The sequence below is a fragment of the Candidatus Brocadia sapporoensis genome, assembly GCF_001753675.2.
In the GTDB taxonomy this organism is placed as follows: Bacteria; Planctomycetota; Brocadiia; order Brocadiales; family Brocadiaceae; genus Brocadia; species Brocadia sapporoensis.
This window is the reverse complement of record NZ_MJUW02000074.1, coordinates 1-44,395: the sequence shown is the minus strand read 5'-3', so window position 1 is coordinate 44,395 and position 44,395 is coordinate 1. Positions and strand designations below refer to the sequence as shown.

Here is a 44,395-nt window from a genome sequence, read left to right as displayed (position 1 = left end):
TCCTCCTCGGACACACCCTTGACACCAGGCTCCGTCTCCCCTGCTGCATACAATGCAGCACTCAGAAATACACCATTGAAAAGAACTATTGCATACCTCATTATCTGCCTGTGCCCCTTCTTCATTCTCCGCCCTCCTATAATAATTTTGTATTGTTATATTTGATATTTCCTTAAATGACCAAGCAAAATTATTTGTAAGTATACATACGTTTACATATATGTCAATAAGTAAATATACGTTTACATATACATGCCTTCGTAACTGCTGAGTGTATTTTTAATTGTTGCCGCTACGAACGGGCAAAACCGGACGATTCACTATGGAATACCATTTGTGATGCCTGGCAGGGAACTGGGCTACTGATGAGAAATTGTCAATGGTACTGGAAACGATTAATGACGCAGAGGTTTTAAAGAAGAGCCAGGAAATGAAACTTGCGCATCCTCTTTAATGATATCGAAGAATAACAGCATTTTTGTGTGACGTGAGAAGCTCTCGGTAAATCATAAAAAGGTTTAAAGGTTCATGACCTGATGGTAACTTAAACAGCTTGTAAGATTAAAAGGACACCGCAGAGGAATAAGCCCGTGACAGAAATCCACGACAATACTGAGGTGCAGACGTGGCTAAGTTTATGGCACCACCATTGGAATGGATATTCCTCGTAAGGTTATTGAACTGGTATACCAAGAAGGTTATGGGATGGGGTGGCTCAGTTATGAGACTGTCGTAAAAAAGTTGCCAGAAAACTCTATAGCGTTACACGCAATCGAACACCTTGACTTTAAGGGTGCCTTACAGAAAACACAAGAAAGGACGTACATATTATTATAACTGCCGGATATTAAATGCCTTGTTAAAGCCACAATCTCTTGCCAAAAAACCTGGTCTTCTGACTATTCTCTGACTGTCTTGCGTGCGCTTTGCAATCTGCCGATTGCGAAAAGGCTTCCTGATACAACAAACACACCGATACTTACAATTTGTGCAATGGTAAAAAGCCCGAAAAAAAGTGGCGTATCATCCCGGAGCAATTCTACAGAGAATCTTATAACGGGATATAATATGCCGAAAAGAAGCAATACTTCACCATCTTTTCTTCGGTACCTCAAAAACACACTTAGGATGAAGAAAAGCGCCATATCTGCGAGAAATGAGTACAACTGAGTGGGATGAACCGGGAGGCTACGGCTATCAGAAAGGGAAACCAATCCGAGTTCATACTGATGAACGAAAGCAGGGCTGCCATCCACCATACCTGTTTTATCCACTGTTTTTGGAAATTGAACCGCCCAAGGGATATGAGCCGCCACCTTTCCGAAGCAGCATCCATTCAGAAAACATCCGATACGACCGAAACCGAGTCCCAGTGCCGCTGATGGTATAAGAATATCCGTGACCTTAAGGAAAGGCAGGTGCTGCTTTCTCGTGTATACAAACAGGGTAACGATGGCGGCAAAAAGACCGCCATAATAAACCAAGCCTCCCTCATAGATTTTAAAGATACCGAAAAAATTGTATTTATATTCCTTGTAGTACTGGATAATAAAGAAAAGCCGTGCTCCCAAAATCCCCGCACATACGAGATAGATTCCGAGATCGGCGATCTTATTTTGATCAATACCCTCTTTTTTTGCCCTCCAGCGCGCAATCGTGATAGCAACGAGAAAGGCAACCATCAGCATGAATCCATAAGAATAAATAGGAATACTTTTCTGGAGGAAAGGCAGGGGAATTTGGAGGAGTATTTTTCTCATAATGAAAGCGCTTTGATGAGTCTGTTATTCGCATCTACCAGAATAATCTTCGGTTTCCAGTCTTTTGCTTCTTTATCGTCCACGAGGCAGTAAGAAATGATGATCACCTTATCACCAGGCTGTGCCCATCGTGCTGCGGCACCGTTCAAACAAATGACACCGGAGTCGCGCTCACCTTCAATCACATAGGTCTCCACCCGTGTTCCGTTATTGATATTGAGTACCTGCACCCGTTCATAGTGTAAAATATCTACGGCATCAAGAAGCGTCTTATCTATGCTAATGCTGCCCTGATAATTCAGATCAGTTTCTGTTACCGTTGCGGCGTGTATCTTAGCTTTGCACATCTCACGTAGCATGGTTTTTCTCCGTAAACCTGATGTTATTAACTATTCAATCACATATTTTACCGTAAAGCATCGCAAAATCAATATGCACGCAGAAATTCGTGTTAAAACACCTTTACTTTTTTTTCCCATCAAGGAAAAGAATTTTTTGGAGACTGATTATCCTACTTTTCGTCCATGAGCATCATTTATTGTGCCTGTGGCGGGTAAAAACTCCTGACGCACACCTTGACCAGGTCAACAATCTCTTCGTCCGGCAGTTTGCCCTTAAAGCCAGGCATTTTCCTTTTACCATTTGCCACAGAAATAATTAACCGTGAATCAGAAACGTTATCCTGCCACTTGGGATTAGTAAAATTAGGAATTTTGAACACAAATCGTCCTACAAGGCTCCCCTTTCCGCTGGCTTTGTGACACTTCCGACACTCTCTGTCATAGACTACCCAGATACCGCCTTTTTCCGTCAAAGCTGTTTGTTTGGAATCACACCCATAGAATGACAAGAGGCATAAAATAAAAATAAATAAAACCGTGATATATGTTTTCATCATTTTCTTTTTCTCCTGGTTTCATGATTTCTCAACTGTTTCGGAACACCTGATTCGTAGTTCCGAACTAATCAATAAATTCTATGGTGAAAGTTTACCATAAAACCTCATATATGCAAGTTTCATATTCTCATATTTTAATACGTTTACATAAAATCCTTGAACAGGGCCGTGAGGGCGTATTCGCTTGACATTCATTATCTCATTTTTTATAATTCGGCAGAAGCTTAATTCTCAAGGAATTCTGAGGGTCTTGCCAAATTTTATGGAAAATTCAACCAAAGGCTCAAATACCTGTCTTATCGGTCTCCAGTGGGGGGATGAAGGGAAAGGTAAGATTGTTGATATACTCACCGAATCGTTCGACATAATCGTCAGATATCAGGGAGGCAGCAACGCCGGCCATACGGTCATCGTAGATAATGAAAAATTTGTTTTACATCTCATTCCTTCAGGCATCCTCAGAAAAAACAAATGCTGTGTCATCGGCAGCGGAGTAGCTCTGGATCCGCACCAATTACTGGAAGAAATTGATGAATTGCGGAAGAAAAATATAGAAGTAGGCAACAATCTCCGTATCAGTGAGCTGGCACATCTCGTGTTTCCCTATCATAAGAAGTTTGATGAACTGTCTGAATCTGAAAAAGGAGATGAAAAGATTGGTACCACCCGCAGGGGTATCGGGCCATGTTATACCGATAAGATGGCGCGTAATGGTATACGGGTAGCGGATCTTTACCATACGGAACATTTTAAACAAAGACTGAAAAAAGTCGTAGAGGAAAAAAATAAGATTCTCGTGCGTTTATATGATGCCGAGGCATTATCATGGAAGGATATGTATGACACCTATTGCGAATACGCGGAGCAGATACGGCCTTTCGTGTGCAATACCGTGGTCTTCATGGACGAGGCCCTTAAGGCAAAAAAAAAGATACTATTTGAAGGCGCCCAGGGCTCTCTGCTTGACGTGGATTTTGGCACCTATCCCTTTATTACCTCTTCCTCGGTGACTGCGGGAGGCGCAGCGGTTGGTACGGGGATTAGTCCCAAGCAGATCCATAAGGTTCTTGGCATCATGAAATCCTATACGACACGGGTTGGTAGTGGTCCTTTCCCTTCGGAACTGAACGACACGCTCGGTGAATATCTACGGAAAAAAGGCGGAGAATATGGCGCTACTACCGGGAGGCCAAGGCGCTGCGGATGGTTTGATACCGTGGCAGTAAAACATGCAATTATGATAAGTGGCGTGGACAGCGCAGTGCTGACAAAGCTGGATGTCCTGGACGAACAAGAAACGATAAAGATATGTGTAGGGTATAAATTTAGCGACAAAGTATATGACTTGTTTCCCGCAGATTTAGCGGTGCGCACAGAATGCCAACCAGTATACAAGGAAGTGCCTGGCTGGCAGAAAGATACTTCAAAACTGCGTGACGCAAAAGATATTCCGCCTCAGGCAAAAAATTATATAAACACCCTTGAAAAGATTCTGGGTATTCGGGTAGAAATGCTTTCTGTTGGTCCGGACCGGGGCCAGGTTGTGAATCTTATATGAGCGAAAATGGGCAGACGCCCTCCCACATTGCAATTATTATGGATGGCAACGGGCGATGGGCCAGAAAAAGGGGATGGGCAAGGATTCGCGGACATAAGGAAGGTGTGGAGTCTGTCCGGGAGATAACGCGTGAATGTGCAAAAAGACACGTAAAGCAACTTACGCTGTATGCATTTTCCCAGGAAAATTGGAAAAGGCCTCAACGGGAGGTAAATTTGTTGATGAAGCTTTTGAAGGATTTTCTTATCAAGGAGCGAGATGAGATTGAAGAAAATAATATCCGCTTAACGGCTATTGGCAGAATAAGCGGTCTTCCAGAAGATGTGCAGAGGGAGCTCGCTATCGGTATTGAAGAAAGCAAAAACAACACCGGAATGATACTTTGTCTCGCGCTTAATTATGGAGGACGTTCTGAGATTGTGGACGCGGCTAAGAATATAGCAAGGACTATTAAAGCCGGTGAAATGGATTTAAATGAAATTTCTGAGGAGACCTTTAAAAAATTTCTTTATACGAGCGAAATGACAGACCCCGATTTGCTGATACGAACGGGAGGAGAAATGAGGGTGAGCAATTTCCTTTTGTGGGAAATATCTTATACAGAGCTTTGGGTCACTCCTATCTGCTGGCCTGATTTTCGAAAAAGGCATTTGGAGGAAGCAATTAAAGAATATGCACGCCGGGAACGGCGTTTTGGCGGGTTACGAGAGTGAATACGCTTCAGACAAGAATCACGTTTGGCGTTGTCATGTTCTCGGTGTTCTTTAGTATTACGTGGCTCGATTCCCTGTTTTGCACGGATATCGGATTTGCGGGCCTGGTCATTTTAACAGGAGGAATTGGTTTATACGAATTTTATCATATTGCGGGTAAAAACGGTTTCTCTCCGTTTCGTATATCAGGTATTATTGCAGGAATTGCGTTATTGGCGACTTATTGGTTGCCTTTGCGCAATCATGCTATTGTTGAAAATCATTTTTTCAGACAGGAATCGATGGTTATCCTCGTCTGCTGGCTTCTACTCATTCAGGCTTTTACCCGCGGTACACAAGATGCCATAAGGAATATTGCGGTAACCATATTCGGTATTTTCTATGTGGCTTTTCTCCTGAGTTTTGCCATCGCCTTGCGTAACCTTCCCCACGGACTTTCTATCGTGATTCTGGTTTTGCTTGTATCCAAGTTTGGCGATATTGGCGGTTATTTATTAGGCAGAAAGTATGGCAAACACAAACTGGCAAAGGCCATTAGTCCGAACAAAACGATCGAGGGTGCCATTTTTTCATTGATATCAAGCATCCTGATTTCTGTAATATTTAATCTTATTCCGCACATCGGGGTAATGAGCATGCCTCGGGCAGTGGTATTCGGGGCGTTGGTTGGCTTTTCTGCCATGCTAGGCGATTTGGCAGAATCGCTTCTCAAGAGAGACGCTAACGTAAAGGATTCTGGCCGACTGGTACCTGCTTTTGGTGGCGTACTGGATGTGATTGATTGTCTGTTAGTTAGCATGCCGGTTTCCTATTATTTTTTTGTATGGAGTAAGTTGGTTGAACGATGAGTCAAAGAGTTAACGTCCAAAAACATTCTGAGAGCGAAGAATATTTTCCAGTCCCCTTTCATCATCAAAACACCCTGATCCTTGAGAACGACACCGAAGCGTCCATCTTATATGGCAGTCACGACCGGCATCTCCGTCTCGTGAGAGATGCCTTCGAGGTACAACTCGTTGCCCGTCAGGGAGTATTAAAACTTGAAGGAGAAAAAGAACGGGTAAACACCAGCAGAGAAGTTTTGAACAGGTTGCTGGCAATTGTGCGCACTACGGGGAGATTGAATTTAGACGATGTAGAACAGGCCATTGTCGATGCAAAGGGTGAAACCGGTGACGAAACGGGCCAAATGATTGATGTATTTCAAAGAGGCCTTTTTATTAAACCGAAGACGGATGGACAGGCAAAATACATCGAGGCAATTAAAAAAAACGATCTCGTCTTTTGTATCGGACCAGCCGGAACGGGGAAAACCTATCTGGCTGTGGCAATGGCGCTCTCTTACCTGAAAAGTGGACGCATACGGAGGATCGTACTTGCCAGGCCGGCTGTTGAAGCAGGAGAAAAGCTCGGATATTTGCCCGGTGATATTAAAGCCAAGGTGAATCCGTACCTGCGCCCTCTCTACGATGCCATAGCGGATATGATGGATGTCGGGCATGTAAAAAAGTATCTGGAAAGTGACCTCATAGAGATCTTACCGCTTGCCTATATGCGGGGAAGAACGCTCAACGATGCGTTCATCATTCTGGATGAGGCGCAAAATTGTACCGTAAAGCAGATGAAAACCTTCTTAACGAGACTGGGTGTCAAATCAAAAGTGGTGGTAACAGGAGACATCACTCAGGTTGATTTGCCGGGTGGAGAGTTGTCGGGTTTAATTGACGTACAGGAAAGGCTCATGAATGTTAAGAATGTTTCTTTTATATACCTGACGAAGGCAGACATTATCAGACACAAACTGGTTCAGGATATAGTCGATGCCTACGAGTTATAATGTATATAAATCTTAAAATATTCCCGGTTTGCTTCTCGTTTGCAGATGAAACCCCAGAGGATTTAACACCCTGAATTTTTCTGCAACCCTCGTAATTTTCTGGCTGTCTTTAAAAGATTCTTGTGAAATTAGAAATTATCAATCTCCAAAAACATTATCCCATCGAAAAAAATAAGATAAAAACACTGGTTCGTAAGGTATTAAAACTTGAGAAGACGGATGCCGAACTTAATCTTGTTTTTGTCGACAATAAATACATAAAAGAAATCAACAAAACGTTTCTGAGGCATAATTATGCCACCGATGTGCTGAGTTTTGCATATCATGAACATCCCCGCAAAAATACCGTCACCGGAGAAATCCTCATTTCTGTAGAAATGGCGGTTCTGCAAGCTCACCAATATGGGTGTACGGTCGAAGGAGAAATTGCCCTTTATCTGGTACACGGATTACTTCATTTGTTGGGATATGACGACAGAAAAAAAGATGATGCAAAAAAAATGCACCAAAGGGAAGACGACGTGCTGGCAAAGTTTGGCTATTGTGTTCCTATTCCTACGTAATGAACATGTATTTATATTAATATGCCTGTCTTCAAAACAGCAGCAATTGCACTAGGAAGGACAGATTACAGTGATTCAAGTCAAATCATTACTTTTTACACCCGTGATTACGGGAAAGTCCGTGTCCTCGCAAAAGGATTTAAGCGTTCGTCGGGGAGGCACAGTTCCAAGGCAATAGACTTTTTATCACATTATCAAATATTCTTTATTAAGAAAGAACATACGTCACTTCACACTCTTACCGAAGCTGTGCTGCAGAATCATTATCCACCGCTTCGAAACGATTTGGATAAATATTACAGGGCATCCTGTGTGGCGGAACTAATTAATGAATTTACTATGGAAAATGACCCCAGCGAAGAACTATTTGATATCACGACCGAAACTTTATTTGGGATATCAATGGATCAGGATGCTACCGTTCGTTCCTTGGTTTTTGAAATAAAGCTATTAAAGATTTTGGGGTATTTGCCCGAATGGAAATGTTGCGTACAATGTAAAAACCGTATCCGGCAGACAACCATGGTGCGTTTCAGCGTAAAAGAAGGGGGAGCGCTGTGTAAAGAATGCCAAATGAAATTTCCCCACGGAATGCTCGTTACTCCCGGTGCTGTGCTCATTGCCGGGAAATTAGCAGAGAACAACTTTCAACGACTAGATCGTATCCGGCTGCATCTGTCTATTTATGTTGAAATAGAAAAGATGCTGAGATATTATATTGCATCCTTATTAAACAAGGAGCTTAATTCCTGGAAATATATTAAGGTTTAACCAAATATTTCCTGAAAATTTACCAAACCAAAATACAACGAAATGTACAGTCCAGATAGTTTGTTCCCTGCAATTGCTGATTACAAGAGACTTCGTCGTGAACTCAGACGAACAGTTAGCGTTGCTGTTTTTGTCAAATTGCTAAAATAATTTTTACGAGTGTCTCTTATGATACCATTAAAATATGTACTTCTTTTGATGTGTGGTCTGTTTTGTCTGGCAGTTACCCCCGCATACGGGAAATGGATATGGAGCAGGGAAACGGGTTGGATGGAGTCTCCCTCTACTGCAATCACGTCACTGGAGCAACGTTACAAATATGCACTTTCTCTCCTTGTGGAACAAAAATATACGGTTGCAATAAAGGAATTTGAATCGATCATCCGTGATGCAGCCCAATCTGAATATGCAGAAGTTTCTCAAATAAATATTGGCCGGGCATATTATCTCAATAATGATTTTAAGCAGGCACTAAAAACGTATGAAAAGGTCTTGGAAAAATATCCCGGTACAAAAAGGACTGAAGAGATACTGGAACGAGAATATCAAGTGGGGATTGCTCAAATGGAGACCAATGAGGAAGGGGCTATCAGCGCCTTCGAAAAGATTATAGAAAAGCATCCATTAGGACCTGTTGCTTCTGATGCACAGGTAAAAATAGCTGATTGTTACTTTAAACTTGGTCAATATGAAGAAGCGCTTGACGCGTATGAGAAGTTTTTGGAAAATTATCCGAAGAGTGAGTGGGTCTCTTATGTACAGTATCAGATACCACTTTCAAAAGTCTATCACGAAAAGCAGCAAGAACGCAATTATGGTCTTCTGGTCTCTGCCCGTGAGGGGTTTGAAGAATATTTAGTCTCAAATCCCCGTGGTATGCATATAGAGGATGCAAAGAAAATGATTCAGGAAATAAGGATTATAGAGGCAGAAAGAGAGTATAATATCGGAGAGTTTTATCTAAGAAAAAAGAAACCCGTGTCGGCGGCCATGTACTTTGAGTATGTTAAAACTGATTTTCCGGACACGATATGGGCGGAGAGAGCTAATGAAAAAATTGAATTCCTGAGGATGATTGAAGCAATAAAATAAACGTGGCCAATAAGACTCATACCACTACTGAACCCTTACTCCGAATTCCTGGAATATAAGACGTTATGTTGAAATATCGATATTTTATGCAGCATAGCCGCAATCCAATGATCCCATCCCAAACCCACTCTGCAAAAAAAGAGATGGGAATTATGAATACCCTTGCTCTTACCCCTTCTCTGCAATGCGAAAAAACAGGAGGGGAAAAAAACACTTTTCGAAAAAAGTTGTTTTTGCAAGGAGATACCATTACATATTTTGTCTACTTCACGGTGATGGTGTTCTTGGTTATGATGACTGCGAGTTGTGGTTACTCTTCAAAATCATTAATTCGTTCCAACGTGCGGAGTATCTACATCCCGATTTTTGACAATAATACCTTTCGCAGAGGGTATGAGTTTGATCTGACCAAGGCCGTTCGTGATCAAATCTTAATGAGAACACGTCTTCACCTTGTGGATAAAGACGAGGCGGATTCCATTCTGTTCGGGAAGATTGCTAGTTTTGATGAGAATGTTTTGATTGTAAACTCACATGATAATATCGTTGAGAGCCGGACATCAGTTAGAATAGAAATCCGTTGGGTAGACAAAAGAACGGGAAGGGTCATCGTTGAACGAAAAAACATCGCGAAACCTGCAGAGTTTATAACACTAAGGAACGAAACGCTTACTTCTTCCAAAAATGAAGCTCTCGTAAACGTTGCCCGGAGCATCGTGGATACCATGGAAGAGGACTGGTAATCACGTGGATGGAAAATTATGATAATGAACTCTCCTTTTCACGAATATTCCAAAACGATTGAATGTGCTGGAGATAATTTTAAAAGATCGTGTTATGAGGTGCCGTATCCGCATGGCACTTTGCATCTTGGTATAAAAACCTGTGTCATGGGGATTCTGAATGTAACCCCGGATTCTTTTTATGACGGTAAGCGATACGATATTCATGAAAATGCCGTAGAGCATGCAATAAAAATGGTGAAAGACGGAGCAGAGATAATTGATATTGGCGGTGAATCCACTAGGCCTGGCGCTTTTCCGATAATGGAAACAGAAGAAATAAAGAGAGTAATTCCTGTTATAAAATTTTTATCAAAACAGTTAAAGACTCCTATTTCCATTGATACCTATAAGGCAAAGGTTGCTGAAAGGGCAATTGATGCCGGGGCATCGATAATAAATGACGTCAGTGGATTGCGTAGGGATGAAAAAATGGCACAGGTTGCCGCAGAGGCGAACGTACCAGTTATCCTTATGCATAAAAAAGGCACTTCAAGGACAATGCAGAAATATCCACTCCGGAAAAATGCATGTGCGGAAATAATGGCTTATTTAAAAAAATCAATTGCTATAGCAACCGGCGCAGGAATAGAGGGAAAAAGAATTATTTTGGATCCCGGCATTGGGTTTGGAAAGACGGTGCAACAGAATCTGGAAATCCTGAGAAGGTTAGGAGAGTTCAAAAGCCTGGATTTTCCTTTGATGGTTGGCACCTCCCGGAAAAAATTTATTGGCACCATTTTAGATCTCCCCGTTCAGGAACGTTTGTATGGAACGCTTGCAACGCTTGCCGTTGCCGTCATGAACGGCGCACATATAGTGCGGGTTCACGATGTGCGCGAAGCGGCTCAGGTAGTGACTCTGTGTGATGCAATCAGGAATAGTTAATGCTTGAAAGCATATTTGGAATATTCGAAAATATCAATGGCTGGATGATAGGAAGGTCTCTGGGTGAGATATTTCTTATCTACATGGTAGTCTATGTCGTACTCAGAATTATGCAGGGTACCAGTGGGACCAGCATTTTACGGGGTTTGGCATTTATCATTGTTTTGATAACCATTGGCGTACTGTTCTTTGTACGAAAACTGCAGCTCTTTACCATCGATTGGCTGATAACCGAGTTTGTCCCGGTTTTCATCATCCCGATCATTATTCTCTTTCAGCCAGAATTCCGGCGTGCCTTGTTACGACTCGGGCAAAACCCCGTTTTCAGCATGTTTTTAAAGTCTGACCAACAGGAAATGACCTATGAAATTATTCAGGCAGTAGAATATTTATCCAAAAATAAAATCGGTGCATTAATTGCCATTGAGAGAGATGTTGGACTCGGTAATTTTGTAGAAACAGGAACAAAATTGCATGCAGACGTATCACATGATCTAATTAATACCATTTTCTGGCCTGGTTCTCCCCTGCATGACGGTGCTGTCATTATTCAGGAACAAAAGATCAGTGCAGCCGGGTGTTTACTCCCACTTACAGACAAAACAGAATTGTCAAGAAATCTTGGTACCCGCCACAGGGCTGGTATTGGCCTTACCGAGGAAACTGATGCCATCGTTATTATTGTATCCGAAGAGACAGGTACAATATCGACTGGTTTTAAGGGGATATTAAATCAGGGAATTGACGAAAAAGGACTGAAAAAAATTCTCGATGAACTGTTTACTGAAAGATTTAGCGTTGCGAAGAGTGCCCGTGCACGATGAAGAAAATATTTACAGAGAACATTCCTACGAAACTTATGGCGCTGGTTATGGCTGTTGCCCTTTGGTTGTATGCCATTAATCGACATACGGGAGATTTAACCACAACCGTAAGCCTGACGGTTTCCGTTCCCGAGGGTATTACCGTCGTTGAGCAAAGCACAAGTAAGATTACCATACATTTACAAGGCCCGCAAAATGTGATTGATACGGTTGACAATATGATAAAAGATCGAAAAATTTCTGCAAGATATGTCATAAAGGAATCTCCTGATGGAATAGAAGATCAGTTGAAACAGAGTATTTTTATTAAGAAAGAACACCTGGATTTGCCACCTGCTGTTAAACTGATTTCTGTTTATCCCGATAAAATCGACGTTGTGTTGGGTAAATTGCAAAAGAAAAAGTTAAAAGTCGTCTTGCAAAAAAAGGGGGAACCCGCTGTTGGATACAACATAGTAAATGAATTCATATTTCCAGGTGAAGTGGAGGTTACAGGACCTCTCAGCGCATTAAAAGAAGCCTCTTCCATCAATACGGTTTCCGTAGATATCGGTGGAATTTCCGGAGAGCAAAACCGTACGTTTCCATGGAGAATCGAAATAGACCAGAAGGTGACGATCAATCGTGGAGACAAAACTATTTCGGTGCCGGTTGTATGCAAAGAGGATGTACGGATCTGGTTACAAATCATGGAGCAACAGGATACAAGACTATTCGTGAAAATGAGGGTAAAAGTCATAGGTCCTGCAGAGTACCCTTATGTGATTAAACTGCAGGATGAGTTTGCAGATGTAAAGGTGAAAGGCCCGAAGCTCTTGCTGGATAAGTTAAATACCGAGGATGTTATTTTATACATCGATGTTTCTTCCTTAAAACCACCTGGGCCATATAAACAACCGATAAAATGTATTTTGCCGAAAAATATTGAACTTGTGGATAAATTGCCTGAAGTCCATCTGGACATTCGGGAAACCCTTCATTCTGTGGAGGCGCGATGATAAAGTTAGGGGTAAATATCGATCATGTTGCAACCCTGCGCCAGGCGAGAAAGACATTTGAACCCGATCCAATAACGGCTGCCTCCCTTGCTGTCCTTGGCGGTGCCGATATCATTACCGTTCATCTGAGAGAAGACCGGAGACATATTCAGGATCGGGATGTGAGATTGCTGAGGGAAACCGTATGTACCAAGTTAAATCTCGAGATGTCAACTGCGCCAGAGATAGTTGATATTGCCTTAAAAACAAAACCAGAGCAGATAACTCTTGTGCCAGAAAAAAGGCAGGAGATTACGACAGAGGGTGGTCTGGACATTGTAACGCAAAAAAAGACAATCATGCATGTCGTAAAAAGATTTCAGGACGCTGGCATCCTGGTCAGTCTTTTCATCGACGCGGAAGAGGATCAGATAGAGGCGGCAAGGGATGTTGGTGCCCAGTTCATCGAATTGCATACGGGAAATTATGCAAATGCAAAAGATGTGACCGACAGAAATACCATGATTGAGAAACTACAGAACGGTGTAAAGATTGCTAATAAATTGGGAGTGCGGGCAAATGCAGGACACGGGTTGACTTATCAAAACGTCGGTTTGCTCGTGGAATCCCTCGATATTGAAGAATTGCACATTGGACACAGCATTGTGTCGCGAGCGGTCTTTACCGGAATCCAAAAGGCTGTTTCTGAGATGAAGGAATTGATTTACAGACATTCTTTACAAAAGCCGCAGATTATCAATTGAGAAGACGCTGACAAAATTCAATTACAACTTCAGCAGCAATCGACGAACAATAAAAACCATACACGTTTTTATTTTATATCCTCTTTCTTTTCTTCTGTATTTTTATTCAATTCATAAATCAGCGGAATTTCTCCACAATCAGGAAATTTGTGGCATTTGACGCATTCTGACCATATCTTGTGAGGGAGGGTTTCCTTCTCGACCCGATGAAATCCGCATTTCTCGAAAAATTCAGGTACATACGTGAGCACAAACATCTTTGCAATTTGCAATTTCTTTGCTTCCCGTATACAAGCCATTGCAAGTTTTTTACCAACACCTTTGCGCTGCTGGGATTCCAGCACAGCAACCGATTTTATCTCCGCAAGGTCTTTCCAGAAAATATGTAGGGCTGCACAACCAACCAGGTTATCATGATCTATAAATACAAAGAAATCCCTGATATTTTCGTACAACTCACTCAATGAACGAGGCAGCATCACGTTTTTTGCAGCGAAATCGTTTATGAGTTTGTAAATCTTTTCTACATCAGCTATTGTTGCTTTTCGTAACATATCTTAAAAGTCCGTAAAACCTCTGTTTATCATAGAGGTCACAGAGAAAACAAATGAAAAGAGAAAGATCCGTATGACAACCCCCTTGCCCCCTTTATTAAGGGGGAGTTCTTCAAGTCCCCCTTAGAAAAGGGGGATGGAGGGGGTTGTTACTCTGCATCCCTTGTGCACTCAGCGGTAAATCATCACTCTCAGGTTAAGCACAAACACAGACAAACGAAGTTTGCCCATACCACACGGAAACCAGCTTAAATAAAATGTAATTTCCTGTCAATTACATTATCCAAGTACGTTGTATTTTCGCACCCTAAAATCAACACCTAATTCTCTAGCGATTCGTTCACATTTTTCCACATCAACCCCTGGTATATCGACAAGAGAAACCTGCACATGAGGTATTACCTGCTTTGCATCCTTAATAAATTGAATAAGAGCGATATATGTCCTTTTCCCAAAAACGGGTTTACAAATATCTTCATACTTTTCAGCCGTTTCGGCATTTAAACTGATACATATGGTATCAATCAGCCCCTTTAGTTCAGGGATAATTGACCTACCATTAATCAGGTCTCCATGACCGTTAGTGTCTAACCGAATACGTTTTCCCTTCGACTTCAAAAACTGCGCAACAGCTATCAACACATCTAACCGTTCCGTAGGCTCGCCATAGCCACAAAAGACGACTTCGTCATAGCCCGCAGGGTCTCCAATGGCATCTATTACTTCTTCTGCTGTTGGTTCCTTATTCAAGCCCAGGTGATGTCCCTTAACGATAGGATAGGTTTCCCTCATGCAAAAGACACACACATTCGAACACCGATTGGTGAGGTTTATATATAATGAATTTCTGATGGCGTAAGCAATCTTTCCCTCGTGTTCTGGCTCACCGATTCCAAAGAGTTTATAAGCGTTAAAGGTGGTGATTCGTTTGATATCCTGGATGGACAGGCCGTAGATATCAGCTAACACAGGAATTATGAAAGATAGATAGGCAGGCTCGTTGCGTTCTCCCCTTTTCGGCTGCGGTGAAAGGAAAGGACAATCGGTTTCTAAAAGAAGTCTTTCAACGGGAACTGATTTAGCAACTTCTCTCAGATTATCTGCAGTAGAAAAGGTAATCGGCCCCGCAAAAGAGAGATATAGCCCCAAATCTATACATTTTTCTGCTATTTCTCTTGTTCCGCTAAAACAATGCACAACTCCCGCGAGCGCTCCATTCTTGTGTTCATCCAATATTTTTAAGCAGTCGTCACTGGCATCCCGGCAATGAATGATTACCGGCAGGTTGTGGGTTTTCGCCAGGGTTAGATGCTTGTGAAAGATGCGCTGCTGATCTTCATGCGGACTGCGATTCCGGTAATAGTCAAGTCCCGTTTCCCCTATGGCTATCACCTTCGGCTCATTTATCATGGATTCTAATGTTTGCCAGTCTTGCTCAGAGACCTTTGATGCATCATGGGGGTGGATGCCAATGCTGGCATAAATATCGTGGAACCGATTGGCCAAGGCAACGCTTTTCTCGCTCGATGCGAGGCTGGTACCCACATTAATAATATAATCAACACCGGCCTCCTTTGCACGTGACAGAACAGATTCCAGATCTGATTTGTAGTCAGGAAAATCGAGATGGGCGTGAGTGTCAATGATCATGATTTATATTTTATTTCCGGGAAAGAGCAGTGTCATTTTTGGTAAAGGCGTTTTTAAAAAGTTTTATCATCGCATGTTTTTTATCGGGAGGGTAAAAAATGGAAACAACATCAAAGCGCAGATCTACTCCTTCTAATTTTTTGTTTGCAATATATTGCGAGGCAACCTTTACAATCTGCCTCCGTTTTGCTTCTGTTACGGAGAGCTCCGGAGGGCCAAAGATGTCAGAATAACGCGTCTTGACTTCAACAAATACAATACTTCCGTGATCATAACAAATGATATCTATCTCTCCATTCCGGCGCCGATAATTTCGTTGAAGTATTTTGTAACCATTTTTTTTTAAGAATTTTATGGCAAGCTGCTCCCCTTTAGTACCTTTACTCCTGGTATGAGGAGTTACCACAATTCTCTGTTTAAATAAATTGATGAATAAAGATACATATTTCGCACAAAATAATTGCAATATTTTTTTATCCTCGCAAAATACTTCATCTCAACTTTTCGAGAAACCGGATTGTTATTTTTTTCATATTTCTAGATTTCCCCAACGTAGTCAGGTTAAAAATTATGTGTCTTGTTTTATCGCCCTCGAGTGTCATTCCCACATATTTTTAGCGGAAAACCGGGAAGCTTAGAATTCACAGAATCTCCGACAAAAGCATTTGGATAGGACAAAAACTCTGCATGCATATTTCTAACCGGACAACACTACCTTCCCTGTTTCTCCATTTTAAAAGTAAGACACCGCGGGAAGGTCTTTTGTTTGCAGTTCTGTTTGTTTAGAATAGTACTATTTACTGTCACCTTGAGTCTGAACGCGCTGGACATGTGTCTTTTGTGCTGAAATCGTTTTTGATGACGGTGATTCAAATTTCTCCTGCAGCCTTGTTCCTTTGCTGGTCCTTTTGCGCATATAATAGAGTTTCGCACGTCTTATTTTTCCTGATTTCAAGACCTTAATTTCAACAATCTTCGGAGAATGAATAGGAAAGACGCGTTCCACCCCTTCACCCTGGACGATACGCCGTACGGTAAAAGTTTCTTTAAATCCACCACCATTTTTCGCAATCACCACACCACTAAAGACCTGGATGCGTTCTTTCTCACCTTCAATAATCTTTACTGACACATCCACCTGGTCACCTACAGAGAATAGTGGTACATTTTTTTTCATTTGTTCTTTTTCAATTGCATCAACAATATTCATTCGTCCTGTCTCCTGTTTTGGCTTAATAAATTCAACTATGAAAGGAAAATAAGATTGTAATACTGCTAGTATCTAGCAAGTTATTTACACACCCTCCTTCACTCTCCTTCTTGAAAAAAAGGCGCGATTTGTGGTTATACTGCTAGGGTTTTTTTTCAAAGAGATCCGGTCTCCTTTCCCGGGTTCTTTGTATCGCATGATCTCTTTGCCATTCCTTTATTTTTTGGTGATGTCCGGATACCAGCACTTCAGGCACTTTCATACCTCGATATTCAGCAGGCCGGGTATACTGAGGATGCTCCAGCAAATCATCGGTAAACGATTCATTAATCACGGAACTCAGATCACCCAACACCCCTGGTATCAATCTGACTACCGCATCAATTATCACCATTGCTGGTAACTCGCCACCCGAAAGGACAAAGTCGCCAACAGAAATTTCTTGTACATCAAGACCCATTCGAATTCTTTCATCAAACCCCTCATAATGTCCGCAAATTAACATAAGATAAGGTTCTTTTGCCAGTTCCTTCGCAATCGCTTGAGTAAAACGGCATCCCTGCGGTGTTAACAAAATCTTTTTTGACCGGATATCAGTTTGCTGTTCGATAGCCTCTATGGTATTAAAGACCGGCTCCGGCTTTATCACCATTCCTGGTCCCCCACCGTAAGGACGGTCATCTACGCATCGCTTGTTATCGGCATGTTCCCTGATATTAAAGAGGAGGTATTGGACAATATTCTTTTCTTTTGCAATCTTTAATATGCTGTGTCCCAGGACATTTTCAAACATCTCGGGAAATAACGTTATAATATCGATACGCACGGCCTATTTTTTAAAAGCAATACCAAACTTTTTCAATACTGCAGCAACTGATTCCGTTGGTTTTGCACCAACACTCAACCAGTATTCCACCCGCTCTTTTTTTAACGTGACCTGTTTTTCATTCTTCGATTCGAGAGGGTCGTAGGTACCAAGATTCTCAATCACCTTTCCATCCCGTTCCTCGTGGGCATCAAATGCGCCGATTCTGTAATAGGGTCTATTTTTACGCCCCATTCTCTTCATTCTTAGCCTTACTGCCATCTGTTTCTCCTTACAAATTTAATTAGGCTGCCTACTGCAGCAACTTTAAGCTTCCCTCTAAAAAGAGATGTCGTACTATAAAAAACTTACACACTCTTTTATCCTCTCTTTTTACAGGGGAATTAAAAACCTTTGAAATTCCAATACCTCACGTCAGCCATTTCAAGTTCCTGAGCGTTGCATTATCGTATCATACCCTTACCGAACGGCAAACCCTTTGATAAAAGCCCGCCCTTCTTCAGCCCCCTCTCATTTCCCTTAAAATGCCTCATCATTTTTTTCATTGCCCTAAACTGCTTGAGCAACTGATTGACATCCTGAATGGTTGTTCCGCTTCCATTTGCCACCCGCTGCCTTCTACTTCCATTCACCATGTCCGGGCTTGTACGCTCTTCAATCGTCATAGACCGTATAATCGCCTCTACGCGTTGGAGCTGTTTTTCATCCACATTCAGCCCATCCATCTTATTTCCTAACCCCGGAATCATGCCAAGCACCTCTTTTAACGGCCCCATCTTTTTAATCTGCTGAAGTTGCAGGAGAAAATCATCCAAGCCAAGCGTGTCATTCTGTATCTTTCTGCTAAGTTTTTGAGCTTCTTCCATGTCGAAGGCCTGCTGTGCCCGTTCGACAAGTGATACGACATCTCCCATGCCAAGTATCCTCGACGCCATCCGATCAGGATGGAATTCCTCCAGCCGGTCTAACTTCTCACCAATACCAACAAATTTAATTGGCTTTCCGACCACCGACCGTATGGAAAGCGCAGCCCCGCCTCTTGTATCACCATCGAGTTTGGTTAAGATCACGCCATCAAATCCGAGCCGGGTATTAAATTCCTTTGCACTGTTTACGGCATCCTGCCCCGTCATCGAGTCGCATACGAAATAGATCTGATGTGGCTCCAGCTTTTGTTTGATTTCTCTCAATTCAAGCATAAGGTCGTCGTCAATATGCAACCTGCCTGCCGTATCAAAGATAACAACGTCATGGATGTTCGTTCTGGCATACGTAACGGCATCTTTGCATATCTTCACGGGCTGAGAGGCTGGTTCAAAGTAAACCGGCACATTGAGTTGCTGGCCGAGTATCTTCAGTTGTTCAATTGCGGCAGGACGCTGAATATCCGCTGCCACAAGTAATGGCTTTCGCCCCTTTGACAAAATGGTTTTGGCAAGTTTTCCTGCGGTGGTGGTTTTTCCGCTACCTTGTAATCCGACAAGCATAATCATAGTCGGCTCACCATCCTGAAAAGGAATCGCAGTGTCCGACTCTCCCATGAGCTTAATCAACTCATCGTGCACAATCTTGACGATCTGCTGCCCGGGTGCGATGCTCTTTATTACCTCTTCTCCAACAGCACGTTCAGTAACATGCTGAATAAAATCCTTAACGACTTTGTAATTCACATCCGCCTCAAGAAGCGCCAACCGCACTTCGTGCAATCCATCCTTGATGTTGGATTCTGTGAGACGACCCTTTCCGCGGAATTTCCCAAGAACGCCTTCCAGGCTATTTGCAATTGATTCAAACATAAATTTTAAAGTCTATCCCAAAACTTTAAGCAGGAATTTAAAACCTAAATTATATTTAATTAAAATAAATTTTCAAATGAATTTTACAAAAGTGTTCGTAAAAAATTTTATTGCAGAATGCCAGTTGGTTTGTTAAAATTCGCTCCTATCATAATCATAGTAAATGCTTGTTATATTTTAGCATGCGTTCTTTGAACGCATTATTTATTTAAAGGAGAAGCAATGAAAGAGGGAATTCATCCGGCATATATGGAAACCGTCGTCACCTGTGGGTGTGGTGAGTCATTTAAGACTCGTTCGACAAAACCCAAAATCACTGTGGAAATCTGTTCCAAATGCCATCCGTTTTATACCGGTAAACTACGGTTTGTGGATAGTGCAGGGCAAATAGAAAAGTTTAAAAAGAGATTGGAAAAGAGTCAAAAGGCTGAAGAGTCTGTGAAGTAAAAATGAATGATAAGTTGTTAAAAAAACTAGAAAGAACCTATGAAAGATACCATGAATTGGAAAAACTATTGTCCGATCCTGAGGTAATTGCCGATGCAAGTCGCTATACGGCCTACATAAAGGAACATGGCAGCCTTTCCAAAATGGTAAGCAAATACTTACAACTGAGTGAGACCCTCACAAGAAAGAAGGAAACAGAGGGATTCTTAGCTCAGGAAGGAGAAGACAAAGAATTAGCAAAAATGGCTCTGGATGAGTTGGGGGTCTTAGAAAAGCAGGAAGAATCTCTCTTTGAAGAGATTAAGGGCCTGTTTGTTACTGATGACAAGATATCCGGTAAGAATGTAATTGCCGAAATACGGGCCGGTACCGGCGGCGAAGAAGCGGCTATTTTTGCGGCCGACTTATTTCGAATGTATACCAAATATGCAGAAAATCAGGGCTGGAGAGTAGAGCTTTTTGACAGCAGCGAGACGGACTTAGGAGGGTTCAGGGAAGTAACCTTTTCAATCGAAGGAAATAACGTATATCAGAAATTGCGCTTCGAAAGCGGAACCCATCGTGTTCAAAGAGTGCCACGGACAGAAGCCAGTGGCAGAGTACACACCTCGACAGCCACGGTTGCCATTCTTCCGGAAATTGAAGAGGTAGAGATCGATATTAACCCAAATGATATTCTTGTGGATACATTCCGCGCTTCCGGTCCTGGTGGACAAAAAGTCAACAAAACGAGTTCAGCGGTCAGGATTACTCACGTTCCCAGCGGACTGGTAGTCAAATGCCTGGATGAAAAATCTCAGCACAAGAACCGCGCAAAGGCCATGCGCATATTACGAAGCCGCCTGTACGAATTATATGAAGGACAGAAACGAAACGAACGTGACCAGATTCGCCGCGATCAGATAGGAACTGGCGATCGCAGTGAAAAGATTCGCACCTATAACTATCCGCAGAATCGGGTAACTGATCATCGAATAAATTTCTCCGTACATAATTTAGAGCAGGTTATGCTGGGATACCTTGATGAAATTGTTGAAGCCATCATGACTTACTATAAAGAAGAGCAGTTTAAGCAGTTGGCAGCAAGCTTGTAAAAAGACGGTACCCTAGGAAAATAAAATTTTTGCCTGCTTAAGAAGAATGCCATCCGAAGTGTTTGGATCAAACACGTCCCAAAGAGACATAAAACAGCATGGAAATCATCGTGCCGCGATTTCTATTTCCCATGATAACACCTCCGTTGGAAGCCTGAAAACCCAATCTCCCCATGAATACACGGTATCCAGCCTCATCCGCTATGGAAGCAGGGAGTTAAAGGCACACGAGATCGACAATGCACGATTGGATGCCGAAGTCATTTTGTCTCACCTTCTCTGTTGCAGACGATTAGACCTTTACGTACACCCTGACAAGCCCGTCGAAAACTCGGTTGTTGCAATATACCAAGACGCCATCCAAAAACGAGGGCAAAAAGTGCCCTTGCAATACATTACCCATCAAACAGAATTCATGTCTCTCGATTTCTACGTAGATGAACGAGTATTGATACCACGCCCGGAAACGGAGTTACTTGTAGAGACCGTAATTGAAAAATCAAAAATCATGTCTGCTGCAGACGAAATAATCCTGGTGGATATTGGAACAGGAAGTGGTGCTATTGCAATAACCCTGGCGAAGAAAATGGAAAAAGCCCGGGTGTTTGCTGTTGACATATCTGCCGGCGCCCTGGATGTTGCCAGGATGAATGCCCGCAGACATGAGGTTCTTCACAAGATAACATTTTTATGTGGCGATACCTTTGGACCGCTAAAGGAATACGGGCTTGAATCAAAAGTACATTTTATTGTAACCAACCCACCATATGTATCGAGCGATGAATTCCGGTATTTACCAAAGGAGGTAAGGGATTACGAACCATACATTGCTCTCGTGAGTGGATGTGATGGTTTACTCATATTCAGGCGTATCATTGCACAGGTGAAACAATGGTTACTACCATCAGGATTTCTTCTGTTTGAGGTTGGCGAAAGGCAGGCACAACCGGTCATACAGTTATTAGAGGATAGAGGATGTTTTAAAAGACCGTCTTCCATAAAAGATTATCAAAACATAGATCGTATTATTGTTGCACAAATGGAGGATGAATGTGGACAAAATTGTCATTGAAGGTGGAAATCGTTTAGAAGGTGGGGTAAGAATCCATGGGGCAAAGAATGCTGCCTTACCGATTATGGCAGCTTCTTTATTGCTAGACGGCCCCTCCCGGATACATGGAATACCGGACATTATTGATATCCAGACACAATCGGAAATTTTGAGAAATCTTGGTGGAGAAGTAAAAAAAATTGAGGATGGATCTCTCGAGATAATTTTCAGAGACGGAGAAAATGATGACAAATTTACAGCACCCTATGAACTTGTCAGAAAAATGAGGGCTTCCATATGCGTCCTGGGGCCATTATTAAGCAAAAGACGCAGGGCAAAAGTCTCTTATCCCGGTGGGTGTGTTATTGGTCAACGGCCTGTTGATTTACATATCAAAGGACTTACCGCATTAGGCGCCCAGATAGAAACGACGGAAGGTTACATAAACGCTTCTGCAGACAAGCTCAGAGGAACGCATATTTCTTTTGCCGGGAAAACCGTGCTGGGCACGTGTAATATTCTGACAGCTGCGGTGTTGGCAGAAGGTACAACAACGATTGAGTATGCAGCTTGCGAACCGGAAGTGCAAGACCTTGCAAATTTTTTAAACAAGGCCGGTGCAAAAATTACCGGAATCGGAGAAAATAAACTGACAGTAGAAGGTGTCCAGAAGTTATATGGGGTCGATTATGAGATTATTCCCGATCGTATTGAAGCGGGAACCTTTATGATTGCCGGTGCAATTACCGGCGGTGATATTACCCTGGAAAATATAAGGCAGGATCATCTCGGTGTGGTAACCGATAAATTGCGGGAAATTGGCGTGGAAATAACCCCTTCCGGCAATGCTCTCCGGGTGAAAGGAAATAATACCTACCGTGCGGTTGACTTGATGACCTTGCCCTATCCGGGAATGCCTACCGACATGCAAGCTCAGTTTATGGCCTTGTTGTGTATTGCAGAAGGGAAAAGCATTATTACGGAAAAGATATTTCCCGACAGATTTATTCACGCATCTGAATTGAGAAGGATGGGTGCCGATATCAGGGTAGACGGGCCAAGTGCAATTATCAGGGGAATACCTTTTTTGTCCGGAACCGAAGTTATGGTTTCCGATCTGAGGGCTGGCGCCGGACTTGTGCTTGCGGGTCTGGTGGCAAAAGGAACCACTCAAATTCACCGTATCTACCATCTAGACCGGGGATACGAACAGCTCACAGAAAGGCTATTAACCCTGGGTGCAGCTATAAAACGTATTAAAGAATAGACTTTGTATGAATGCAGGACACAAAAAAGGCAAAGATGAAGTTACCCGGCAAACGATAAGTTTTTTTGAGAATCTGCTGCATGCATCGACTGACGGTATTATGATCACTGATGCAATGCATAATATTATTAAAGTCAATGAAACATTTTGTAGCCATTTTGGGCTACAACATCGTAAAGTTCTCGATACGAATTTATTTTACTGGTTAGAGCAAATTAATGCCGATTGGTCTGGATATTGGACGAAACTGATGAATACGGTTCATCGCGAAGGGGCCTGTCGCGATTTTGAGTTCAAATACATAACTCAAACACAGGGGATAAAGTATTTTAGTGTTAATGCATCTTTTCTGGAACAAGTTGCCGACGGAGATAACGGTGTTATTGTCAGTATCTGGCACGATATCACAGAACTCAAAAAGAAAGATGATGCACTCCACCAGGCAAAGATATTCGAAGAACGAATGCGTCTTACCGTCTTTGTCAAAGACGTGGGTATCGCCCTTACCCATGGCAAAACCTTACATGGGACTCTCCACCATTGTTCAAAGGCCATAGTCAATAATCTCGATGCGGCATTCGCCCGTATCTGGACGCTTAACGAAGAAGAAGACATGCTCGAATTGCAAGCCAGCGCAGGTATGTACACCCATACTGATGGTCAACATGGCCGAATACCCGTTGGCAAATTTAAGATTGGTCTTATTGCCCGGGAACGCAAACCCCATCTGATAAACTCTGTTGTCGATGATCCACATCTCAGTGATCGGGATTGGGCAAGGCGGGAGGGAATGGTTGCCTTTGCCGGATATCCCCTGCTTTTGGAAAATCGCCTGATCGGAGTTGTAGCGATGTTTTCACGCAAACCTCTTACTGATTATGTTCTCAGGGCGTTGTCTTCCGTAGCGGATTTAATCGCCCTGGGAATAGTTCACAAACAGGATGAGGAAGAGTTACGGAAATCTGAGAAAAGATTCCGGACTATTTTCGACAATGCAAACGATGGGATACTCATCATTGATACTGAAACCAAAAAATTCTACACGGGCAATAAAAAGATTTGCCGGATGTTAGGATATACCCAGAAAGAGCTCAAAGAAATCTCCGTTAAGGATATCCATCCCAGGAAAGATTTGCCATACATTCTGGAACATTTTGAGAGGCATGTGAAGAGAGAGAGTATAGAAGCTACTGATATACCTGTGAAAAGAAAGGACGGCAGTGTTTTTTACGCTGACATCAGCACGTCGCTCATAGCTTTTTCTGAAAAAATCTATCTTATGGGAATTTTTCGGGATGTCACCGATCGGAAGCAGACAGAAGAAAAAATCAGATATTTGGCTTTTCACGATGCACTTACCAATCTGCCAAACCGGATGTTATTCACCGATCGTCTTAATCTGGCTTTAGCGCATGCCCATCGGACAAAGGAGATGCTTGCCATCGTGTTCATGGATTTGGACAGATTCAAGATCATTAACGATACCCTGGGGCATACCGTTGGCGATCAGTTGCTCCGTGGCGTTGCTGACAGATTAGTAAATTGTATGCGTGAGGACGATACGATTGCACGCCTTGGCGGCGACGAGTTCGCTTTGTTACTGCCAGGAATTACCAATGAGGAGGATGTGAATACCATCGCATATAAAATCATTGAAGTCCTCAAAAAACCCTGGACGATCGACGAGCATGAACTCTATATTACTGCCAGTCTCGGAATAGTCCTCTATCCCAAAGACGGGAAAGATGCGGAGGTTTTGCTGAAAAACGCTGATGCTGCCATGTATTACGCCAAGGAACAGGGGAAAAATAATTATCAGTTCTATACATCAACCATGCATGCCGAATCGCTGAAAAAGATGATCCTGGAAAGGGATATCCGTCGTGCCCTGGATCGTAACGAATTTGTTGTTCACTACCAACCCTTTGTGAATGTTATCACAGGTCAGATTACTGGCATGGAGGCGTTGGTGCGTTGGCAACACCAGCAACGCGGGTTAATTTTACCTGAAGAATTTCTTTCCCTGGCAGAAGATATCAGACTGATTGTCTCTATAGACGAATGGGTATTGCGAACGGTATGCACACAAAACAAGGCCTGGCAGGATGCAGGATTTCAGCCCGGGTGTATAGCAGTAAATCTTTCTGCGCACACGTTTCATCAACGGAATATTACGGATATTATTACCTCGATCCTAAAAGAAACAACGTTGGATCCACAGTTTTTGGGGCTGGAAATTACCGAAGGGATTGCTATGCAAGATATAGAAACCACCATTAACAAGTTAAAGGAAATGAGCAATTTGAACATCCAAATTGCTATCGATGATTTCGGCACCGGTTTTTCTTCGCTAAGTTATCTCAAAATGTTTCCTGTTGATAAACTCAAAATCAGTCCTCATTTTATCAGCGATATTGTAAACAATCAAAAGGACAAAATTATTGTATCTTCCATTGTTGCCCTGGCGCAAGGCTTACATTTTAAAGTTATTGCAGAAGGAGTTGAGAATAAGGATCAGATTGCAATTCTGAAACAACTTGAATGCGACGAATTTCAGGGAAATTTGTTTTCTCAACCTTTATCAGCAGAGGTAATTGAGAAAATGCTGTGGTATGATAAAATATGCGTCGATAGCTGGCATAGAAAAATGTCAATGTTATTAACCGGAAAAAAAAGAGAATGGAACCAGCATACTGCTGTAAGAAACGAGGAAGGGCTTCTCAAAAAGATTGTGTGAATTCGCAGTTATGTAACGTAAAAAGGAATATGTAATCGTTTTCAAACAAGAAAAGATCATATCATCGAATAAGACGGGTAGTTATCATGGTGTTTAACAGTACAGATATTAGCACAATGCCTGACGCTAATTTATTCGGTGACGAAGGCGGCAGAAAGACTGGAATTGTCTCATCTGGAAAATTTAGGCCCGGAGAAAATCGCACCCTTTCAGGGCGTATCCACTTCGGTTGTTCCCTCGGGTTTTTATGATAAAATATGAGAAGCTTTAAAAGGAAGCGATACAGCGTGTGGCCACTGGGAGATTATGAGAATTATGACGCCGCAACCATTTGACGTCTATCCGGATAACTTCTCAAAAGAAGCCATCGACATCCTCATGAAAAAAAATTGACAACCCCATTTTAGGCTTTAAACTTGCTTCAGAAACAGAAATCATTCAGGATTTGGGAACAAAGCATATGCAGATGGGATTCCCTATCGTTTACACCTCAGCAGATAGTATCTTTCAGATTGCCGCATGCGAAGATGTAATACCGGTTACAGAATTATATAAGATGTGCGAAACAGGGTGGTGATCCTGACCGGAAGCATGCTGCAAAGAGAGTCGTTGCGCGCCCTTTTGTGGTATAAAACGGTTTAAAGATTGTTCACTGCCACCACCATCACATACGGTGTAACTTGCGCACATCAAAACGGATTCTACATAACCGACCTTGGTAAGAACACAAAGGAGTTACGTCATCCTAAATCCCTGAGTACTCGCCAATCCTTCCCTGATACGGCGGCGACAATAACGAAAAAATTAGGCCTTCGAAAATTACGGTGTGGTCAGAGCTTTTACAGGGAACTGTTTAAAAATGAGTCTCTCCCCGGCCCATCATGATTCAGCGAAGACGGGAGGATTTAATACATTGATTTTTTACAACGATAAATTACAATGTATCAAAAAGAAATATTTTTTCTCGAAAGCGCCGTTTCGTAATTATCATGGATCGTTTATGTGTCACATGATCGTGCCTGAATTTCGTTGTAGTGCTATAAACTTTGAAGTACATGAAATACTTTGGTGAAAGAGCAAATATGAATCCATCAGATATTCTTACCAAAGAACGGATCATTATTAACATCACCGGAGAGGGGAGAGACGATATTCTGAAAAAAATGGTACATGTGGCTGGAACTTCGGAAAAGGTTGTAAACGAAGCTGATATTCTAAAGAGGGTAATTGATCGGGAAAAAATAAGGAGCACGGGTATTGGGGGTGGGATTGGAATCCCCCACGCGCAGACTTCCGGTATAACAGACATTGTGGGGTGTCTGGCAATTTCACAACAGGGAATTGAATTCAATGCCATCGACATGAAACCTGTTCACATAATTTTTTTAATTGCGGCAAAAGAGCGATTCGATAACAGATATCTTGGCCTTTTAAGCCGGGTAGCACGTCTTTTCATCGATGAATCCTTTAAACAAAAAGTAATTACTTCCACGTCTCCGGAAGAGATCATGAATCTTATCATGGAAAATGAAAAGAGATAACGTTCCATCATGAAAGAAGCAGGAAAAAAGGAGTTGTCGATATGAATCCAATACATTTTTCGTCTCTAACGATAATTATTATGCTCATACTCTTTTTTCTGCTCCTCTTTGTATCTGCTTTTTTCTCTCTCACTGAAACGTCCCTTTTCTCTCTAAACAAGGTACGACTGGATTACCTTATCAAACAAAAGAACAAAAGAGCCGTCTCGATTTTTAACATTATCAATGAACCAGACAAACTTCTCAGCACCCTTCTTACCGGAAATAATATTGTCAACACGACGGTATCAACCATAGGGACAACCGTTGCGATATACTTTTTGCAGGAATGGGGAGTAATCCTGGCGCCGTTTATCGTTGCATTCATTCTCCTTTTATTTGCAGAAACTTTTCCAAAAGTACTGGCAACCCAATTTCCAGAACGCCTATCCTTATTAATAGTCAAGCCCTACGAATGGGTACGATGGATATTATCACCCTCTGTTACCTTAATTACTTATATTACGTATCTTTTTTTTAACCTGTTTGGTTTAAAAATTGAATACAAAAAAACCATATTTAGTCGTGAAGAGGTAAAGCATATCATCAAGGAAAGCGGAGAAACAGGTACTCTCGTCGACGGTGAGCACAAGTTATTGCATAAAATATTCGAATTTAGTGATAAACTCGCTAAAGAGGTAATGGTGCCCAGACACCGGATTATTGCTATTCATACAGATATGACACGCGAAGATATTCTGAGGATTATCACAGAAGAGGGGCATACACGATATCCGGTGTACCGGCGTAGTTTGGATACGATTATTGGAATTGTCCATGTAAAAGCAATTATTAATATGATCGCAAATAATCCGCTTTTTATTCTGGAAGACCTTATCATGGAACCTTATTTTGTCTCTGAAAGTAAAAAGATCAGTACTATATTTACAGAATTCCAGCAACAGGGGTTGCATATTGCTATTGTCAGAAATGCTCAGGGCAACGTTATCGGTTTGCTTGAGATTAAGGATATCCTGAGGGTTATTTTTGGCGAATTGAAAGAAAAGACTATTCCGGAAGAATAAAAATATAAATATTATCTTTCCGACGATCAACTAAAATGCTCCTGGAGGGGCGTCTTACAATAAACACTTGCTTCATATCCAAGTTGATGAGACAAATTTATTGCAGCACTCACAATCCGTGAGGAAACATCCAATCAAACAATTCATCTCTTTTATACAATGGAATTGCCGGTAATCTCGTTAAAAGCCAAAAGAAACTCGCTCCATCCCTGGATATTCAGCCGGATGATCCGTCATCCTCAGCAACGTTTGCAGCCAGGCAGTCTGGTAGAGGTGCTTTCCAAAGAAGGACGCTTCATTGGCAGAGGTATCTATAATAACAAAAGTAATATCGGCATTCGTTTGTTAACTGAGGATACCACTGAAATGCTTGACCGTGGGTTCTTCTTAAGAAAACTTGAACAGGCAAAGATACTTCGTGAAGAAATTCTGGGGATCCACAGGACATCTAACTGCTATCGGTTGGTCCACGGAGAGGCCGATGGCCTTTCGGGCTTGATTATCGACAAATTTGCCGATATATTCGTCGTGGAACCATACTCCGCCGGCTATATCAGCATTATGGAATGGATCGTATCCTCCTTGCAACACCTCTATCCCGGCAGCCGGATTGTCGTGCGCCCGGACGAACGAATTGCCGTTAAGGAAGGGATGAATTTTTCAAAGATTGCCAGCGCTTACGCCGGTACAGAAACTGTAGAAATTAAGGAACATAATTTAAGAATGATGGTAAACCTGAAAACAGGTCACAAGACAGGCTTTTTTCTTGATCAGCGCGAGAATCGCTTCGTCCTGTCACAGTATTGCCGGGGTAGAGACGTGCTCGATTGCTTTTGTTATACGGGTGGTTTTGCTATTTCTGCAATGCTGGCAGGTGCAAAGTCGGCTACGGGAATAGACCTGGACGAAAAAGCGCTGGATACAGCGCAGGAAAATGCACGGCTTAATTCTGTAGAGGTACGATTTCAACACATAAACGTATTCGACCATTTGCGCGACATGATCAGTAAAGGTGTGCAAACGGATGTCGTCATTCTCGATCCAGCCAAACTTGCCGGATGCACCGAAGAGATCAAACGGGCACATCGGACATACGGAGACGTCAACAGGCTTGGCATGCAAATCATTAAGCCAGGCGGTATCCTGCTTACCTGCTCTTGTTCAGGTCTCGTATCGGAAAGGGATTTTCTTTCCATCCTGACCCGTTCATCTGCTGAGGCTGGAGTTGTGCTACAAATCTTCCAGATTACCGGCGCCTCGCCGGATCACCCCTTTTCAGCGATCTTTCCTGAAGGCCGGTATCTCAAAGCCGTCTTTGCAAGGGTATATCCCTATGTAAAAAAGGAACGTAATAAATAATCAATATCTAACGTATTTTAAGCAGGTCTGTGTCGAGAATTTTATTGATCAGGTGATGTCTTCGGTTACCGGGTGGCATGGACAACCTTGTTTGTCCATGTTGTTTGAATATATACACGGATTTGGAATATATCACACAGACAAACAAAGTTTGTCAGCGCCTCTCTGTAACCGGCTTAAACAAGATGAGTATCCTATACAATCAAGTTAGGAAGCTGGTTTGGCTCGCGAAGCTCAATATATTCAGATTACAGGATCGAGATCCAAATGTCTCCTGACTGTAATTATCAGAACGATGGTTCTTTTGGGTGAATTTCCTATAGGAATATATGGTAATAAGCGTGTGTGCTCTGCAAAGCCCCATGATTGTTCCTTTAAGCTACCTTAACCTTAATACATGTCTTTATCGCATTATTCAATGCTTTTAGTAATTCTTCAAGGTTAACGGGGTTGATCTGCACCGCTTGTCCCAAGCTGATCGTCCTGGCAAGGGTATTTCTGAGGAGAGGATTTTTCAATTGTTTGAATCCAAAGTCTAATAAAATATCCAGGGTCTGCGGATATTGCTTGATAAGTTGATAAACATTGGTATTGGCAGTTGCAACTTCAATGTGTTCTGTGGTCTCTTCTTCCACATTCAGCCGCATGGTCTTCCAGGTGTTTATTCCAAAGAAAAACATGGCTGCGTATTCAAGAAAACCGCTGATTCCCATGATCGGATATAACGAAGGATAAAAGTGCGAAGCGAGTGGTTGCGCCACAACCCTGCATACACATCCGACGTTGATAAATATAAAAGTCATAGTAAGAAGTCTCGTACTGCATAATTTTACACCCTTGCTTAAAGGAATCATCTTGGATGCACAGCCAAGGATCATCATACTGATAAAGCCAACAAAAATTGCGTGTCGATACGCACCAAATAAGGCATGGGAAACCTGTTCTCCTGAAAGACTTTCATAGATCGTAAAAATTAAGAAAGCGCTTTCTGAAATAAACAGCCAAACGAGGGCAACTCTGATATATTTTCTGAATCCGGTAGGTAAGTTGGTTGGGTTTTTGACCGTTTTTCTTCTGTTAAATAAATTCAGATTATAAATAAATAAAAATATCCCAACGGTCTCGAGGATGCCCGCAATGCAAAATATCGCAGTAAAAAAACCATGAAGGTTGCTGGTATATTCTTTATAAAACCCAGAGAACGTTCGTAACGCAATTGAGATATTCAGAATATGCAAAACATAGCCGCTGACTTTCTGGTTTGGCTCCTGTATCCCCAGAAAAATTGGCAGGGTCTTGGTGAATATTCCGATGATAACCATGCAGGCAAATCCCATAATCTGGATGTGCCGGATGGGGTTTTTAAAAGCATCAGGGATATCAGTATTTTGCACAACAGTAAAATGAAAGTACAAAATGATAAAAGCGATAGTCTGAAAGATAAACCAAAGATAGCTGGATAGAAAAAACCATTCGTACGGTTCATATTTCTGCTTTTCTGCTGAGATATACGTCCTGCAAATATTATAGATAAAAAGCGTTATCGATGTAGCCTGAAGGGTACAGCCAAACAAGACAAGCACCTTAAAGAAGAAGAATCCAAAATAATATGAAAGCGTTTTAAAGACAAAGGAAAGTAACATGCCGGCGATTATCAGGAAAAAAGATTTATAAGCCAGCGGCGTGCTGTAGAGCATGGTGTTCCAAAATTTAGGTAAGGCAAAATATGATATCCCCATGATGAATAAGCCAACCCATCCGTATACCTGGGTATCGCCATGTGTTTCGAGCAGTATCCAGGAGACAGAGGTCATGGAATTCCGGAATGCCATATAGGCTAATAATGAAGCCCCGTACAGACACCCTGTGGAAAGCACAATGAGTATTGCGGTCTTTACAAAGATCTCGTAAACATGCTCGGTCTGCGGTTTTGTAATTGCCATGTCACTGTTTGAATCAATCGCCCCATCGATAATTTTTTGAATGTCGTCGATCAATTTGTCAGGGCTAATATTGTGCATTTTGGCGAAAAATGACAGAGGTTTGTCAGGAAGGATATTGCCGCCACACATGATTCCATAGGTCTCAAAGATACGTCGGGTTACAGGAAAGTTTTCTATAATTTCTTTAACAGTGTTTTCTTGCCGTATCCTTTTCATAGACGAGGTTCCTTTTATTTCTTATGAAGTATTGTACGCTTATATCAAACAGAAGATTTTGTATTCTACGCAGGATGTCGTAATAAAATGTAACAATTGTTAAATAAGCAATATATCAGACATGCAAAGGGGTGTCAACGACATTCTCTATAGGCAGGTATTTACAGATTCATTCTTCAGTCTTCAAACACGACACATTTTCTCATGGCTTCTTTTGCCCTACAAAGTCTGATATCAGCCATTTTTATCATATCTTTCCGGAGGTGACGTCATCGCTGTGGCAGAAACTGCAGGCACCGGCGCTCAGGGTAATTACCTGACAAGGGCTCTTGCTGCGCTGAAAATCCGCATCCCTGATCCTTTCAACCATCTTTGTAGCTACTATTCTTGCCCCGTCAATACCGGTCTGGGGCAGAATGGCCCGAAATCCTTCGCCGCCATACTGGTATAATCTGTCAGCTCCGCGCATATTGGCATTCAGGACTACCGAAACCACCTCCAGCGCTTCGTCGCCACCTTCCGTGTTATTTATTAACCACGCCGGCTTTCTCCATGGCATAACTATTTTCAGAGCACAACACCTTCACCCTTGCTGTTACGGTATGCCGTTTCCCTGCCTACGTTTCACCCGTGTCTATACCGAATGAGCGCAAGACTCGGTACTGGCGGTTAGCTAACTTTGCCAGGCTGGCTTTTCGCCCAACTGGTTGTTGCATGCTTGGCCTGACACACTAATAATTTAATTTTTTGAAAAGATATTCTTTTCATTTATAATAGGCATTCATGAAAAAAGACGCCGCTTCAGGAAACACCTATATCAGACTCCTCGGTTATCTGAAACCGTATTGGTACAAATCGGCAATCATTCTCACCCTTTCAGCAGTAAGCGCGTACATTGCTGTTTTGCCAACCCAGATATTGGGCATTGCGGTGGATGAAATCCGGATAGCCGATACCTTAATAAAAACACCGAACAACTCATCTGAAGAGAACTCACACGATAAAAATATCCTTCACGGGCAAAAGAATCCTATTCCGCTTTCAAAGCCCCTGCTACGGGCATCTCACTATGTTCATAAGGATTGGTTTGAAAGTTATAATGCCACCATTATTACTCTCGCCTTTCTCGCCGTAAGTTTCATCGTTATGCATATCTTTCACAGCGGTATTTCGCTGGCCCATGGATTCCTTACTTCAGAGCTCGGCCAAAGGCTAATCTACGATATGCGGAATCAGCTTTATGACCATATCCAGCGATTTCCCTTACAATATTTTGAGAATACCAAGACCGGCGATATTATGAGCCGTCTCATGAATGACGTGAATTCCCTGGAGCAGGCAATTGTAGGGCCGGTGATCAGTTTTATTACTGACATATTCAAATTTGGCTGGATACTCTATTTTTGCCTAAAACTTGACTGGCAGCTCACCAGCATTGCCCTGGGTGTTTGTCCCTTTATCTCCCTCTGCACCTATAATTTTGGCAAAAGGATCAGAAAGGTCTTTCGTTCCCTCAGGGATAAAACGGCAGAACTCAACTCCCTCATTCAGGACAACATCTCAGGAATACGGGTCATTGCTGGATTTGCGAAAGAAGCGGAGGAGATGGAACGATTCAAAAGTAAAAACTACGATAACTATAGCCTCTATGTACAAATATTGAAACTCGTTTCTGCGTTAAGGCCCATTGTTGACCTGATAACTGAAACGGGAGCGGTCGTCGTCATCTGCCTGGGAGGATATAAGGTGCTCCAGGGGCAACTGTCCGCAGGTACCTTCGTCATATTCTTTCCCTATCTCCAGATGATGTACAGTCCGATTACCAGCCTGACCCGTTTTTACAACCAGGTGCAGCGCGCCATCGCATCCACTGAACGTATCTTCGATGTCCTGGATACACCGTGTGATTTGAAAGACGCCCCCCATGCGGTAGATCTGCCGCCCGTGCAGGGTATGGTAGAATTCAGGCACATTCACTTCGCGTATAGCCAGGACATCGAAGTCCTGACGGACATCAACCTCATTGCACATCCGGGCCAGATGATTGCCTTTGTGGGTCCCAGTGGCAGCGGCAAGACCACTCTGACAAAACTTATCCCCCGATTTTATGATCCCACGAAAGGAGGAATTTTCATTGATGGACATAACATAAAGGACGTCAAACTCCATTCCCTGCGTCGACAAATGGCCATGGTGCTCCAGGAGCCTTTTTTGTTTAACAACACCGTAAAGGCAAACATCGCCTATGCCCGGCCTGGTGCAGCGGACAAAGAAATAGAAGAGGCCGCTCGTGCCGCCAATGCACACGACTTTATCTGCGGGCTGCCAAAGCAATATGATTCTCTGATTGGCGAACGCGGGGTAAAACTTTCCGGCGGACAGAAACAGCGCATCGCCATCGCCCGCGCTATCCTTGCCAATCCCAGGATCCTCATCCTGGATGAGGCTACAGCGTCGGTTGATACAGAGACCGAACAACTCATTCAGAATGCCATCTACCGTCTGGTAAAAAACCGGACCACCTTCGTCATTGCACACCGACTGTCAACCATACTCCATGCCGATCTAATCGTGGTGCTGGAGAAGGGACGGATCATGGAAACGGGACTCCATCATGAACTAATTTCGCATGGAGGACTCTACAAAAAACTCTTTGAGATGCAGTTTAATACCCAGGAAAAGCTGAAGCAAGAAGAGACAGAAGCAGAAAGAGAAAAAGCTGAGGCCGCGGCGATAATACAAGAACCTGCTATCGATTTGAATGAGGCACCGCAACCCCCGAAGTGGTCATAAGACGTGCGGGTTTATTAATTCCTGCAGCACGGATCGCAGCTTTTACCGCTTTTTGTAAGAGTGTTTCTTTAATCCAATAAATATACGATTCTTCTGTTCTCCTGCTATCGTGCTTTACTCAAATTGCATCACGTGCCTGATCAAGTAATTTTGTTTTTGGCATAAGAGTTCCTTTTTGTTATGGAAACAATTTTATTGCAATGGTTTGGTACTTTAAGTATATTACCGGAAAAATGTTCATAAACCTTATTATATGCCCAAATAGCCGTAAAACAAGGGGACTTTTAGTCACTTATGAATACTGCAAGATGGTTGATATGGGAAATATAATATGATTCTGTCACTGGAGAAAAATAATGAATTTAGCAGAACGTATCACCATTGACCCCGAAATTTGTCATGGAAAACCAAGCATTCGTGGATTACGTTATCCTGTAGAAACAATTCTGGAACTGCTTAGTTCTGGAATGACCATTGATGAGATTCTTGCCGACTACCAAGACCTTGAGCGTGAAGACATTTTAGCCGTGCTGGGGTTTGCTGCCCGACTCAGCCAAATAAAACGTATAGAGCCTGTATTGGTATGAAATTTCTTGTTGATGCTCAACTTCCACGGCGATTGGTGGTTTTATTGCGGAAGGCAGGATTTGATGCTATCCATACGCTTGATCTTGCGCTGGGTAATCGTACTCCAGACAGGGTTATCAATGAACTTTCGATCAAGGAACAGCGAGTAGTGATAACGAAAGATTCCGATTTTGTTGACTCGTATGTAGTCAAGCAACAGCCGTGGAAATTGTTATTGATTTCAACCGGCAATATTCGTAACACCGAGCTAATAGCGTTGTTTGTGGCTAACATTGATAAAATTGCAGAAGGCTTTAAGGTCTTTAATTTTATTGAAATTAATCAAATGAGTGTAGTTTTTCATTCATAGAGGCCTGCCTAACAATCGCATGCAGCGGATTCGGTACTCGCTTACACATCGTACCGAACCGCCGATGCCGGGTGTTAGAAGGCTAAACGAATTTACATAACCGGAACAATGAAGAAACGCTATCAGGTTTTTGTCAGCTCAACTTACGAAGATTTAACCGAGGAGCGCCAAGCTGCAATGCGCACACTGCTTCGTGTCGATTGCATCCCGGCCGGTATGGAGGGGAAACAGGGTCGCATCTCAAATCATAAGTTATCGCCTCTTCAAAGTTATTATCATAGCACGTAGTTTTCTCCTTCACAGCAGTTTGGCATTCATTAGGTTCTAACACATGGTAATTGTTGCTCCTGATACACCACCAAAAAGGCAACTATACAGCGGATAAATATACGGGATGAATGGTGTCAAACATTCCAATATCACTTGACACATTAAAATAATGAACAAAATAGATATTTGAAATGGCTGAAGGGTTTAAAAATATTCATCGTGCCTGCCGCAACGTAAAAGAATGATAACGTCTCTGAATCGCTTCATAATTTCTCCTTATTATGCAATTATCACAAAGGATTAAAATATTTTATTAATCCTTTTAATACAAATTTATAAGTTCTTTTACAACCCCCCAGCACCCCTTTTGTTAAGGAGACTTGTTTGCATCTGTGCCGCGTTAGGTTCAAGCGCATAGGTATTGCTGTTTCTGACACATCATCGATAATTTTGAATAACTGTGTCGCCATACAAAAGTTAAAAAATGACATAGCACTTGAGAAGCATGAAAAATCTAATAGAATTAACTGCATATGAAAATAAATGAGATCTTTAAAAGCATTCAGGGTGAGACATCGTATGCCGGCCTGCCGTGTACCTTCATACGCATCACGGGATGCAATATACGGTGCAGTTACTGCGATACTACCTACGCCTATGAAGAAGGAACGGAGATGCCCATCGGCTCCATCCTTGAGCATGTTGCCGAATTCAAAACGAAATTAGCCTGCATAACCGGAGGCGAACCTCTGTCGGATAAGGATACACCATCCTTGATTGAAGAGTTGCTCAGCATAAATTATACGATTCTCGTTGAAACCAATGGCAGCTATGATATCCGTATGATTCCGCAAAAGGCCATAAAAATTATGGATATTAAGTGCCCGGACAGTGGGACGAGTCATTTAATGCACTGGCAGAATGTCCGGTATTTAACGAAAAGAGACGAAGTAAAATTCGTCTTGCATTCACGTAATGATTACGAATGGGCAAAAAACGTGATAGCGGAGTATCGTTTATCAGAAGTTGCACAGGTGTTGATAGGAACCGTTTTTAACGCTTTACCACCAAGAACTGTTGTCCAGTGGATTTTAGAAGACAATCTTCCCGTGCGATTTCAACTGCAACTTCATAAATATATCTGGGACCCTCAAACACGAGGAGTTTAACATTACATGAAAGATTTAGCGATCGTGCTAGTCAGCGGCGGTATGGATAGCTGCGTGACGGCAGCTATTGCGCATACGCAGTATGAACTTGCACTCTTGCACGTGAACTACGGACAGCGTACGGAGTCGAGGGAGCTAAAGGCCTTTCATGACATAGCATCGTTTTACAACGTACCGAAGGAGAAAATTCTTATATCAAACATCGATTACCTGAGTAAGATCGGGGGATCAAGCCTGACAGATCGTAGTATGAGCGTACCGGATGCGCAGGCAAATACCGAAGAAATTCCCACGTCCTATGTTCCCTTCCGAAACACACACCTCCTGGCCATTGCTGTTTCCTGGGGTGAAGTTATCGGTGCGAGGAAAATATTTATTGGCGCCGTGGAACAGGACAGCCCGGGCTATCCCGATTGCAAACCAGCCTATTACGAGGCAATTAATAATCTTATCAAGGTGGGTACAAAGCCAACCACCTCTCTAGAGGTGGAAACGCCCCTAATACACATGAAGAAATCGGAGATTATCAAAATAGGTATTTCTTTGGAAGCGCCACTCAACCTGAGCTGGTCATGTTACCAAAACACTGAAAAGGCGTGCGGTCTATGCCACAGTTGTTTCTTGCGTCTAAAAGCCTTTCAGGAGGCTGGGGTCAAAGACCCGATTCCCTATGATAAACCAAAACCAGTTATCGACAATGAAGGCGATTCTTACGGCTAATGGTCTTTATTTAATCTGTATGGTACTGGTTATGCTTTTAAAGGTTAGCGCGTAAGACATGAAAAGCAGGAAATAATTCTTTATTCTTTTTCCATGTAATAATCCGGATTTGTCAAAAACTTGGCCATACAATAATCAGAGCAAAAGTAATAGACTTTGTTCAGATACACACTGGGGACAAATCTTTCCAGTTCATCGATCCCTATGTGACATACAGGATCTCTTGCTCCCTTAGGAGAAGAAGCCATCTTAAGATATTTTAACGGATTTTTATCAAAGTCCGTTTTACATTCACTACTGCAAAAATAATACGTTACTCCCTCATACATTGATTTAGGCGTATTCTCGCAAACCTCAATATTTACACACCCCATGTCAGAAAAATATGCACAAACGGGGTCGACAACCCGTGGCTTTCCTTTTTTGGATGAAGTAACAGGACCTGCACATCCGGTAATCACAAACAAAAAGATAACCGCTACCAGAAAGTATCTATTTACCATGTTTTACTCCTTGGCTAAAAACTATAACTGACACCTGCAACCACCTTAAAATCTGTCTCTTGCTGTTCCCCAAGCAGGTTTTGAAATACGGGGAATAAAATCGAAGCACCGAACCCCAAATGAGGGGTAATCCCTGCACGCACTCCGGGCGAAAGGAAGACGATGGTGCCTCCACTATTATGCTCGTCTTTTCCGTTTTGCTTGTCCCGGAAAAGATATCTCGTATTGATTTCTCCAACAGGCGCAAAGTTCGGATATTTATTTTTTGGGATGACCTGATATGTCGTTGCAAGGCTCCAGTCTATACGATCGCCCACTTTGAAATCTCCTGATCCTTCTGTGCGATAAATGTATTGGATACTTGTATCCATAGTCCAATCTCTTGTAAACCAACGTGAATATGCAAAAGCAGTTGTAAAATCATAAGAACCACTTCCCGGCTGTTCTACGGCCTCCAGTTTTTCACCTGCATTATTCTTTTTGTCATCGACGCCAGTGGGAAATTTAACGCCGGCCAAAACAGCATAATGCCCCTGAGGCCCCCGCATGAAACGGTACTTGCACGAAAGCCAGAGATCAGTAAGCCCATCGGGATTAGCATGAAAAATATTAACTTCGTCGTCTTCCAGTTCGGATTCACGGAAGTTGGCCGATTCAAACCAGCCTGTGGTAAGTCCAACGGTCAGGTCATCAGTGACTCCATACCCAACATCCATGGTAGATAAGAGCGTCCTGTCAACGGCGTCAAAGGAGCCGCCTTTTACTGCTTTTTCAAGTAATTTTGAATCAGAGATTCCTTCGAACTCGGTAAATTCTGTTCGTAAACCCAATGAAAAGACGCCGCTTTTTAAAGTGATGGCAGGTATTGTAATAGCTGTCCCACTGGTTCCGGCACCATGATTCGCCTCGCTACACTTTATGAAAACTAGCAGAAAGAGGATTAATAATGAAAATAGATACTTAGAACGAAGATACCTTGTTCGCATGTTTTTATCCCGATTAAATGGTTCTAGTACAGCCTGGCGTCATTCAAACCCTTTCATTATTCGTAACAAAACCTGTAATACTTTTTTATACAGGATTCGGGTAAAAACGCCTCCATATTTTGTGCTGATACCAAATTTTCGTACAGGAATTACAATGCCTCACACAATCCCCCCGTAAACTAAGAGGAAACAGCGGGGAAGTCGCTGAATGCCTTATTTATGTGAATAGGAAGTGCTTTTTATGTGAAGTCTCTGGGCGGTTTTTCTGGGGGAGATACGCTCATTTCAGGAATGCGGATTGAAGTGTCATGGGAAAAGAAACACAGGAAAAATTCTTTTTCTGACTGAACCTTGACCTCTAATATATATTTCACGGTGAAGATTATACCTTTCAGTGGACTATCTCCATATTTGCAATTTACACCGCTTATGACTACATGAAGGCCATTTTTCCGGCCATGAACATTATCCTGGAACTTAACCAGGTCTTTGTTGAGTTTACAACAGCAATGCGCCCTGCAATCGGATTCCGATCTACAGCCACATTGGTGCCCTTTACAAGGGAATTCTTCGGACTTCCCCGGAAAGCATACTGCAATACCACCGTTGCATAACGTCATGCATACAACCAACAAAATTTGAGTATAGGTAAACATATTTTTCATCATGTACAGGCAAAATGAAAATTTTTTATATCGGGATATTGTTTTTCTCTTATATTTGCATCCATCAAAAACTGTAGTAAAATGACTCTAAAAATACCATCAATACGTATAGAATTCGGCAAGACAAATATGAAAAATGCATTTATTTCTCTCTCTTTGGATAGCATACCGTTTCACAAAAAACCTATGCGCAAGCAAATGTCATTGCGCAGAGTGGCGCGACGAAACAATCTGTTGTTTACAAAAGCCGAAAGGTTGCTTCGCTGTCGCTCGCAATGACAATAACATATGGAAACATTTTTGTAAAACGTTACACTAACGGGAAGATGAACCGTAATTTTGTTGCACCCAAACCTCAGATAATTCTGGCACTTACCTTTTTATCCTTCCGACATTCTGTCGGGAACATTTCCGGACTCTTTCTGTTCACTGACAATTGTGTTTCTCTGCGATGACAACTCATAGTCCGTTAAAAGATCATAAAATATGTGTGGATTTTTTTCTTTTAATTCAATCATATAATCCATAAATTTTATGATACCATCACTAAAAATCTTTTTCACCTTTTTCATTAATAAACGTTGTTTTTGTGCTTCATAAATAAAGGGTTTATCCGGGTTGGTTTGTTTAAATAATTTGACATCCTCGATGAAATGCAAAACATAAACCATGTCATCAAAACCTGAATCGACGTCGTGAATAATTGCCCGCTCCATAAAGTCATAGAATACCTGATAGGCCTGGATGTACTCCATAATGACATGTTCCATTTCTTCCAATGACTGATACTCAAGATGGTTGGCGTCATTACGCATTTGCCTTAATTCTTCTGTACTTGCATTTTTGATCTTCGATATCGTTATCACGGGGAATTTAAGTGCATTAAAGTAGGTAAGAAAAAGGTTGCGCAGTTTCGAACGATACAAATAACTCTTCACATACATTATCCTCCTCAACTTCTCTGCCTTTTCCTTCTTTTCCAATAATTTTTCAATCAATAAAGCGCCAAGCATAATTTCAAGGGGTATGGCGGCCAGATGCAATGCAAACTCAAAATGAGTCTGATAAAAAACAAATAAAAAGAGCGCTGAAACAGATACCAGAGAAAGATATAACCATGATTTTTTGGTAACGGTCTTTAAAAATATCGCAATATTTAGTGAAGCACTTTCCCGATGCCTGGATCGCTCAATAGCGGCCTTCTTGTACATCTCCAGGAGGCTTGTTTGTGTCGTTATCAGAGATCTCAACCTTTCTTCTTCAGTAATGTCGCTTTTGTCAATAACAAAGATCTTCTCTGATACAAAGGGTAATACCGCCATTTTTGCATTCAAAGCTATATTTTTAAATAAATCAGCGGTATTGTGGGGAATTTTCATTTTAGAAAATATAATCACCGCAAATAAATTGCCCGTAGGTAACATACCACCAAATCCCAATGCAGATCTGATTCCGAAAGGAATCACAAACTTGTCCTGAGCCGGAATGTAAGGGCTTCCCTGGGCATCAGGAACGTGATACACGTTAAAAATCCTGTTTTCCAGTTCGAGCGCCAGATTTGGATTAGGATTTAGCACTTGAGAGACATCTATCCCCATCTGATAAATAAATTCGTATACCATCAGATTTTGCTTCAGCATATTTTCATCCAATAGAGGAAGAACGCGGTGTCCCTGCGAAAGCTTCGGTGAATTCCACGCCGGTTGCGAACCTGCAGTTGCCAAGAGAATCAAACATTTCATCTCTTGCGGTGCAGACTGTCCATGTAAAGTCCTGTCAGTTAATTGGTGTAATTCTTCATCAAGACTTGAATAAGGATACGTCATAAAAAAACGAACCAGTGCGCAGGATTTTTCCCCTGTGTTTTTATCAACAAGATTATCGTAAAAATAATGGACTATCAGGTTGGCCAGATCTTCAACATTTTTTGCCTTCAACTCAAGGTTTTGCAAAGCCTCCCCACAACGGATCATATCCTCAAAGGTAAATTTTGTTATATCGTACATTGCTTTATCCTCCGGTTTTCTTAGTATACTTTTGCAAAAATAATAACGCAACACCTTATTATAATATTACTGTACAAGATCTTTCTTTTTTCGCGGCAATACTATAGAAAATCTTTATATAATTTTTGCCCTTTGATTTTTATTTTTTATCTATATAATAAATCCTTAGACTTTTAATGCTCACAAATTATATCTATATTCTCAACAATTCCCATGTCAAGCATAGATTTGTCTGTTCATTTGTGTAACATACGATTAAGCAATCCCACGATCCTTGCATCAGGTATTTTAGGTACGACAAGGGCATTACTAAAGAGAGTAGCTGAGAGTGGTGCGGGCGCTGTAACGACTAAATCTATTAGTAATGAACCCCGGGAAGGCCATAAGAATCCCACGGTCATTACTTTCGATGGCGGCATGCTGAACGCAGTGGGTTATTCAAATCCTGGCGTAGATGCGGCCGCCAGGGAATTTTCAAATCTTCAGGTCATAAACGTACCGGTAATTGCTAGCGTTATCGGTACACAGAAAGAAGATTTTGCACGAGTGGTCGATGGTCTCTCTGACACAAATTTTTCAGCGATCGAGATACCGCTTTCTTGTCCACATACGCCCGGGTTTGGCCTTCTCGCAGGTCAGGGCACCCCAGAAGCAACATTTGCCATAACCTCCGAAATACGAAAAATAACCAAATTGCCCATATTTGTTAAACTATCCCCCAATATTCCAGAAATCTGTACAGTTGCTAAGGCCGCTGAGGATGCCGGCGCCGATGCCATTACAGCAGTGAATTCTATGGGGCCAGGGATGATTATCAATATCGAGGCACAAAAACCTATTTTGCACTTCAAGGTGGGCGGCGTCACCGGTGACGCTCTAAGGCCCATTGCCATACGATGCGTGTATGACCTTTACAAGGCTGTAAATATTCCCATCATTGGTGTGGGCGGTGTCTCGACCGGACGGCATTCGATTGAGATGATGATGGCAGGAGCATCTGCGGTGGGTATCGGGACAGGAGTCTATTATCGAGGTATCGATGTTTTTAAAAAGGTGTGCGAAGAAATGGTTCAATGGATGGAAGAGAATAATTTTGACAACATTAATAGCATTATAGGCATAGCACATGATTGAACAACCCCGTATAGTAAAAATTTGTGACATCCTGGAAGAATCCGCAAACGTGAGGACTCTTTTTTTTAAACGTATTCTGGATTTTATGCCGGGGCAGTTTGTGATGGTCTGGATACCTCTTCTCGATGAAAAACCCTTCACCATATCATATATGCAAAAGGATATCGCAGGCATCTCTGTCTTAAAGAGAGGGATCTTTACTCAAGCGCTTCACGCTAAAAAAATAGGAGATAGTATCGGAATACGTGGCCCTTACGGCAAAGGATTTCATACCCAAACAAAGTTAAATGCATGTGTTGTAGGAGGTGGAATCGGGATGGCGTCTCTGGCAACTCTTGTAGACGCATTATCAGATATAACCATTATCCAGGGTGCAAGAACTTCATCCGAAATCATTTATAAAACTCGTTTTCCAGAAATGAAATTGTGTACCGATGATGGCAGTTTTGGTTTTAAGGGGACCACCGTTGATTTCTTAAGGGAATTGTTAAATACACGAACCTTTCATAAGGTCTATACCTGCGGCCCTGAGAAGATGATGTATCAGGTGGTTGAATTATGCAAAAATCGTGGGATTGATTGCGAAGCGTCTTTGGATCGCTATATGAAATGCGGTTTTGGCGTCTGCGGACAATGTGATTGCAGTGGTCAACGGGTATGTATTGAAGGCCCTGTTTTTACAGCAACAGAACTAAGCCGGATGGAAGATTTCGGAAGAATACATATATTAAAAACCGGGGAAAGGATAACAATTTGATAGTTGATAATGTAATCCATCGTTGTCCGGTTAACTGTTTACATACCTTGTTTCCTAGCCCTCGAAGCGTCATTCCCGCATATTTTTAGCATGAATCCAGGAAATTCAGGAATCACGGGTCAGTTACTCTGCCCCTTATTTGCAGCCTCCGGATCATAAATAACACCCAAATTCTTTTTGGAAACAGATAATTTATCAGAAAGAACCTTTTTCTAGACCTAAAACAAGCGAGGTTTAAAAAACCTCGCCAATCATCCTAAATTCAGCCCTATT

The 44,395-nt window shown here is 42.2% G+C and carries 43 protein-coding genes and 2 pseudogenes; 30 read left to right on the top strand and 15 right to left on the bottom strand.

Features of this window, described 5'->3' with window-relative positions:
* Positions 1-899 precede the first annotated feature (899 nt).
* The 3 genes from lgt to BIY37_RS06615 all read right to left on the bottom strand — a co-directional run bounded on the left by lgt (position 900) and on the right by BIY37_RS06615 (position 2,658).
* Entirely contained in the window at positions 900-1,760 is an 861-nt protein-coding gene (gene lgt / locus BIY37_RS06625; protein WP_070067049.1) for a prolipoprotein diacylglyceryl transferase, read from the bottom strand.
* Positions 1,757-2,119 (bottom strand): aspartate 1-decarboxylase, encoded by a 363-nt coding sequence (gene panD, locus BIY37_RS06620; RefSeq protein WP_070067048.1) that lies wholly within the window; start codon positions 2,117-2,119, stop codon positions 1,757-1,759. The genes lgt and panD overlap by 4 nt, the downstream gene beginning before the upstream one ends.
* Before the next feature lie 176 nt (positions 2,120-2,295).
* Positions 2,296-2,658, bottom strand: a complete 363-nt coding sequence (locus tag BIY37_RS06615) for a c-type cytochrome (protein WP_070067047.1) — start codon at positions 2,656-2,658, stop codon at positions 2,296-2,298.
* Positions 2,659-2,920: 262 nt separating this feature from the next.
* On the opposite strand from BIY37_RS06615, the gene BIY37_RS06610 reads away from it, so the two are divergent.
* From BIY37_RS06610 to BIY37_RS06555, 12 genes are all read left to right on the top strand, one after another.
* Positions 2,921-4,216: an adenylosuccinate synthase gene (locus BIY37_RS06610; protein WP_070067046.1), complete on the top strand. Its 1,296-nt coding sequence runs from the start codon at positions 2,921-2,923 to the stop codon at positions 4,214-4,216.
* On the top strand, positions 4,213-4,929 hold the full coding sequence (locus BIY37_RS06605; protein ID WP_070067045.1) for an isoprenyl transferase: 717 nt from the start codon (positions 4,213-4,215) through the stop codon (positions 4,927-4,929). The genes BIY37_RS06610 and BIY37_RS06605 overlap by 4 nt, the downstream gene beginning before the upstream one ends.
* Entirely contained in the window at positions 4,926-5,777 is an 852-nt protein-coding gene (locus tag BIY37_RS06600; RefSeq protein WP_070067044.1) for a phosphatidate cytidylyltransferase, read from the top strand. Before BIY37_RS06605 ends, BIY37_RS06600 begins: the two co-directional genes overlap by 4 nt.
* On the top strand, positions 5,774-6,766 hold the full coding sequence (locus BIY37_RS06595; RefSeq protein WP_080324907.1) for a PhoH family protein: 993 nt from the start codon (positions 5,774-5,776) through the stop codon (positions 6,764-6,766). The genes BIY37_RS06600 and BIY37_RS06595 overlap by 4 nt, the downstream gene beginning before the upstream one ends.
* 122 nt (positions 6,767-6,888) lie before the next feature.
* Positions 6,889-7,329, top strand: coding sequence for an rRNA maturation RNase YbeY (gene ybeY, locus BIY37_RS06590; protein WP_070067043.1), 441 nt, complete (start codon positions 6,889-6,891; stop codon positions 7,327-7,329).
* Between the two features lie 21 nt (positions 7,330-7,350).
* Entirely contained in the window at positions 7,351-8,100 is a 750-nt protein-coding gene (gene recO, locus BIY37_RS06585) for a DNA repair protein RecO (protein ID WP_070067042.1), read from the top strand.
* Positions 8,101-8,268: 168 nt separating this feature from the next.
* Positions 8,269-9,192 carry an outer membrane protein assembly factor BamD gene (bamD, locus tag BIY37_RS06580; protein WP_080324905.1) on the top strand — a complete coding sequence of 308 codons (924 nt, stop codon included), beginning with the start codon at positions 8,269-8,271 and terminating at the stop codon, positions 9,190-9,192.
* A 152-nt stretch (positions 9,193-9,344) separates the two neighbouring features.
* The gene (gene lptE, locus BIY37_RS06575; RefSeq protein ID WP_179129316.1) at positions 9,345-9,935 is read left to right on the top strand and encodes an LPS assembly lipoprotein LptE; all 591 of its coding nucleotides are present in this window, start codon (positions 9,345-9,347) and stop codon (positions 9,933-9,935) included.
* Between the two features lie 18 nt (positions 9,936-9,953).
* Positions 9,954-10,862, top strand: coding sequence for a dihydropteroate synthase (gene folP, locus BIY37_RS06570; RefSeq protein WP_201789402.1), 909 nt, complete (start codon positions 9,954-9,956; stop codon positions 10,860-10,862).
* The gene (gene cdaA, locus BIY37_RS06565; protein ID WP_080324903.1) at positions 10,862-11,686 is read left to right on the top strand and encodes a diadenylate cyclase CdaA; all 825 of its coding nucleotides are present in this window, start codon (positions 10,862-10,864) and stop codon (positions 11,684-11,686) included. Before folP ends, cdaA begins: the two co-directional genes overlap by 1 nt.
* Positions 11,683-12,684, top strand: coding sequence for a CdaR family protein (locus tag BIY37_RS06560; RefSeq protein ID WP_070067039.1), 1,002 nt, complete (start codon positions 11,683-11,685; stop codon positions 12,682-12,684). Before cdaA ends, BIY37_RS06560 begins: the two co-directional genes overlap by 4 nt.
* Positions 12,681-13,427: a pyridoxine 5'-phosphate synthase gene (locus BIY37_RS06555; RefSeq protein WP_070067038.1), complete on the top strand. Its 747-nt coding sequence runs from the start codon at positions 12,681-12,683 to the stop codon at positions 13,425-13,427. The genes BIY37_RS06560 and BIY37_RS06555 overlap by 4 nt, the downstream gene beginning before the upstream one ends.
* Positions 13,428-13,495: 68 nt before the next feature.
* Here BIY37_RS06555 and BIY37_RS06550 read toward each other — a convergent pair whose 3' ends face one another.
* The 7 genes and pseudogenes from BIY37_RS06550 to ffh all read right to left on the bottom strand — a co-directional run bounded on the left by BIY37_RS06550 (position 13,496) and on the right by ffh (position 19,463).
* Positions 13,496-13,981 carry an N-acetyltransferase gene (locus BIY37_RS06550; protein ID WP_070067037.1) on the bottom strand — a complete coding sequence of 162 codons (486 nt, stop codon included), beginning with the start codon at positions 13,979-13,981 and terminating at the stop codon, positions 13,496-13,498.
* A gap of 279 nt (positions 13,982-14,260) precedes the next feature.
* Positions 14,261-15,631: a TatD family hydrolase gene (locus tag BIY37_RS06545; protein WP_070067036.1), complete on the bottom strand. Its 1,371-nt coding sequence runs from the start codon at positions 15,629-15,631 to the stop codon at positions 14,261-14,263.
* A 10-nt stretch (positions 15,632-15,641) separates the two neighbouring features.
* Positions 15,642-16,037 (bottom strand): YraN family protein, encoded by a 396-nt coding sequence (locus tag BIY37_RS06540; protein ID WP_070067053.1) that lies wholly within the window; start codon positions 16,035-16,037, stop codon positions 15,642-15,644.
* Positions 16,038-16,499: 462 nt separating this feature from the next.
* A pseudogene (gene rplS, locus BIY37_RS06535) lies at positions 16,500-16,841 on the bottom strand (50S ribosomal protein L19); the annotation flags it as partial.
* A gap of 142 nt (positions 16,842-16,983) precedes the next feature.
* Positions 16,984-17,667 (bottom strand): tRNA (guanosine(37)-N1)-methyltransferase TrmD, encoded by a 684-nt coding sequence (trmD, locus tag BIY37_RS06530; RefSeq protein WP_070067035.1) that lies wholly within the window; start codon positions 17,665-17,667, stop codon positions 16,984-16,986.
* Between the two features lie 3 nt (positions 17,668-17,670).
* The gene (gene rpsP / locus BIY37_RS06525; RefSeq protein ID WP_070067034.1) at positions 17,671-17,928 is read right to left on the bottom strand and encodes a 30S ribosomal protein S16; all 258 of its coding nucleotides are present in this window, start codon (positions 17,926-17,928) and stop codon (positions 17,671-17,673) included.
* A gap of 182 nt (positions 17,929-18,110) precedes the next feature.
* A complete protein-coding gene (gene ffh / locus BIY37_RS06520; RefSeq protein WP_070067033.1) occupies positions 18,111-19,463 on the bottom strand; it encodes a signal recognition particle protein in 1,353 nt (450 codons plus the stop codon).
* Between the two features lie 222 nt (positions 19,464-19,685).
* On the opposite strand from ffh, the gene rpmE reads away from it, so the two are divergent.
* From rpmE to BIY37_RS06480, 9 genes and pseudogenes are all read left to right on the top strand, one after another.
* A complete protein-coding gene (rpmE, locus tag BIY37_RS06515; protein ID WP_070067032.1) occupies positions 19,686-19,910 on the top strand; it encodes a 50S ribosomal protein L31 in 225 nt (74 codons plus the stop codon).
* A gap of 2 nt (positions 19,911-19,912) precedes the next feature.
* Positions 19,913-21,004 carry a peptide chain release factor 1 gene (gene prfA / locus BIY37_RS06510; RefSeq protein WP_070067031.1) on the top strand — a complete coding sequence of 364 codons (1,092 nt, stop codon included), beginning with the start codon at positions 19,913-19,915 and terminating at the stop codon, positions 21,002-21,004.
* 58 nt (positions 21,005-21,062) lie between these two features.
* Positions 21,063-22,076, top strand: coding sequence for a peptide chain release factor N(5)-glutamine methyltransferase (prmC, locus tag BIY37_RS06505; RefSeq protein WP_179129315.1), 1,014 nt, complete (start codon positions 21,063-21,065; stop codon positions 22,074-22,076).
* A complete protein-coding gene (gene murA / locus BIY37_RS06500; RefSeq protein WP_420886185.1) occupies positions 22,051-23,322 on the top strand; it encodes a UDP-N-acetylglucosamine 1-carboxyvinyltransferase in 1,272 nt (423 codons plus the stop codon). Before prmC ends, murA begins: the two co-directional genes overlap by 26 nt.
* A gap of 7 nt (positions 23,323-23,329) precedes the next feature.
* On the top strand, positions 23,330-26,059 hold the full coding sequence (locus BIY37_RS06495; RefSeq protein ID WP_070067030.1) for an EAL domain-containing protein: 2,730 nt from the start codon (positions 23,330-23,332) through the stop codon (positions 26,057-26,059).
* 412 nt (positions 26,060-26,471) lie between these two features.
* Positions 26,472-26,621, top strand: a pseudogene (locus BIY37_RS14470) (phosphopentomutase); the annotation flags it as partial.
* Between the two features lie 520 nt (positions 26,622-27,141).
* Entirely contained in the window at positions 27,142-27,600 is a 459-nt protein-coding gene (locus tag BIY37_RS06490; RefSeq protein ID WP_070067029.1) for a PTS sugar transporter subunit IIA, read from the top strand.
* A gap of 41 nt (positions 27,601-27,641) precedes the next feature.
* Positions 27,642-28,664, top strand: a complete 1,023-nt coding sequence (locus BIY37_RS06485) for a hemolysin family protein (RefSeq protein WP_070067028.1) — start codon at positions 27,642-27,644, stop codon at positions 28,662-28,664.
* Between the two features lie 159 nt (positions 28,665-28,823).
* Complete coding sequence (locus BIY37_RS06480; RefSeq protein ID WP_070067027.1) at positions 28,824-30,023, top strand: class I SAM-dependent rRNA methyltransferase; 1,200 nt, start codon at positions 28,824-28,826, stop codon at positions 30,021-30,023.
* 374 nt (positions 30,024-30,397) lie between these two features.
* Here the strand turns inward: BIY37_RS06480 and BIY37_RS06475 are convergent, their stop codons facing one another.
* Both BIY37_RS06475 and BIY37_RS06470 read right to left on the bottom strand, forming a co-directional pair.
* On the bottom strand, positions 30,398-32,182 hold the full coding sequence (locus tag BIY37_RS06475) for a DUF1858 domain-containing protein (RefSeq protein ID WP_070067026.1): 1,785 nt from the start codon (positions 32,180-32,182) through the stop codon (positions 30,398-30,400).
* A gap of 247 nt (positions 32,183-32,429) precedes the next feature.
* A complete protein-coding gene (locus BIY37_RS06470) occupies positions 32,430-32,741 on the bottom strand; it encodes a GGDEF domain-containing protein (protein ID WP_070067025.1) in 312 nt (103 codons plus the stop codon).
* 224 nt (positions 32,742-32,965) lie between these two features.
* Here BIY37_RS06470 and BIY37_RS06465 point away from each other — a divergent pair, with 224 nt between their 5' ends.
* The 6 genes from BIY37_RS06465 (at position 32,966) to queC (ending at position 38,071) form a co-directional block, all read left to right on the top strand.
* Positions 32,966-34,975, top strand: a complete 2,010-nt coding sequence (locus BIY37_RS06465; protein ID WP_070067024.1) for an ABC transporter ATP-binding protein — start codon at positions 32,966-32,968, stop codon at positions 34,973-34,975.
* Positions 34,976-35,331: 356 nt separating this feature from the next.
* Positions 35,332-35,562: a DUF433 domain-containing protein gene (locus BIY37_RS06460; RefSeq protein ID WP_070067023.1), complete on the top strand. Its 231-nt coding sequence runs from the start codon at positions 35,332-35,334 to the stop codon at positions 35,560-35,562.
* On the top strand, positions 35,559-35,912 hold the full coding sequence (locus BIY37_RS06455; RefSeq protein ID WP_070067022.1) for a DUF5615 family PIN-like protein: 354 nt from the start codon (positions 35,559-35,561) through the stop codon (positions 35,910-35,912). The genes BIY37_RS06460 and BIY37_RS06455 overlap by 4 nt, the downstream gene beginning before the upstream one ends.
* A gap of 108 nt (positions 35,913-36,020) precedes the next feature.
* Positions 36,021-36,200: a DUF4062 domain-containing protein gene (locus BIY37_RS14340; RefSeq protein WP_080324899.1), complete on the top strand. Its 180-nt coding sequence runs from the start codon at positions 36,021-36,023 to the stop codon at positions 36,198-36,200.
* A 515-nt stretch (positions 36,201-36,715) separates the two neighbouring features.
* Entirely contained in the window at positions 36,716-37,351 is a 636-nt protein-coding gene (locus tag BIY37_RS06445; RefSeq protein ID WP_070067021.1) for a radical SAM protein, read from the top strand.
* Positions 37,352-37,357: 6 nt separating this feature from the next.
* Positions 37,358-38,071 carry a 7-cyano-7-deazaguanine synthase QueC gene (gene queC, locus BIY37_RS06440; protein ID WP_070067020.1) on the top strand — a complete coding sequence of 238 codons (714 nt, stop codon included), beginning with the start codon at positions 37,358-37,360 and terminating at the stop codon, positions 38,069-38,071.
* Positions 38,072-38,151: 80 nt separating this feature from the next.
* On the opposite strand, the gene BIY37_RS06435 is transcribed toward queC, so the two are convergent.
* Together BIY37_RS06435 and BIY37_RS06430 are read right to left on the bottom strand one after the other, a co-directional pair.
* Entirely contained in the window at positions 38,152-38,574 is a 423-nt protein-coding gene (locus tag BIY37_RS06435) for a YHS domain-containing protein (protein ID WP_070067019.1), read from the bottom strand.
* A gap of 14 nt (positions 38,575-38,588) precedes the next feature.
* Entirely contained in the window at positions 38,589-39,560 is a 972-nt protein-coding gene (locus BIY37_RS06430; RefSeq protein WP_070067018.1) for a transporter, read from the bottom strand.
* 437 nt (positions 39,561-39,997) lie between these two features.
* Here BIY37_RS06430 and BIY37_RS13440 point away from each other — a divergent pair, with 437 nt between their 5' ends.
* Positions 39,998-40,174, top strand: a complete 177-nt coding sequence (locus BIY37_RS13440; protein ID WP_179129314.1) for a hypothetical protein — start codon at positions 39,998-40,000, stop codon at positions 40,172-40,174.
* Between the two features lie 431 nt (positions 40,175-40,605).
* Here BIY37_RS13440 and BIY37_RS06420 read toward each other — a convergent pair whose 3' ends face one another.
* On the bottom strand, positions 40,606-42,231 hold the full coding sequence (locus tag BIY37_RS06420) for a hypothetical protein (protein WP_070067016.1): 1,626 nt from the start codon (positions 42,229-42,231) through the stop codon (positions 40,606-40,608).
* Positions 42,232-42,444: 213 nt separating this feature from the next.
* Between BIY37_RS06420 and BIY37_RS06415 the strand changes: the two genes are divergently transcribed.
* Both BIY37_RS06415 and BIY37_RS06410 read left to right on the top strand, forming a co-directional pair.
* Positions 42,445-43,365, top strand: a complete 921-nt coding sequence (locus BIY37_RS06415) for a dihydroorotate dehydrogenase (protein ID WP_070067015.1) — start codon at positions 42,445-42,447, stop codon at positions 43,363-43,365.
* The gene (locus BIY37_RS06410; protein WP_070067014.1) at positions 43,358-44,122 is read left to right on the top strand and encodes a dihydroorotate dehydrogenase electron transfer subunit; all 765 of its coding nucleotides are present in this window, start codon (positions 43,358-43,360) and stop codon (positions 44,120-44,122) included. The genes BIY37_RS06415 and BIY37_RS06410 overlap by 8 nt, the downstream gene beginning before the upstream one ends.
* Positions 44,123-44,395 lie beyond the last annotated feature (273 nt).

Bases quoted from the DNA above. Each gene is read 5' to 3' on its own strand.
- lgt (WP_070067049.1), bottom strand. From the start codon at position 1,760: ATGAGAAAAATACTCCTCCAAATTCCCCTGCCTTTCCTCCAGAAAAGT.
- panD (WP_070067048.1), bottom strand. From the start codon at position 2,119: ATGCTACGTGAGATGTGCAAAGCTAAGATACACGCCGCAACGGTAACA.
- BIY37_RS06615 (WP_070067047.1), bottom strand. From the start codon at position 2,658: ATGATGAAAACATATATCACGGTTTTATTTATTTTTATTTTATGCCTC.
- BIY37_RS06610 (WP_070067046.1), top strand. From the start codon at position 2,921: ATGGAAAATTCAACCAAAGGCTCAAATACCTGTCTTATCGGTCTCCAG.
- BIY37_RS06605 (WP_070067045.1), top strand. From the start codon at position 4,213: ATGAGCGAAAATGGGCAGACGCCCTCCCACATTGCAATTATTATGGAT.
- BIY37_RS06595 (WP_080324907.1), top strand. From the start codon at position 5,774: ATGAGTCAAAGAGTTAACGTCCAAAAACATTCTGAGAGCGAAGAATAT.
- recO (WP_070067042.1), top strand. From the start codon at position 7,351: ATGCCTGTCTTCAAAACAGCAGCAATTGCACTAGGAAGGACAGATTAC.
- bamD (WP_080324905.1), top strand. From the start codon at position 8,269: ATGATACCATTAAAATATGTACTTCTTTTGATGTGTGGTCTGTTTTGT.
- lptE (WP_179129316.1), top strand. From the start codon at position 9,345: ATGAATACCCTTGCTCTTACCCCTTCTCTGCAATGCGAAAAAACAGGA.
- folP (WP_201789402.1), top strand. From the start codon at position 9,954: ATGATAATGAACTCTCCTTTTCACGAATATTCCAAAACGATTGAATGT.
- cdaA (WP_080324903.1), top strand. From the start codon at position 10,862: ATGCTTGAAAGCATATTTGGAATATTCGAAAATATCAATGGCTGGATG.
- BIY37_RS06560 (WP_070067039.1), top strand. From the start codon at position 11,683: ATGAAGAAAATATTTACAGAGAACATTCCTACGAAACTTATGGCGCTG.
- BIY37_RS06555 (WP_070067038.1), top strand. From the start codon at position 12,681: ATGATAAAGTTAGGGGTAAATATCGATCATGTTGCAACCCTGCGCCAG.
- BIY37_RS06550 (WP_070067037.1), bottom strand. From the start codon at position 13,981: ATGTTACGAAAAGCAACAATAGCTGATGTAGAAAAGATTTACAAACTC.
- BIY37_RS06545 (WP_070067036.1), bottom strand. From the start codon at position 15,631: ATGATCATTGACACTCACGCCCATCTCGATTTTCCTGACTACAAATCA.
- rpsP (WP_070067034.1), bottom strand. From the start codon at position 17,928: ATGGCAGTAAGGCTAAGAATGAAGAGAATGGGGCGTAAAAATAGACCC.
- ffh (WP_070067033.1), bottom strand. From the start codon at position 19,463: ATGTTTGAATCAATTGCAAATAGCCTGGAAGGCGTTCTTGGGAAATTC.
- rpmE (WP_070067032.1), top strand. From the start codon at position 19,686: ATGAAAGAGGGAATTCATCCGGCATATATGGAAACCGTCGTCACCTGT.
- prfA (WP_070067031.1), top strand. From the start codon at position 19,913: ATGAATGATAAGTTGTTAAAAAAACTAGAAAGAACCTATGAAAGATAC.
- murA (WP_420886185.1), top strand. From the start codon at position 22,051: ATGAATGTGGACAAAATTGTCATTGAAGGTGGAAATCGTTTAGAAGGT.
- BIY37_RS06495 (WP_070067030.1), top strand. From the start codon at position 23,330: ATGAATGCAGGACACAAAAAAGGCAAAGATGAAGTTACCCGGCAAACG.
- BIY37_RS06490 (WP_070067029.1), top strand. From the start codon at position 27,142: ATGAATCCATCAGATATTCTTACCAAAGAACGGATCATTATTAACATC.
- BIY37_RS06485 (WP_070067028.1), top strand. From the start codon at position 27,642: ATGAATCCAATACATTTTTCGTCTCTAACGATAATTATTATGCTCATA.
- BIY37_RS06480 (WP_070067027.1), top strand. From the start codon at position 28,824: ATGGAATTGCCGGTAATCTCGTTAAAAGCCAAAAGAAACTCGCTCCAT.
- BIY37_RS06475 (WP_070067026.1), bottom strand. From the start codon at position 32,182: ATGAAAAGGATACGGCAAGAAAACACTGTTAAAGAAATTATAGAAAAC.
- BIY37_RS06470 (WP_070067025.1), bottom strand. From the start codon at position 32,741: ATGCCATGGAGAAAGCCGGCGTGGTTAATAAATAACACGGAAGGTGGC.
- BIY37_RS06465 (WP_070067024.1), top strand. From the start codon at position 32,966: ATGAAAAAAGACGCCGCTTCAGGAAACACCTATATCAGACTCCTCGGT.
- BIY37_RS06460 (WP_070067023.1), top strand. From the start codon at position 35,332: ATGAATTTAGCAGAACGTATCACCATTGACCCCGAAATTTGTCATGGA.
- BIY37_RS06455 (WP_070067022.1), top strand. From the start codon at position 35,559: ATGAAATTTCTTGTTGATGCTCAACTTCCACGGCGATTGGTGGTTTTA.
- BIY37_RS14340 (WP_080324899.1), top strand. From the start codon at position 36,021: ATGAAGAAACGCTATCAGGTTTTTGTCAGCTCAACTTACGAAGATTTA.
- BIY37_RS06445 (WP_070067021.1), top strand. From the start codon at position 36,716: ATGAAAATAAATGAGATCTTTAAAAGCATTCAGGGTGAGACATCGTAT.
- queC (WP_070067020.1), top strand. From the start codon at position 37,358: ATGAAAGATTTAGCGATCGTGCTAGTCAGCGGCGGTATGGATAGCTGC.
- BIY37_RS06435 (WP_070067019.1), bottom strand. From the start codon at position 38,574: ATGGTAAATAGATACTTTCTGGTAGCGGTTATCTTTTTGTTTGTGATT.
- BIY37_RS06430 (WP_070067018.1), bottom strand. From the start codon at position 39,560: ATGCGAACAAGGTATCTTCGTTCTAAGTATCTATTTTCATTATTAATC.
- BIY37_RS13440 (WP_179129314.1), top strand. From the start codon at position 39,998: ATGAAGGCCATTTTTCCGGCCATGAACATTATCCTGGAACTTAACCAG.
- BIY37_RS06420 (WP_070067016.1), bottom strand. From the start codon at position 42,231: ATGTACGATATAACAAAATTTACCTTTGAGGATATGATCCGTTGTGGG.
- BIY37_RS06415 (WP_070067015.1), top strand. From the start codon at position 42,445: ATGTCAAGCATAGATTTGTCTGTTCATTTGTGTAACATACGATTAAGC.
- BIY37_RS06410 (WP_070067014.1), top strand. From the start codon at position 43,358: ATGATTGAACAACCCCGTATAGTAAAAATTTGTGACATCCTGGAAGAA.